The 40,474-nt window shown below is 53.3% G+C and carries 46 protein-coding genes, 3 tRNA genes and 1 other RNA gene; all 50 read right to left on the reverse strand.

What is annotated here, in order from left to right:
* Positions 1 to 52 precede the first annotated feature (52 nt).
* The 50 genes from QME66_04845 to QME66_05090 all read right to left on the reverse strand — a co-directional run bounded on the left by QME66_04845 (position 53) and on the right by QME66_05090 (position 39,846).
* A complete protein-coding gene (locus QME66_04845; GenBank protein ID MDI6808295.1) occupies positions 53 to 331 on the reverse strand; it encodes a hypothetical protein in 279 nt (92 codons plus the stop codon).
* A 27-nt stretch (positions 332 to 358) separates the two neighbouring features.
* Positions 359 to 436: transfer RNA gene (locus tag QME66_04850), tRNA-Arg, on the reverse strand.
* 53 nt (positions 437 to 489) lie between these two features.
* Entirely contained in the window at positions 490 to 1,503 is a 1,014-nt protein-coding gene (gene trpD, locus QME66_04855) for an anthranilate phosphoribosyltransferase (GenBank protein MDI6808296.1), read from the reverse strand.
* Between the two features lie 19 nt (positions 1,504 to 1,522).
* On the reverse strand, positions 1,523 to 3,226 hold the full coding sequence (gene recN / locus QME66_04860; protein ID MDI6808297.1) for a DNA repair protein RecN: 1,704 nt from the start codon (positions 3,224 to 3,226) through the stop codon (positions 1,523 to 1,525).
* Positions 3,210 to 4,106, reverse strand: coding sequence for an NAD(+)/NADH kinase (locus QME66_04865; GenBank protein ID MDI6808298.1), 897 nt, complete (start codon positions 4,104 to 4,106; stop codon positions 3,210 to 3,212). The genes recN and QME66_04865 overlap by 17 nt, the downstream gene beginning before the upstream one ends.
* Positions 4,066 to 5,982, reverse strand: a complete 1,917-nt coding sequence (gene dxs / locus QME66_04870) for a 1-deoxy-D-xylulose-5-phosphate synthase (GenBank protein MDI6808299.1) — start codon at positions 5,980 to 5,982, stop codon at positions 4,066 to 4,068. Before dxs ends, QME66_04865 begins: the two co-directional genes overlap by 41 nt.
* Positions 5,983 to 6,005: 23 nt before the next feature.
* Entirely contained in the window at positions 6,006 to 6,446 is a 441-nt protein-coding gene (locus tag QME66_04875) for a divergent PAP2 family protein (GenBank protein ID MDI6808300.1), read from the reverse strand.
* Positions 6,447 to 7,355, reverse strand: a complete 909-nt coding sequence (locus QME66_04880; GenBank protein ID MDI6808301.1) for a polyprenyl synthetase family protein — start codon at positions 7,353 to 7,355, stop codon at positions 6,447 to 6,449.
* Positions 7,342 to 7,611, reverse strand: coding sequence for an exodeoxyribonuclease VII small subunit (xseB, locus tag QME66_04885; protein ID MDI6808302.1), 270 nt, complete (start codon positions 7,609 to 7,611; stop codon positions 7,342 to 7,344). The genes QME66_04880 and xseB overlap by 14 nt, the downstream gene beginning before the upstream one ends.
* Positions 7,608 to 8,840 (reverse strand): exodeoxyribonuclease VII large subunit, encoded by a 1,233-nt coding sequence (gene xseA, locus QME66_04890; protein ID MDI6808303.1) that lies wholly within the window; start codon positions 8,838 to 8,840, stop codon positions 7,608 to 7,610. Before xseA ends, xseB begins: the two co-directional genes overlap by 4 nt.
* 8 nt (positions 8,841 to 8,848) lie before the next feature.
* Positions 8,849 to 9,739, reverse strand: coding sequence for a bifunctional 5,10-methylenetetrahydrofolate dehydrogenase/5,10-methenyltetrahydrofolate cyclohydrolase (locus tag QME66_04895; GenBank protein MDI6808304.1), 891 nt, complete (start codon positions 9,737 to 9,739; stop codon positions 8,849 to 8,851).
* A gap of 92 nt (positions 9,740 to 9,831) precedes the next feature.
* The gene (locus QME66_04900) at positions 9,832 to 10,626 is read right to left on the reverse strand and encodes a TIGR00282 family metallophosphoesterase (protein MDI6808305.1); all 795 of its coding nucleotides are present in this window, start codon (positions 10,624 to 10,626) and stop codon (positions 9,832 to 9,834) included.
* On the reverse strand, positions 10,623 to 12,197 hold the full coding sequence (gene rny / locus QME66_04905) for a ribonuclease Y (GenBank protein ID MDI6808306.1): 1,575 nt from the start codon (positions 12,195 to 12,197) through the stop codon (positions 10,623 to 10,625). Before rny ends, QME66_04900 begins: the two co-directional genes overlap by 4 nt.
* Before the next feature lie 51 nt (positions 12,198 to 12,248).
* Positions 12,249 to 12,431, reverse strand: a non-coding RNA gene (gene ssrS, locus QME66_04910) — 6S RNA.
* A gap of 1 nt (position 12,432) precedes the next feature.
* The gene (locus QME66_04915; protein MDI6808307.1) at positions 12,433 to 12,753 is read right to left on the reverse strand and encodes a cell division protein ZapA; all 321 of its coding nucleotides are present in this window, start codon (positions 12,751 to 12,753) and stop codon (positions 12,433 to 12,435) included.
* Between the two features lie 60 nt (positions 12,754 to 12,813).
* Entirely contained in the window at positions 12,814 to 13,086 is a 273-nt protein-coding gene (locus QME66_04920; protein ID MDI6808308.1) for a hypothetical protein, read from the reverse strand.
* Between the two features lie 23 nt (positions 13,087 to 13,109).
* The gene (pheT, locus tag QME66_04925) at positions 13,110 to 15,485 is read right to left on the reverse strand and encodes a phenylalanine--tRNA ligase subunit beta (GenBank protein ID MDI6808309.1); all 2,376 of its coding nucleotides are present in this window, start codon (positions 15,483 to 15,485) and stop codon (positions 13,110 to 13,112) included.
* Positions 15,486 to 15,546: 61 nt separating this feature from the next.
* Positions 15,547 to 16,542 (reverse strand): phenylalanine--tRNA ligase subunit alpha, encoded by a 996-nt coding sequence (pheS, locus tag QME66_04930; protein ID MDI6808310.1) that lies wholly within the window; start codon positions 16,540 to 16,542, stop codon positions 15,547 to 15,549.
* A 119-nt stretch (positions 16,543 to 16,661) separates the two neighbouring features.
* Positions 16,662 to 17,015 (reverse strand): 50S ribosomal protein L20, encoded by a 354-nt coding sequence (gene rplT, locus QME66_04935; protein MDI6808311.1) that lies wholly within the window; start codon positions 17,013 to 17,015, stop codon positions 16,662 to 16,664.
* A 27-nt stretch (positions 17,016 to 17,042) separates the two neighbouring features.
* Positions 17,043 to 17,240 carry a 50S ribosomal protein L35 gene (gene rpmI, locus QME66_04940; GenBank protein MDI6808312.1) on the reverse strand — a complete coding sequence of 66 codons (198 nt, stop codon included), beginning with the start codon at positions 17,238 to 17,240 and terminating at the stop codon, positions 17,043 to 17,045.
* Positions 17,218 to 17,814: a translation initiation factor IF-3 gene (gene infC, locus QME66_04945; GenBank protein MDI6808313.1), complete on the reverse strand. Its 597-nt coding sequence runs from the start codon at positions 17,812 to 17,814 to the stop codon at positions 17,218 to 17,220. Before infC ends, rpmI begins: the two co-directional genes overlap by 23 nt.
* Positions 17,815 to 17,991: 177 nt before the next feature.
* A complete protein-coding gene (gene thrS / locus QME66_04950) occupies positions 17,992 to 19,914 on the reverse strand; it encodes a threonine--tRNA ligase (GenBank protein ID MDI6808314.1) in 1,923 nt (640 codons plus the stop codon).
* A gap of 66 nt (positions 19,915 to 19,980) precedes the next feature.
* Positions 19,981 to 20,057, reverse strand: a tRNA-Val gene (locus tag QME66_04955).
* Between the two features lie 222 nt (positions 20,058 to 20,279).
* Positions 20,280 to 20,936, reverse strand: coding sequence for a (Fe-S)-binding protein (locus tag QME66_04960; GenBank protein MDI6808315.1), 657 nt, complete (start codon positions 20,934 to 20,936; stop codon positions 20,280 to 20,282).
* 149 nt (positions 20,937 to 21,085) lie between these two features.
* Positions 21,086 to 21,313, reverse strand: a complete 228-nt coding sequence (locus QME66_04965) for a CopG family transcriptional regulator (GenBank protein ID MDI6808316.1) — start codon at positions 21,311 to 21,313, stop codon at positions 21,086 to 21,088.
* Positions 21,310 to 21,534, reverse strand: coding sequence for a type II toxin-antitoxin system VapB family antitoxin (locus tag QME66_04970; GenBank protein MDI6808317.1), 225 nt, complete (start codon positions 21,532 to 21,534; stop codon positions 21,310 to 21,312). The genes QME66_04965 and QME66_04970 overlap by 4 nt, the downstream gene beginning before the upstream one ends.
* Positions 21,510 to 21,962 carry a DUF4440 domain-containing protein gene (locus tag QME66_04975; protein MDI6808318.1) on the reverse strand — a complete coding sequence of 151 codons (453 nt, stop codon included), beginning with the start codon at positions 21,960 to 21,962 and terminating at the stop codon, positions 21,510 to 21,512. The genes QME66_04970 and QME66_04975 overlap by 25 nt, the downstream gene beginning before the upstream one ends.
* A 91-nt stretch (positions 21,963 to 22,053) precedes the next feature.
* The gene (locus tag QME66_04980; protein ID MDI6808319.1) at positions 22,054 to 23,691 is read right to left on the reverse strand and encodes a hypothetical protein; all 1,638 of its coding nucleotides are present in this window, start codon (positions 23,689 to 23,691) and stop codon (positions 22,054 to 22,056) included.
* Positions 23,692 to 23,846: 155 nt separating this feature from the next.
* The gene (locus tag QME66_04985) at positions 23,847 to 24,464 is read right to left on the reverse strand and encodes a DNA polymerase ligase N-terminal domain-containing protein (GenBank protein MDI6808320.1); all 618 of its coding nucleotides are present in this window, start codon (positions 24,462 to 24,464) and stop codon (positions 23,847 to 23,849) included.
* Positions 24,465 to 24,806: 342 nt separating this feature from the next.
* Positions 24,807 to 25,112, reverse strand: coding sequence for a HigA family addiction module antitoxin (locus tag QME66_04990; GenBank protein ID MDI6808321.1), 306 nt, complete (start codon positions 25,110 to 25,112; stop codon positions 24,807 to 24,809).
* 6 nt (positions 25,113 to 25,118) lie between these two features.
* On the reverse strand, positions 25,119 to 25,406 hold the full coding sequence (locus tag QME66_04995; protein ID MDI6808322.1) for a type II toxin-antitoxin system RelE/ParE family toxin: 288 nt from the start codon (positions 25,404 to 25,406) through the stop codon (positions 25,119 to 25,121).
* 9 nt (positions 25,407 to 25,415) lie between these two features.
* Positions 25,416 to 26,069: a RhuM family protein gene (rhuM, locus tag QME66_05000; GenBank protein ID MDI6808323.1), complete on the reverse strand. Its 654-nt coding sequence runs from the start codon at positions 26,067 to 26,069 to the stop codon at positions 25,416 to 25,418.
* A 126-nt stretch (positions 26,070 to 26,195) separates the two neighbouring features.
* The gene (locus tag QME66_05005; GenBank protein MDI6808324.1) at positions 26,196 to 26,429 is read right to left on the reverse strand and encodes a type II toxin-antitoxin system RelE/ParE family toxin; all 234 of its coding nucleotides are present in this window, start codon (positions 26,427 to 26,429) and stop codon (positions 26,196 to 26,198) included.
* Entirely contained in the window at positions 26,419 to 26,637 is a 219-nt protein-coding gene (locus tag QME66_05010; protein ID MDI6808325.1) for a ribbon-helix-helix domain-containing protein, read from the reverse strand. The genes QME66_05005 and QME66_05010 overlap by 11 nt, the downstream gene beginning before the upstream one ends.
* Positions 26,638 to 26,738: 101 nt before the next feature.
* Positions 26,739 to 27,221 carry a DUF3996 domain-containing protein gene (locus QME66_05015; protein ID MDI6808326.1) on the reverse strand — a complete coding sequence of 161 codons (483 nt, stop codon included), beginning with the start codon at positions 27,219 to 27,221 and terminating at the stop codon, positions 26,739 to 26,741.
* A 153-nt stretch (positions 27,222 to 27,374) separates the two neighbouring features.
* Positions 27,375 to 28,826 carry a radical SAM protein gene (locus QME66_05020; protein MDI6808327.1) on the reverse strand — a complete coding sequence of 484 codons (1,452 nt, stop codon included), beginning with the start codon at positions 28,824 to 28,826 and terminating at the stop codon, positions 27,375 to 27,377.
* 279 nt (positions 28,827 to 29,105) lie between these two features.
* Positions 29,106 to 30,902 carry a DUF262 domain-containing protein gene (locus tag QME66_05025; protein ID MDI6808328.1) on the reverse strand — a complete coding sequence of 599 codons (1,797 nt, stop codon included), beginning with the start codon at positions 30,900 to 30,902 and terminating at the stop codon, positions 29,106 to 29,108.
* Between the two features lie 74 nt (positions 30,903 to 30,976).
* The gene (locus QME66_05030; protein ID MDI6808329.1) at positions 30,977 to 31,720 is read right to left on the reverse strand and encodes an ion transporter; all 744 of its coding nucleotides are present in this window, start codon (positions 31,718 to 31,720) and stop codon (positions 30,977 to 30,979) included.
* A 94-nt stretch (positions 31,721 to 31,814) separates the two neighbouring features.
* Positions 31,815 to 32,576, reverse strand: coding sequence for a hypothetical protein (locus QME66_05035; protein MDI6808330.1), 762 nt, complete (start codon positions 32,574 to 32,576; stop codon positions 31,815 to 31,817).
* Positions 32,577 to 32,867: 291 nt separating this feature from the next.
* Complete coding sequence (locus QME66_05040) at positions 32,868 to 33,005, reverse strand: hypothetical protein (protein ID MDI6808331.1); 138 nt, start codon at positions 33,003 to 33,005, stop codon at positions 32,868 to 32,870.
* A 55-nt stretch (positions 33,006 to 33,060) separates the two neighbouring features.
* A tRNA-Arg gene (locus QME66_05045) sits at positions 33,061 to 33,137 on the reverse strand.
* Between the two features lie 108 nt (positions 33,138 to 33,245).
* Entirely contained in the window at positions 33,246 to 33,773 is a 528-nt protein-coding gene (locus tag QME66_05050; protein MDI6808332.1) for an adenine phosphoribosyltransferase, read from the reverse strand.
* A 12-nt stretch (positions 33,774 to 33,785) separates the two neighbouring features.
* Positions 33,786 to 34,850: a sigma-70 family RNA polymerase sigma factor gene (locus QME66_05055; protein MDI6808333.1), complete on the reverse strand. Its 1,065-nt coding sequence runs from the start codon at positions 34,848 to 34,850 to the stop codon at positions 33,786 to 33,788.
* 25 nt (positions 34,851 to 34,875) lie between these two features.
* Positions 34,876 to 35,154 (reverse strand): acylphosphatase, encoded by a 279-nt coding sequence (locus QME66_05060; GenBank protein MDI6808334.1) that lies wholly within the window; start codon positions 35,152 to 35,154, stop codon positions 34,876 to 34,878.
* Between the two features lie 20 nt (positions 35,155 to 35,174).
* On the reverse strand, positions 35,175 to 35,738 hold the full coding sequence (locus tag QME66_05065) for a LemA family protein (GenBank protein MDI6808335.1): 564 nt from the start codon (positions 35,736 to 35,738) through the stop codon (positions 35,175 to 35,177).
* Between the two features lie 95 nt (positions 35,739 to 35,833).
* Complete coding sequence (locus tag QME66_05070) at positions 35,834 to 36,673, reverse strand: TPM domain-containing protein (GenBank protein ID MDI6808336.1); 840 nt, start codon at positions 36,671 to 36,673, stop codon at positions 35,834 to 35,836.
* Between the two features lie 80 nt (positions 36,674 to 36,753).
* On the reverse strand, positions 36,754 to 37,515 hold the full coding sequence (locus QME66_05075; protein MDI6808337.1) for a hypothetical protein: 762 nt from the start codon (positions 37,513 to 37,515) through the stop codon (positions 36,754 to 36,756).
* A 243-nt stretch (positions 37,516 to 37,758) separates the two neighbouring features.
* Positions 37,759 to 39,000, reverse strand: coding sequence for an FAD/NAD(P)-binding oxidoreductase (locus QME66_05080; protein MDI6808338.1), 1,242 nt, complete (start codon positions 38,998 to 39,000; stop codon positions 37,759 to 37,761).
* A gap of 79 nt (positions 39,001 to 39,079) precedes the next feature.
* Positions 39,080 to 39,433 carry a DsrE family protein gene (locus QME66_05085; GenBank protein MDI6808339.1) on the reverse strand — a complete coding sequence of 118 codons (354 nt, stop codon included), beginning with the start codon at positions 39,431 to 39,433 and terminating at the stop codon, positions 39,080 to 39,082.
* A 92-nt stretch (positions 39,434 to 39,525) separates the two neighbouring features.
* Positions 39,526 to 39,846, reverse strand: coding sequence for a metalloregulator ArsR/SmtB family transcription factor (locus QME66_05090; GenBank protein ID MDI6808340.1), 321 nt, complete (start codon positions 39,844 to 39,846; stop codon positions 39,526 to 39,528).
* Between the last annotated feature and the right edge of the window lie 628 nt (positions 39,847 to 40,474).

Below are 40,474 nucleotides of genomic sequence, written 5' to 3' on the forward strand. Positions count from 1 at the left end.
AGTGTCGTGTCCAGGGGCAAAGACATAGACAAGGAACTTCCGGGACACGACACTAACGCGGTCTATTCTTGATTTCGCGGAACAACGTGAGGGCTCTTCTCAGAAGGAAGAGGGCGACGAAGGCCATCCCCAAAGGAATATAGAAAACTTTCGACATTCCGCCCTCGAATCTTTCGCTCATCTTATAGAAAGGAAAGAACGAGTAGATGAGGAATCCGAGAACCGAAAGAACTGCAATAAGAAGAAGAACCTTCCCTACCAGCTCTTCTTTTCCGACCCGTCTGGGTTTTTCCGGCTCTTCTTGCTGGCAGTGTGGCCTTTCGCTGTCCATTTTCCCCGGGATTCAAACTTCAATAACTGGCGCGCCCGAAAGGATTCGAACCTTCGACCTACGGCTCCGGAGGCCGCCGCTCTATCCGGACTGAGCTACGGGCGCCATCTAGATTTGAAGGTGCTGCCGCGGCGCAGTCTCCCCTCTTCCCAGGAGACTCAGGCCGAGCTTGTCACCCTTCTCAGCTCATCCAACTTGCTCAAAGCCGCACCGCTGTCAATCAGACGGGCTGCTTCCCTCACTCCTGCCTTCAAATTGTCAACCCTGCCGGCAACCAGAAGTCCGGCTGCAGAATTCAGAACTACGATTTCGCGCTTTGCTCCTTTTGCGCCTCTAAGAACATTGACAATCATCTCGGCGTTTTCCACCGGTGTGGCGCCGGCCATCTCGCCTAATCTGACGCCTGGAATACCAAAGTCCCCGGGTTTGATCTCATACGTATGGATATTGCCGTCTCTCAGCTCGGTTACCTTTGTCGGGGCGGAGATTGAAATCTCATCCAGACCGTCCAGGCCGTGGACGACGAGTGCCCTTGTGCATCCGAGCTCCTTGAGGGCAAGTGCGAACTTCTCGGTAAGGTCAGCCTGATAAACTCCCAGAATCTGTCTCTTTGCTCCTGCAGGATTCGCAAGCGGGCCTACGAGATTGAATATGTTTCTTATGCCTGTTTCCTTGCACGCCGCGCTGGCAGTCTTCATCGACTTGTGAAGAGAAGGTGCGAACAGAAAGCAAATCCCTATCTTCTCAAGACACTCCTCGAGCTTCGCCGCAGGGGCGTCCAGCTTTATCCCGAGGGCGCCGGCCGCGTCTGCGCTTCCGCACTGACTCGAAACAGCTCCGTTCCCATGCTTTGCAACGCAGACTCCGGATGCAGCAACCACAAATGCCGCAGCGGTCGAAATGTTAAAAGTCTGTGCTCCATCCCCTCCTGTCCCGCAGGTATCAAGGACGGGCGTCCGTTTTGTGCTGATCTTCGTGGCTTTTTCTTTCATTGCCAATGCGCATCCAATGAGTTCGTCAACCGTCTCGCCCTTCATGGCCAGAGCAGTCAGGAAGGATGCAACCTGTGAAGTCGATGCCGTTCCGTCCATCATTTGCGCCATACAAAGACGGGCTTCCTCACGGCTCAAGTTCTCTCTGTGACACACCCTGTTGATGGCTTCTCTTATCATTTTGAGCGACCCCCGGGCCTCAACCCTTTTGTGCTGCAAGCAGTTCTTTTGCCTGTTTCAGAGTGGTTCCGGTAGCCCTGTCACCGGCAAGCATTCTCGCCAACTCTCCGACTCTCTTCTCTCCCGAAAGCTTCTCGACATGGATCCCGGTTCTTTTCCCGTCGCTCTTCTTCTCGACGAGATAGTGGGCGGTTGCCTGGGACGCAATGATCGGAAGATGGGTAATGCAGATCACCTGCATTTTCTCGCCGAGTTTTCTCAGTTTCTCCCCGACGGTTCTTGCCGCCTTCCCTCCTATTCCGGAGTCGATCTCGTCAAAGATAACGGTTTCGACCTCGTTATCCCTTCGAAGAATCGATCTCAGCGCAAGCATGATTCTGGATATCTCCCCGCCCGATGCTATTTTTGAAAGCGGCTTGAGCTCCTCTCCTGCATTCGGGCTCACAAGGAACTCCACCCTGTCCACTCCGCTGTCCCAGAGTCTGAGTTTCTTTCCATCAATCTCAATTCCGGATTCCTCATCTTCGATGTTCTCTATGAGAATCGAGAACCTGGTCGTCCGCATATCAAGAGTTGAAAGCTCATCCCTCATTCTTTCCTCAAGCTGGGATGCCGCCTTCACTCTTTTCTTCTTTAGATAACCCGAGAGTTTCGAAAGCTCATCCCGTATCGCTGCGATCTGCTTCTTGATTGCATCCCCTTCAGGGTCATCCCCTGAAATCATGGAGAGCTCGCTCTTCAGTTCCTCTGTTTTTTTCAGAAGTTCAGCCGTTGAGCATTTGTGCTTTGCCTTGAGGCGTGACAGGAGATGGAGTCTCCCCTCAAGTTCCTCAAGTCTTTCCGGATTGCTTTCTATGTTTTGGCGAAGCTTCGAGATCTCGCCGGCCGCATTCTGAACCAGGACCTCTGCCTCCTTGAGGGCGTTCTCTTGGTCCTTTATCCTCGGCATATAGGCGCCGAGCGAGTCCAGTTCCCTGAGGACTCTTGAAATCCTTCCAAGCACCGCATGCTCATCATCGTAAAGAAGGTCGTAGCCGAGTCCCAGCGATGAGGAGAGCTTTCCCGCATTCATGAGAAGCTTCCTCTCTTCCTCCAGAGACTCCTCTTCACCGGGTTTGACTCCGGCGGACTCCAGCTCGCCGAGTTGAAACGCAATGTAATCCCTCTTGTCCGCAAGCTCAGAAAGCCTCCGGATGTGCTCGCTTTCTTTGCCGATCAGCTCGCTCAGTGTTCTTCTCAGAGCGGGTATTGCAGACTGCTTTTCGCTTAGTTTGCCGAATTCATCAAGGTAGTAGATGTGATTCTCTTTTGAGATGAGAAACTGATGCTCGTGCTGGCCGTGAATATCAAGCAGAAGTCCGCCAATTCCCTTCAAACCTGAGACTGTTATCAGAGATCCGTTTGCAAAGGACCTTGACCTGCCGTCTGAGTATACCTGCCTTCTCAAGATCAGCTCATCCTGGGAGGGCTCAGACCCCATTGATTCCAGAAGTTCGTTTGCTCCGCTCAGATTGCTTGAAAAAACACCTTCAACGTTCAAATGCTGGCATCCGGACCTGACCATTTCGGGGGAAGCTCTCTCGCCGGCCAGAAGCGCAACTGCGCCGACAATCATAGATTTTCCCGCGCCGGTCTCGCCCGTGATTACGTTGAAACCGCGATCAAATCTGACGCTCAGTGAATCGGCTATCGCAAGATTCTCAACCCTAATTTCCTCGAGCATCTCTGGCAGGGACTCCTCCCCACTTGAATTTCTCGCGCAGCACGTCGTAGAAAGACACACCTCTTGCCGACACGAGATTGGCGCATACCCGTGCCTTGTGGAATCTAACAATGTGGTGGGGATGAAGGTCAAACGACTCATGACCATCAGCGATGAGTTTTGCCGTGGTGTCTCGGGGTGCAAGCTCAACTGTAAGCGTCTCTTCCCCCGGCACGACGAGAGGTCTTGCGGCAAGCGAATGAGCGCATATCGGCGTTGCCAGAAGCGCGCTCATGGTTGGCTTCATGATCGGACCGCCGGCGGACAGTGAGTATGCAGTTGAGCCCGTCGGAGTGGAAACAATCAATCCATCGGCCGTGAACTTGCCAAGAAGCCTCCCGGAAACGAGCAGTCTCATTCTCAAAGCTCGTGATGAGGCGGTTTTGCAAATCACAATGTCGTTCAGAGCTTCGTATGAGTGGATGCTTTTTCTGAAGTCCTCGACTCGGGCTTCGACCATCATTCTTCTTTCCACCTCATAATCGCCCTTCATTATTCTCTCGAGTGCCGGATAGAGGTCGCAGAGTTTTATGTCGGAGAGAAACCCAAGGCTGCCGAGATTTACGCCGAGAACAACTGCCCTGGTCCCCCTCACAGCTTTTGCCGCCCTGAGGATTGTTCCGTCTCCGCCGATTGCCAGGACTACCTGAGCCTCCTTCCTCAGCACTGATTCATCGCTGGAAAGGTCGGGTCTTTTCAAGAATGTCCCAAGGCTCTTCTCAAGAAAGACGTGTACCCCTCTCGTCTCAAGCCACTTGATTGCGTCAAGCGCAACCTTCCTGGAATTTGTTCTTCTCGTATTAACTACGAGCGCGACTCTGGATGGTTTTTTCGGTTTCAAACTTTGCCCCCGTCCATTTCAATGCGGTCTGCGCGATACCTTCTGCGGTAAGGCCGAGCTTCTGAAGGAGGAGCGCCCTCGGGCCGTGTTCGATGAAGGTGTCGGGTATTCCGAGTCTCTTCACGGCCACATGAGAAAGTCCCCTCTTCTCAAGACACTCCAGGACTGCAGAACCGAACCCGCCGTTCAGAGCGCCCTCTTCAACGGTCAGAATCACCTTCGTCCTCTGGGCCAGCCCGGATATCATTTCCTCATCAAGAGGTTTCAGGAATCTTGCGTTTAGAACTCCAGCCGATATTCCTTTTTTCTCAAGAATCTCTGCGGCGAGAATCGAAGGATGAACCATCGATCCGATTGCCAGAATGTAGAGATCATCGCCGTTCTTCTCAATTACGGCCTTTCCAAGCTCCAGCTCCTTCATCTCCCTGCGGGTCCCGGCCCCGGAGATGCTGGACCTCGGAAACCTGATCGCCACCGGGCCGTCTTGAATCTTCACGGCTGTAAAGAGCATATCCCTGAGCTCATTCTCATCCTTCGGAGCAAGAATCCTCATCCCCGGAATAACCCGGAGATAGACCATGTCGAAAGGGCCATGATGCGTAGGACCGTCCTGGCCAACTATCCCAGCCCTGTCAATTGCAAAGACAATCTTGAGCTTCTGAAGTGAAACGTCATGAATAATCTGGTCATACGCCCTCTGCAGAAACGTGGAATATATTGCGACGATTGGTCTCATCCCATTGGCCGCGAGCCCCGCTGAGAAAGTGACTGCATGTTCCTCGGCTATCCCCACATCGAAGAACCTGTCAGGATAGAGCTCCGCGAATTCTCTGAAGCCCGCGTTGTCGGTCATGGCTGCAGTGACAGCCACAAGTCTCTTGTCAATCCCGCCGAGCTCGCACGCGGTCCGGCCAAATACATCCGTGTAAGTTTCCTTTGAGGTTTCCTCTGATTCGCCCGTTGTCTTGTCAAACGGGGTTACACCGTGGTAGAGCGTCGCATCATCTTCGGCGAATTTGTACCCCTTCCCTTTCTTCGTGATCATGTGGAGAACAATCGGCCCTTTCACCTCTCTCAGCTGCCTCAGGATTGGTATCAGCTCGTGCAGATTGTGCCCTTCAAGCGGGCCGTAGTACTTGAATCCCAGCTCCTCGAATATTATGTTCGGTACGACAATACTCCTCACTCCTTCTTTGAACCTGCGGCCAAAGTACCTTGCCTTGCTTCCGATGGCCGGGATTCTTCCCAGGGCTTCCCAGATTCGCGCCTCTATTCTCCTGTAGGCCCTCGTCGAGATCACCCTTGTGAAGTATCTGGCCATTGCTCCGACATTCGGGGAGATCGACATCCCGTTGTCGTTTATGATTACTATCAGGTTTGTCTTGAGGTCTCCCGCCTGGTTCAGGCCTTCGTAGGCCAGCCCGCCAGTGAGCCCGCCGTCCCCGACAACAGCAACGACATAGTAAGACTCGCCGGCCAAATCTCTTGCGCATGCCAATCCCAGCGCGGCGGAAACGGACGTGCTCGCGTGCCCGGTTCCGAACGCATCGTGGACGCTTTCTTCTCTCTTTGGAAATCCGGATATCCCTCCAAACTGTCTTAAGCTCGGGAATACATCTTTCCTGCCGGTGAGAATCTTGTGACAATAGCTCTGATGCCCCACATCCCAGACTATTTTGTCTCTTGGTGAGTCAAAGACATAGTGGACTGCAATACCGATTTCAACCGCGCCCAGGCTTGCTGCGAGATGACCTCCGGTTTTTGAGACAACACCGATGATGCTCTCTCTTATCTCATTCGCAAGCAGAGGAAGCTCATTGATGGAGAGTTTCTTCAGATCCTCCGGGGAATTGATTTTGTCCAGCAGTTTAGCCATTTTTTGTTGAACGACCAGGTAGTTCAGTACCAGATAAAGGCGAAGAGAACACCGGTAACGGCGCCGACAAGCACCTCAAACGGAGTGTGACCGAGAAGCTCGAGGAGCCTCTCTTCGCCGACCTTGTGCTTCGAGTAGTGATCATCCAGAATCCTGTTGAGAACTTCAGCCTGCCTCCCTGCCGCGCGCCTCAGACCTGCCGCGTCATACATGATTATCAGGCTGAAAAAGAGAGTAACACCAAAAAGTGCACTGGAGAAACCTTCCTTTAGCCCCACCGCCATGGAAAGCGAGGAAACTGAAGCAGCATGCGAGCTTGGCATTCCGCCCGTACGTACAAATCTCCTGAAGTCGAGCTTCCCATGCCTGGCAAACGCTGCAAATCCCTTGAGCAATTGAATCAACAGGCTGCATGAAATGGCAATGAGAAACGGCTTCTCGCTCATGAAAACGTTGAACGGCATCTAGTTCCCCCTGCTTGCTACGAACTCAGCCATTTCCTCGAAATGACCGCGAAACTTTCCAAAGTGCTTTGCGTCTTTCTTTGCCTCGTCAGTGAGCCGTCTCACCGCTTCGCACGATCTCCCAATGCCGATGACCGAAGGATACGTGGGTTTCTTTCTCTCCAAGTCATTTTGAACTGCCTTCCCGAGCTTCTCGGGAGTTGACTGAAGGTTGAGAATGTCGTCGGTAATCTGGAATGCCAGGCCGATCCTCTCTCCGTATCCGGAGAGCCGGGCAAGCATTCTCTCTGACGCTCCAGCCAGGATTCCTCCCATTCTCAGAGATGCCCTGATGAGAGCGCCGGTCTTCTGTTCGTGAATGCGTCGCACCCGCGGAAGGCTTACCTTCTTCCCTTCATGCAGCAGGTCAGCGGCCTGACCTCCCATCATTTCGTGCGCCCCCGTTGCCCCGGCAAGTTCGGCAATGAGTCTTACCGCCGTTTCAGAACTGATGGCTCTGCTATTACTGATTGATGCAAGATTTTCAAAGGCAAGCGCAAGCAGTGCATCTCCTGCCAGGACGGCAATACCCTCTCCGAACGCCTTGTGACATGTCGGCTTGCCCCGCCTCATGTCATCGTCATCCATGGACGGAAGGTCATCGTGTATGAGTGAGAAGGTGTGCACGAGCTCAATCGAGCATGCCACCCTGAATACCGTGTTTCCCTTCCCGCCGCATGCCCTGTGCGCAAGGACAAGAAGAAGCGGCCTAAGCCTCTTTCCTCCCGACATCACACTATATCTCATTGCGCGCCCAATTGCCAAAGGACTCTGGGGTGAAGACGGGAGGACATTCAGAAGCTCTCTTTCTATGGGGCTCTTGGTTTTTTCGATGAAATCATGGAGAATCGGAAATCTATTCTTCTCCACTTTCTTCCTTCTTTTCCAGAGGTTCCAGCTCAAAGCCGCCGTCTTCTCTTGCCATGAGTTTTTGGAGCTTCTTCTCGACGGTGTCCAGTTTCCTAAGACAGAACTTGACGAGCTCCATCCCCTCTCCGAACCCGGAGATGGAATCCTCAAGACTCATCTCGCCCCTCTCGAGCTCCTTCACTATCTCCTCAAGTCTCTTGAGGGCAGATTCAAATGACTGCTTCTCAACGTCCGGAGTCTTTTCTTTTTCCTTCACCTTTCCTCCTGGGATTGTGATGTCTGAAGCACACTGCAGTTTGCCAGGCCGTCAAGAAACTCGAGCTCGAGTTTCTGTCCGGACGTAATGGCCTTCACTCTTTTAACTATCTCGCGGGCCGGGTATCCCCGCACAACGCAGTATCCTCTTCTCAGCACCTCCCTGGGGCTAAGAGCCGTGAGTCTGTGAACCAGGCTTTCAGTCCTCTTCTTTTTCTCATCGAGAAAATGCCCGGCCATGAGCCGAAGTGAGTGGGAAAGCTCATCTACCCTCCTCGCCCTCTGTTCGAGAATATCAACCGGCCGCATGAGACCGTAGCTCTTTCTCAATCTTTCAAGTCTTATCTTGAGGTTCGAAATCAGCGACAGAAGGTCCTTCTTCAACCTGGACTCGAGATCAGATATATGCTCCAACACTTCAAGCTTGTCTTTCACAGCCATCTTTGCCGCCGCAGATGGTGTCGGCGCCCTCATGTCTGCAACAAAATCGGCAATTGTGAAATCTATTTCGTGTCCCACGGCAGAGATCACCGGGATGTGTGAAGAGAAAATACTCCTTGCAACAACCTCTTCATTGAAAGCCCAGAGATCTTCCGGCGGGCCGCCTCCTCTTCCTACGATCAGGACATCAACTTCTCCGAACCTGTTGAAGTTATCGATGGCTCTTGCGATTTCATCCGCGGCCCCTTCGCCCTGAACTCTCACCGGCGCCAGAATCATCTCTATCCCAGGCCATCTTTCGCCAAGTATTCTTTCTATGTCTCGTATTGCGGCGCCGCTTGACGAAGTGACTATGCCAATCCTTTCCGGAAATGGCGGAAGGGGTCTCTTTCGCGCCTCGTCAAAAAGGCCTTCTTTTGCGAGCTTCTTCTTCAATTCCTCAAGTCTAAGCTGAAGTATCCCGACCCCGAGTGGACTCAGCTCATCGCAAACAAGCTGGTACTGTCCCCCCTCTTCATAGACCGTGATCCTGCCTCTTGCTTCAACCTTTGCGCCTACCTTTGGCTCGAAGAGAAGCTTCCTGTTCGCCTGTCTGAACATTGCGCACTTGAGGAGCGCATGTTCGTCTCTGATAGAGAAATACATGTGCCCCGAGCCCGATCTTTGATCGCTCATCTGTGATATTTCACCCATTACCCACACTTCATGAAAGCTTGTCTCAAGAAGCAGCTTGATCGACCTCGTAATCTCCGTGACCGTGTAAACCTTTTTCTCGGGAAAAGTCGCCATCAGAATCCTCAGCTTCTCATGACCGAAAGCTCGAATTGTCTCTTTGCGGCTGTCACCGTATTCCTGAGCAGCATGGCCACCGTCAATGGTCCCACGCCTCCCGGGACAGGAGTGATTGCACGTACGATGCGGCTCACGCGCTCAAAGTCAACATCTCCAATGATACTCTGCTTGCCGTCTCTTTCAATCCTCGTGATTCCAACATCTATCACTACGGTCTTTGCGCTCACCATATCTTCCGTCACCGTGCCCGGCTTCCCGGCACACGAAACCAGGATATCGGCTTCTCTTGTGTGCTGCTTCAGGTTCTTTGTGCCCGTGTGGCACAGGGTCACAGTTGCATTCAATCCGGGTTTCTTCTGGGAAAGAAGAATGGAAAGAGGTCTTCCGACCAGATTGCTTCTTCCCAGAATCACGACATTTGCGCCGTCAAGACTGATGTTGTTTCTCTTTATGAGCTCCAGGATGCCAAGCGGCGTGCAAGGAACAAATCCGTCTTCTCCGCGGGCGAGAAGGCCTATGTTCAGAGGATGAAGCCCATCTACATCCTTTGAAGGATCAAGATGCCTGATGACCTGTCCCTCATCAATGCCAGTCGGTAGGGGAAGCTGCACTATTACCGCATGAATGTTCCGGTCGCGGGAGATGACGCTGAGCTCTTCTGAGAGAACTGAAAGATCGGTTCCCTCGGGGAATTGGCGGTGAGTGAACTCTATTCCGGCGTCGCGGCATGCTTTTTTCTTCTGCCCGACATAGACCTCGGAGCCGGGGTCTTTCCCGACTGAAACCACGACCAGCCTGGGAACCTGTGCCTTCGCACTTAAGAGCGCGGCCTCTTTTCTTACTTCGTTCCTGATCTCTTCTGCTAGCTTTCTTCCCTCCAGCAGAATTGCGCTCACTGGCCGGCCCTTCCCTGTGTCCCCGGTCTCATCTTTCGGATAGCGACAAATGCCGATTGCGGGCGATGCTCAAAACGACTCTCAATGCAGGTCTAGTATTCATCATCGAGCTTTATCTCGATTCTTTCAATTGCGGTTGATTTTCCCGAAACTCCGTCAACGGAAATGAAGACAGCATTCAATCTCAGATCATCCGTGGCGGGTTCAAATCTTTCCGGAAGCTGTGTCAGGAAGCGGCGGATTGCCATTTCTTTCTTGACCCCGATGACCGAATCAAATGGCCCCGTCATGCCGGCATCGGTGATGTACGCAGTTCCGTTGGGCAGTATTCTTTCGTCCGCCGTCTGCACATGGGTATGAGTGCCGATGACTGCGCTGACCTTTCCGTCCAGGAACCAGCCCAACGCGGTTTTCTCCGAAGTCGCCTCGCCGTGGAAATCAATGACTATTGTTTGCGTCTTGTCTCTGAAGAATTCAAGAGTGGAAAGAGCGACCCTGAAGGGACAGTCAACCTCTCTTATGAACGTTCTGCCGAGAAGATTCATGACGCCAACTGGCTTCTTGTTTCGCGCAGTGAAAACACCTGCCCCCGGGCCGGGCACGCCGGGCGGATAGTTTGCAGGCCTGATCACTCTCTGATCATTTCCCAAAAGCTGGAAGACTTCTTTCTTGTCCCAAAGGTGGTTCCCACCAGTTATGACATCCACTCCGGATTGAAAGAAGAGCGATGCAATCTCAGGCGTGAGGCCTTTTCCGGCAGCGGCATTTTCGCCGTTGGCTATGCAGAAATCGACACCGTTCTTCGCTATGAACGTAGGAAGAATTGCGGAGAGGACGTTTCTACCCGGTTTTCCAAACACATCAGCAACGAAAAGGATTTTCGTCACCGAGCGTACTCCACTGCTCTCATCTCCCTTATCACAACGACTTTTATCTGACCCGGGTACTCAAGCTCCCTTTCAACCTTGCGGGCAATGTCTGCAGCAAGAAGCGTCGCCTTCGAATCGTCAACCTCCTTGTGCTCGACCATTATCCTTATCTCCCGCCCTGCCTGTATAGCATAGGCCTTCTCCACGCCCGGGAAAGAGTCAGCTATTCTTTCGAGCTTCTCGAGCCGTTTGACGTAAGTCTCAAGTGTCTCTCTTCTCGCCCCTGGTCTTGCCCCTGAAACAGCATCTGCCGCCGAGACAAGGACACTGAGAAGACTGTTAGTCGTGGCAGACCGGTCGTTGTGATGCTCTCCGACGGCGGCAAGTACCTCCTTGTCTTCACCGTACTTTGCCAGGTAGTCCATCCCAATCTGTGCGTGCGGTCCTTCGAATTCGTGAGTCATGCCTTTTCCAATGTCGTGCAGAAGCCCTGCTCTCTTGGCGAGGTCGATGTCCATCGAAAGCTCGGCAGCCATCATGCCGGCGAGATAGGCAACTTCCTTTGAATGCTCCAGCACGTTTTGACCATAGCTCGTTCTGTACCTGAGCTTTCCGAGAAGCTTTATTACTTCGGGATGAAGACCATGAATTCCGACATCGAGACTGGTTTGCTCGCCTATCTCTCTTATCTGATCCTCGATCTCCTTCCATGCCTTGTCCACGATTTCCTCTATTCTGCTGGGATGAATCCGCCCGTCGGCAATCAACCTCTCAAGCGATATTTTTGCGACCTCGCGTCTGACCGGGTCAAACCCCGAAAGAATAACCGCCTCAGGCGTATCATCAATTATCACGTCAACCCCGGTAGCAGTCTCAAATGCGCGGATGTTCCGTCCCTCCCTGCCGATGATCCTTCCCTTCATCTCTTCATTCGGAAGCGAGACAACCGAGACAGTCGTCTCGGCTACGTGTTCGGACGCGCACCGCTGGATGGCAAGGGTGATTACCTTCTTTGCTTCTTTCTCGGCTGTCCGGAGGGCGCTCTCCTTTATCTCGGCTATGAGCTTTGCGGCCTCATGCCGGGCCTCGCTCTCGAGGTTCTGCATAAGGAGCTCCTTCGCTTCCTGGGAGCTCATCCCCGCAATCTTCTCAAGCCTCGTGTTCTGTTCCTGGATAAGCACATTCAGGTCGTGCGCTCTCTCTTCGAGTACCTTGTCCTTGTTGGTAAGGTCCCTTTCAAGCCTCCTCAAATCCCTTTCCTTCTTGTCAAGCAGGTCAACCTTTCTGTTTAGATTGACCTCCCTTTCCTGGTTCTTCCTATCCCTTCCCTGGAGCTCGAGTCTGACACCCTGAGTCTCTTTTTCAAATTCTGCTCTTGCCTTGTACCATTCATCCTTGGCCTCGAGAATTGCGCTTTTCTTCTGAGTCTCGGCCTCCTTCTGCGCTTCTCTGAGAATCTTCTCGGCCAGTTGTTCGGCATTAACAACCTTGCTTTCGCCCAGTTTCCTGCTTGTGTACCAGCCGACAAAAAACATTGCGATCGCAATTCCAACGCCGGCGAGTGTGTAAAGTACTATCGCTAGATCCATCTTCTCCTCCTCACCTCTAGACCGGAATCTAACCGGTCTAATCTATTAAAAAAATTCCCTACCTTAATGCCGTGTGGCCGAGACTTTTGAACCTGAAAGTTTCAGGTGGGCGTCTTCCTGAGCGGTTCGTGCCTCCCGCTTGCGCGGGATTCCACTACGCGCTCAATGGTTGACTCCCGTAGAAAAGATGTTGACTCAAAAATGTCTAGACCATCACCAACACGGTAGGGAATCTTTACCTAGTATCGGCGGATTCCTCAGATTGTTTGCCGGAATTTCCTCCTTGTAATGGGCCAGCTCTGTTTGAAACCTTCTCCAGAGTTGAGACTAGCTTCTCGGTCATCTCCCCGACTTGAAACAGTTCTCCCGCTATATTCATCGAGGCCAGGACTGCCACCTTGTGCAGAGGGAATGTGCGGTATTTTTCCGCGCTTTCCTTCATCTTCTTATCCACATATTCTGCAATCCTTGCAACGTAGTCAGGGTCACCTTCGCCCTTCAATGGGTATTCTTCACCGAAAATGCTGACCTTGAAGCTCGCTTTCTCAGTGGCCATTACCTTCGACTCAATCTTTGGATTTTCAAGTTTCCCTACCGCTGATTATCTTTCCCGTGCTCAAACAACAGTGTTCAGCTTCTTAAGAATCTCTTCCAATCTTCTCAACAAGGCCTTACGCTCGGCAAGAAGCGTATTCGTCACCTTGCTCATCTTTTGAAAATCACTGCTCGTAATACCGGAGCCCTCCTTGCTTGTCTTTTTCCTGCTCCTTAAGTCTACTTGAAGCTGCTTTACGCTTTCCGTGAGTCTTCTGTTATCCTGAACAAGTTTCTCTGCTAAATCAATCGCTCTTACTACCCTCTCATCGAGCTTTTCAACTTCTATCGACATCGCGCTTCTGCTTTCGCCTTCAATCAGGAATGAGCAGCCCTAAGCACTGCTCCCTTCCTATCCCTCAGCTCTTTTACGATCCTCTCAACTTCAGAGTTCGCATCCTCATCTGAAAGAGTTCTTTCATTTGACCTGAAAAAAAGTGAATATGCAAGACTTTTCTTTCCCTTCGGTATCTCCTTTCCTTCGTATACGTCAAAAAGCTTGAGTTCTTTCAGGTAATTTCCCCCGCTTAGGCGTATCGTCTCTCTCAGTTCCGCCTCCGCAATGCCGGTTTCCACAATGATCGAAATGTCTCTCTTGATCCCGGGGAACCTGGGCGGTTCAAAGTACTCCCTGATCCCCCTTGAAAGGCCCATCAATTGGTCAACATCGAGCTCCCCGACGTAAACACCCGGAACCGAATCGACAACCTGCGGCTCAACCTCTCCCAGGAATCCCAATTCAGCCCCAGCCGCCGAGAATCCGCATGAAGAACCTTTTCTAAATCCTTTCTTATCATAACAGAACGTATGCGGAGTGTCAACTCTCAACTCCGACAGAAGCACGCCAACTATCCCCTTTGCGTCGAAGATGTCAACTTTTCCGCCGGTAGGATCCCACCTGTCCGGCACTCTCTCGCCGGTGATGCCGAATGTGAGCACAAACTTCTCCTCGGGCGGTGCTCCGCGCTTCTTCGTGAACAATTTCCCAAGCTCGAAAACCCTGATGGATTGGCCGCCCCTTCTCAGATTCCTCACGATGGTCTGAGTTACTCCACACATGAGAGTAGGTCTCAGGTACGCGGAGCTTGAGCTCAGCGGATTGAGGACCTTGACCAGATCATCTTTCTCGAATCCGAACAGAGTGGGGCTCTCCTCATCGATGAGGCAGTTTGTCAATATCTCTGCGAAGCCAAGCCCGACCATGAACTCCCTCAGTCTGTTGTTGAACTCGTCGGTGCTGTTCTTTCTGCCGGGGAGACCGCTCAAGTTCCCCAGAGTTGAGGGAAGTTTGCCGTATCCATAAGAGCGGGCCACTTCCTCGATGAGGTCGGCTTCTTCGTTTATGTCGTACCTGAAGCTTGGAACAGATGTTTTGATTCTCTTCCCGTCAATCGCAGGCGAAAATCCAAGCGAATCGAGAATCGACAGGGTCTCACGGACTTCCGGAGACGTTCCCAACATTGAGTCAAGCCTGCCCATATCAAGAAAAACCGTCTTACTTTCGTGGGGCTTATCACCGACGATTGAAATCGCATCGAGCGGAGTGCCTGCTCCAAGCTCTCCGAGCAGACCTCTCACAAGAAGGAGCGCAGGCACTACACCTTCCTGGTCAACGCCTCTTGAGAATCTCATGGATGCTTCAGATGAGAGCGCGAGGAGCTTCGAGCCCTTTCCCACTCTCCTTCTCTCGAAGAAAGCGCTTTCCAAGAGAATCTTCTTTGTGGAAGCTGTGACTTCGGATTCTTCACCGCCCATTATCCCGGCTATCGCGACCGGCTTCTCCGAATCAGCAATCACAAGGACGTCTTCGAACAGATTTCTTTCAACGCCATCAAGTGTCTTTATCTTTTCACCCTTTTTTGCTCTTCTCACAATGATCCCGCCGCTGAGCTTCTCCAGATCGAAAGCGTGGATCGGCTGTCCTCTCTCAAGAAGACAGTAGTTCGTCACATCGACAACACTGTTGATTGGCCTCATTCCGGAGAGCTCAAGTCTTCTCTGCATCCAGAAAGGAGACGGTGTCACCTTGATATTTTCCACAATTGCCGCGGCATATCTGGGGCAGCCTTCGGTGTCCTCGACACGAATCGGGAAGTCGAGCTTCGGAAGGGATGCTTTCCGCTCATCTTTCTTCTTCCACTTCGCAAATCCGGAGGCAACAACTTCCCTGGCAATGCCAAGGACGCAGAGACAGTCGGCCCTGTCGTGCGGGATATCAACTTCAAGAACAGTATCGTCGAGCCCCAGCGCTTCTCCCAGAGGAGTCCCTTTCTCGAGCTCAGACGGCAGCTCGAGAATGCCCTCGCCATCGCTTGAGATTTCGAGCTCAAGAGGCGAGCAGAGCATTCCCTCCGAGCGAATTCCCCTGAGCGTGATGGACTCGATCTTTCTTCCGCCTGGCAGGAACGAGCCGGGCACTGCAACCGGAACCGTCATGCCAGGTTTCACGTTCGTCGCTCCGCAGACTATCCTGAGCCCGGAGCTCCCAACATCGACACTGCAGACTATGAGGTTCCCTGCCGAGGGATGCTTCTCAACTGAGAGCACTTTTCCGACAACAATACTCTTACCGCTCCATGTGATTTTCTCCGATGAGTCAACGAGAAGACCTCTCTCACTTAGGATGCGGGGCAGTTCCTGAGGAGCGGAATTGAATTCGACTAGAGATCCAAGCCAGCTTACTACGAGCTTCACAACTGCATGCCTTTCTGGTTTGTTTTGATAGTCTTCTTAGCAGCGCGCACGGTTTCTGTTCCTAAAGAGTTTCTTCCTGTCTTAAGAAACGAATGTCGTTCTCGTAGAAGAGCCGCATATCATTCACTTTGTACTTCAACATCGCCACGCGCTCAACGCCCATTCCAAAAGCATATCCGGAAACACTCAGCGGGTCGTATCCAACATTCCTGAGAACGTTAGGATGCACCATGCCGCAGCCGAGTATCTCAAGCCATCCGCTTCCCTTGCAGACCGGGCAGCCCTTGCCGTCGCAGTGGATGCAGATCACATCCATTTCTCCGCTGGGTTCGGTGAAAGGAAAGTGAGATGGTCTGAATCGTGTTTGGATATCCCTCCTGAACATCTCCCTTGCGAACTCTTCCAGAGTTCCCTTCAGGTCTCCGAGGGAGACTTGCGAGTCAACATAAAGTCCCTCGACCTGGTAGAACTCCGGCGTATGTGTGGCGTCGGACGCCTCGTTTCTATAAACCCTTCCCGGAAATATCATGCGGACCGGCGGCTTCATGCTCTTCATCGCCCGAATTTGCACAGGAGATGTGTGAGTCCTCATGAGAAGCCCGCCCTCGACAAAAAATGTATCGTGAGATTCTCTTGCCGGATGGTGCGAGGGAATATTCAGCGCTTCGAAATTGTGGTAGTCATCCTCCACATCGGGTCCGAGGAAAATCGAAAAACCCATTCCGTAGAAAATTTCCTCGATTCTTTCGAGAACGCTCAAGACAACGTGTTTCTTCCCCTTCCACAGACTCCTTCCCGGAAGGGTCAAATCAATCTCGGGCTGCTTCTCTTCTTTGGCGCCCTGCTCAGCCAGTTTTCCTTCAAGCAGTCCCTCGAGCAGAGCTTTTATCCTGTTTCCGTCTTTTCCGATTATCTTCCTATCTGCATCACTCAGGGACGAAAGACTCCGCAAGATTTGCGTGAGTCTGGCCTTCCTCCCCAGATACCTGACCCTTCTTTCTTCGAGCTCTTTCTCTGAGGATGCTTCTCTAAGCTCGGCAGCTCCCTTTGCTTCAATTCCAGCTAGCTCCTTGAGAAGCTGGGAAGCTGTTTCAGTCAATTCAGCGCTCAAAACTTTCCTTTCCAGGTCGAATCTTCAAAAGGGGAAACCGCGAATCGCCGGCGAGACAGAAAGCCCTAGAGATTCTCTTTCGCAAGGCTCGCAAGCTTCGAAAAGCCGGATTCGTCACTTACTGCAAGCTCTGACAGCATCTTCCTGTTAATTGTGACGTTTGCCTTCTTCAGCCCATTGAGGAAATTGCTGTAGGAGAGTCCGTTCAAGCGGGCACCCGCGTTGATCCTGGTGATCCAGAGCCTCCTCATGGTTCTCTTTCTCGTTCTTCTGTCCCGGTACGCGTACTGGAAACCTCTCATCAGGGTTTCCTTGGCGCTCTTGTGGAGCCTACTCCTGCCGCCGCGGAAACCTTTTGCTGCCTTTGTCACCTTCCTGCGCCGCGCCCGGCCGGGGACAACAGTCTTAGTTCTTGGCATTCAACTCACCACCTTTCCTGTTTTCTTTTATGCAAGACCCAGAAGCCGCTTTGCTCTATGCTCCTCAGTCGCGTGTACGAGAGTCGCTCGTCTCAATCTTCTCTTCCGCTTTCTTGTTTTGCTTGATAGCAGGTGAGCCCCGTAGGCCTTTCCGCGTTTCACCCTTCCCTTGGCGGTCACCTTGAACCTCTTTCTCGAGGCTCTATTTGTCTTGATCTTGGGCATCACTCCCCCTTTCGACCAGCTTCTCTTCGGCCGTTGTCTTCTGTGGTTTGGGCACCGTGATCTGCGGTTTGGGGACCATAATTTGAACAAGATTCCTGCCCTCAAACCTTGCGGTTCCATCCAGAAGACCCACTTCGGTCAAGTCACCGGTGATTCTCTGAAGAAGTTTGAATCCCGTCTCGGAATGCGCCATCTCCCTGCCTCTGAAGGTTATTGTGAATCTCACCTTGTCACGGGCAAGGAGAAACTTCCTGGCATGAACCACCTTGAACTCGTAGTCATGCTCATCGATCTTGGGCCTGAACTTGACTTCCTTCAGCTTCATGATGTGCTGCTTCTTCTTGGCTTTTCTTGCACGCTTGTTCTGTTCATACATGAACTTGCCGAAGTCCATTATCCTGCACACGGGAGGTTTTGCTGTTGGTGATACTTCGACAAGGTCGAGACTCTTGCCTTGAGCAAGGGAAAGGGCTTCCTTGACAGGCAGAACCCCAACCTGTTCTCCATCGACACCTATGACTCTTACGGTCGGAACTCTTATTCTCTCGTTAATCCTGATCTGCTTATTTGCCACCTAGGGTTCCATCTCCTTTCTGAAAGTGAAACAGGCGCCAAGGGAGTTCCCTCCCCGGGTCGCCTGTCCCAAACACCTGCGAACGACCTCCAAGTAATGACCTTGCCAGCTCGCCAAGATGGGCCGCAAGGTGAGAAGGGACTTCCTTCCACTTTGATTCTAACAACTTGAGCGATGTTATCGTTTTTCCTTGTTCTCCGCAAGTAATTTCGTTGAGAATTCCTGAAGATCGAAACTTCCCAGGTCGCCTCCTTTCTTAGACCTTACAGAGATACATCCCGATTCTGCCTCTCTCTTTCCGATCACGAGCATGTACGGGATCTTCATGAGCTCGGCATCTCTTACCTTCGCACCTATTTTCTCATCCCTGAAGTCGGTTTCACACCTGACGCCGCTCCCTCTCAATACATCGGCAAGTTTCTGTCCATAATTCTTGTTTTCCTCAGACACGGTGAGAATAATGACCTGAACGGGCGAAAGCCATAGAGGGAACTCGCCCGCGTAGTGCTCGGTCAGAGTCCCTACGAATCTCTCCATGGACCCGAGGACAGTCCTGTGTATCATGAAAACCTGGTGTTCCTTTCCGTCTTTCCCGACATAGCAAACGTTGAACCTTTTCGGGAAGTTGAAGTCAAGCTGAATCGTCGGGCCCTGCCAGCCTCTTCCAAGCGCATCCCTGAGTTTTATGTCTATCTTCGGGCCGTAGAAAACCGCTTCACCGACTGCCCTCTTGTAGCTGTCGCCTGACCTCTTGAGCGCTTCCTCGAGAGCAGACTCTGCGGTTTCCCATTCATCATCGCCGCCCGCGTAGCCGGCAGGATTCGCAGGGTCCCGCACGCTCAAGTCAATGTCAAACTCCTTGAAGCCGAAACTCGTGAGCATGAACTTGGCCAGATCAAGCACGCCTACGAGCTCTCCCGGAAGCTGCTCCGGAGTGCAGAAAATGTGGGCATCGTCCTGAGTGAATCCCCTGACCCTCTCAGTTCCATGAAGCACTCCGGACCGTTCCTGCCTGTACACAGTCCCGAGCTCGGCATATCTCACCGGAAGCTCCCTGTAGCTTCTCTTCTTCGACTGATAGACAAGAATGTGAAACGGGCAGTTCATTGGCTTAAGAACGTACTGTTCCTTTTCAACCTCGAGGAGGTACATGTTCTCCTTGTAGAATTCGAGATGGCCTGACGTGGCCCAGAGCTCGCCTCTGGCTATGTGAGGGCTCATGACGAGCTCGTATCCTCTCTTCAGATGCTCGTCCTTCCAGAAATCCTCAATGACCCTTCGCAATGCGGCGCCCTTGGGATGCCAGAGAACAAGGCCCGGCCCGAGCTCTTCTCTCAAGCTGAAAAGCTCAAGCGCCTTTCCAAGCTTCCTGTGGTCTCTCCTTTTGGCCTCTTCAAGCTTCTGCAAATATTCTTCGAGGTCTTTCCTGGAGTGGTACGCGGTGCCGTAAATCCTCTGGAGCATTACGTTTTTCTCACTGCCTCGCCAGTAGGCTCCGGCACACGAGAGCAGCTTGATTGCCTTGACAACACCCGTTGAAGGGAGATGCGGACCCCGGCAGAGATCGGCGAAATCACCATGCGTGAAAACCGAGACAGTGTCCTCTTCGATTCCTTTGAGGAGCTCCACCTTAAGATTTTCGCCCTTCTTCTCGAAGAGTTTTATTGCTTCTTCCCTTTTCATGACCGATTTCTTGAAAGGCATGTTCGCGCTTATGATTTCATGCATCACCATCTCTATTGCGGAAAGGTCTTCAGGCAAGAAAGCCGAATCCTTCTCAAAATCGTAGTAGAAGCCGTCTTCAATCGCAGGGCCGATACCGAGCTTGACGTCCGGAAAGAGTCTCTTCACCGCCGATGCCATTATGTGAGATGCGCTGTGGCGGTAGATTTCTCTTCCTTCCTCGGTGGAAAAGCGAAGCAGACGAGGAGAGCAATCGTCTTCGATGCGTGTATCAAGAGGAAGGATTTCCCCTCCAATCTCCACGGCAAAACAGTCGCTTTCGTCCGCCCCGAGTTTCTTCAGGACATCAGAGACCGGAGAACCCTTCTCAATCTCCAATGACTGTCCTTCGAGATTCACTTTAACCTTCTGCTGCATATTCTCTCCTTACAAGTGATTATATAGATACGCGGCACTGGTCTATCATGGCCGCGTGGACAGGGATGGTGGGCGATACTGGAATTGAACCAGTGACCTCCTGCATGTCAAGCAGGCACTCTAGCCATCTGAGCTAATCGCCCCCATCTTTTCCATCTCTCTTTCCAAACTCTAGCCCTCGCGCCCCGTCCTGTCAAGTAATTCGGGGACACATCACTCAATTCTTTTGCCCATTGCAGGCTCATTACGGGCCTTCTGCTGAGGCGTCTGCCCGAGCAGCCTCGGCGGTCATCCTCTCCCCTCCTCCTCCCAATTCCCTCTCCCCCTTGGGGAGAGGGTAGGGTGAGGGGTCTCAAATCATTCTCTCAAGTATGGCTGTTGACATATTCATCAAGCTCTCTGTGCCATGCATCCGGCTCGTATGTCTTCGGAACGGTATCTTCCTTGAATAGCAAATCAACCAGATATCTCGGGCGCTTCCCTCCCACGAACATCGCCTTGGCGCATGAAACGCAGTACACGATTATATCTTCAACCGGCATCTGAGACGCCTTCTTCTTCATCTGTTTTACAACATCTTTCGTCGGGATGTTCCCCCAGGAAATGTCGCCGCAACAGGTGCTCTTGGTCCTTGTCCTTCTGGGCTCAACAAGAGTGATGTTCATCTTGCTTGCCAGCTTCCGCACTGCGCTGTGCACTCTTGTCTGGTCTCTGGTTGGGCAGGCATCAATAATAGTCATTTTCCGCTTCCGGTAGTCCGGAAAAGGAAAGAAGGAATCTTCTGCGAGCACTTCCCAAAGGGAGACGGTTGACGAGCGTTTGTAGTTCTCTCGATATCTTCTGTCGCAGCCAGGACATACGTTGATTACTTGTGTCCCCGAAGCCAAAGGCGGAACATGCCTGCAGCAAGTAAGCAGCATTTCCATCGGCCCGACGTTCTTGACGAGAGTGCCGTGCACCTTCTCAGCAAGATGCGGCTTGTAGATCATCAACGCACATCCGGGTGCAAATAGCCTTTTCACTGAATTCTCCGGCTGACGGGATGTGTCAAGAGTCGTGGATAGGTACAATGCGGGCTGTTACTTTCCAAGCGAAGCGTCCCATGGAGTTTCATCTGCCCTTGTACACATCGCGTCGGTGATCCACCCTTACCACATTCTTGAACAGAAGCTTATAGTTTGCCATGCGACTTCAGATCCGCAAGCAACTGCTCATATGTCATCGTTGGCTCGTCCGAGCGTTTGTCAAAAGCGGCAAGATATTCCTGGTCCTCCCGCAGAACCATCCGAACTGCATCATTCACAAGCGCTGACACGCTGCGCTGCGTGTTGGCCGCCTTTGTGCGCAGGGCTCTGTGGACTTCCGGGCTAAAGTAGATAGTGGAGCGCCTGGCATTCACTCTGGTCCCCTCCTCCACCCATCAAGGTCGCCTTCCCAGCGTACCACCCCTTTGAGCTCCAACACTTTCTTCTGACGTCCGTGCCTCAGCAATTCCCGCAGCGCGTGCTCAATCAATGCCTGGGTCGTTCGAATTCCGGTCTCCTTCCGGCATCTGGCAAGAAGCTGATCATCAAGCACAACGCTTGTTCTCACCTTCACGGTTTCGGCGGGCAGTCGCATGGGGGGCATCCCTTGTCGAACACGACCTTCCGGCGGCCGTCGGCTTCGCGGCGCCAGATTGAGTTAAACGTGCCAATCTGCTTCCCTTGCGGATCGCGAACAGGACCGGAGCTGAGCGCCAGTGTGCCCGAGTCGAGCACCTCCACTTGTTCGGGCTCCCAGGAAAACGGCGCCTTTGGGCCTTCGAAGAATTGCTTCCAGCCCGCGGCTACTGCTGCTCTTCCGCGCAGGACGCTCTGTCTGCTAAAGAAGAGCGCATCGTCCGCGATAAACGATGCAAACGTGCTGCAGTCGCGCGCAGCCATCGTCTTTGCGAAGGCCGTTTCTGTCGCGCGCACCTGGAGGGTGAGTTGTGCATTGCTTTCACTGTTGGCTGCCATGGCCGGCTGAGCGACTAACAGGGTCAGGATCAACAGAACTATTCTCATCATAGCGTTTTCTCCATTCCGCCGAGTGCTGTGCCCGCGAAATCATGATGATCCCGGCCATAGCCTGCCCGGGAAAGAGCCAATCTCCATTCTAAGGTTTCCCTCGCTTGGTCGGCTTCGCAGCGGGTTTCTTCGCGGCCTCTTCAGACGTCAGCATGCCACTGTACGCGTTATACATTTCCTGTGCGTCCTTGTCGTCCGGATGGTCCCTGACCCACTTCTTGAGAATGCCCACCGCTTCTGCCTTTCTTCCATCCTCCCAGTACAAAACGCCAAGAGCCTTCACCGCATCTCCAGATTGCACGGATTTACACACCTTTTCGAGTTCAACGATCGCACTCTTCCGCTGCCCCGTCCTCTCAAGCATCACAGCATACTTGAAACGAATCTGCGGCCCAAGTTGCGGGTCGTTGCCGAATTTCTTCAACATACTCCTGTAGTGATCGCGCGCCTTGTCGAAACTTCCGACTGCTTCGTAGAAAATCCCAAGCCAGCCAACGACTCCTTGAAAGTAAGGATCGATCTTACTTGCGGCCTCCATCTCCACAACTGCTTCATCCATCTTCTCTGCTTCCCGAAGCTGCCAGGCAAGCCTCACGTGTGCAGCAGCGTAATTGTTCCGCGCGAGCCCGAAATGAGGATCTTCACCAAAAACTGATTCATCATATCTTCTATTCTTGGTGTACAGGCTGTCATACTTGAAGACCTCGTAAAGATTCTTTTTCATCTTCTCAGCGTCAACCTTGCCATTGGGACCTACTTCATCGGATAGGACCCTCAGAACCAGACCCTCGAGACTGAGCCGGGGCGTGAGTCCAATCTGATCGGGCACTGTGGCAGCCAGATAGATCGGAAGTTTCGCGGAGCCCCGGGCCTCATTGGTTTCGAGAATATGCTTCACCATTATGTCCTTGATAAACACGAACTCGCTGTTCTCGTTCTCGTACGGGGCAAGCGAATCAATCGCGCCGTCGGACATACTGATCGGTACCTCTGGCTTCTGGTATTTCACTTGTTTTATGTACCAGGGCACGTTAAGAAGGCTGAGGTTTACAACGCGAACGTCCCTCCTCAGATTTCTTACTTCCTGAAGATACCAGAGTGGATAGGTATCGTTATCGCCGTTTGTGAAGAGAATCGCGTTCTTCTCGAGCGGCGCCATCATGTTGTAGGCGTACTCGGCTAGCACCGGAGAGATGTATCCCAGGGAAGCCATTTTCTCGAGCGCCGCCCTGGCTGTCTTCATGTCATTCAATCTCGCAGAAGCCATCATAAGAATAGGATATGTCTCGGCGTACCCTGGATCGGACAGGGATGCCTGAAGCAGACGCTTTTGAATCCACTGAACTTGCCTCTCGTCAGAAAAGTCCTGATCGCCCAGCGAGACGCTTACAACCAGACAGGCAGCATCGGTTGAATCGATCTCGATCGCCCGGCGAAACTTCTGCTCACTTTGTTCTCTGTCGCCGCAAATCTCCAGTGCTCTTCCCCACTCCACCCAGGCCCGCACTTCATCGGGGTGCTGACCGGCGTATGCTCCCCAGTCTGCGGCGAGTTTCCGGCACTTGTCGAGTGTGTAGCTCGCGCGAGTGATGCTCAGAACGTGAGGAGGCCGCTTGGGAGGACGTGGCGATTGAGCCGCAGTCTTTTTGGCAGGTGCACCTTCACAAAGTGCATACACCCAGACGAGGAGAATGGACAAAATCAGCAGAACTTTGCCGCTTCGCATAAGTCGTGCACCTCCTTCTAGAAAGGTGGTCGCATTTTGCGACAACCTCAGCTGTCTCCTCCCCGTTCCCCTCTCCCATTACCCACAACTGTAGCAGCAACCTGACTCAAGGCCAATCCTCGGCACGCTCCGTTGATTCGAGGATTGTCCTCCCGCTACCCGTTCGCAATCTCCTCCATCGTGCGGCCCGTCGTCACCGAAGTCTGATGCTCGGCCACGACATCGGATTTTGGATCGGCAAACTCGTCGCGATGTTTGATTAGAAGCCACTGAGGTTTCTTCGGGTCGCCCCGGCGGATTCGTACGAGGATCCAGGACCCACGGAGCCGTTTACCCTCAAGCACAAATTTGAAGTCTCCCCTGGCGTAACCGTGGCGCAGGCCTTCAAGGGCGTCGGGCTCGTCACCATCGTACCGATAGGTGCCCTGATCCCAGAGCATCACCGTTCCTCCTCCATACTCCCCTTCTGGGATGGCGCCTTCAAAACTGCTGTACTCGATAGGGTGATCCTCGACCTGCATGGCCAGGCGCTTGTTCGCCGGATCCAGGCTCGGTCCTTTTGGTACGGCCCAGCTCTTCATCACACCGTCGAGCTCGAGCCGCAGATCGAAGTGCAGATGGCTCGCGGCATGCTTCTGGATGACATATGCGAGCTTGCGATGTTTCACTGCCCCTCTCCTACCAGCCGGCTCAGCAGTCTTCGAAAAATCCCGCTTCCGCCGGTACTCAGTGAGCGAGCGCCTTGGAGAGCGGGAAGGTGTCTTTCGCGGCATACAGTTCAGCGGCGGCGTGGGGTTACCGGGCGTGACGGCTTGCTATGCCAGGCACGGCTCACCAACGGATACTTATTGGGGCTTTCCAGTGATTCGACCTCCAAGTGGAGTTCATCGCTCTACGAAGACCGTCGGACTCATAGCGCAATTTTAGCATGATTCACTTAGATGCGCTAGACCGGATCGCGGGCTAACGCAAACTCGATAGACGGCAGGGGGAGGGGTTGAGGTGCCCGGCCAGTGCTCGCACCACGTGAAGTCCCCGTGGGCTGACTAGTGCGGCCGCCAATCCGGTGTGCGCCGAGGCACCAGGCCGGTCGGTCCATCGCCGACTCGAGCTTGTCAACCCGATTTGCGATACCGGCCAACTTCTTGGTCCAGGCGGTCTCCCAGCCGGTCCGTTTCGACGTCAAGCTCGTAGTCCATTTGCAGCCCAAGCCAGAATTTTGGGGACATCTTGAAGTAGCGGGCCAAACGGAGAGCTGTGTCGGCAGTGAGCGCACGCTTGCCTAGCACGATTTCATTAATGCGCCGCGGAGACACCCCGATGCCGCGTGCTAGCTGGTTCTGGCTGAGACCCGAGGGTTTGAGGAACTCCTCAAGAAGGATCTCCCCGGGATGAACTGGGTCTAGCTTCTTGCTGGCCACAGCGAATCACCCCCTGTGATAGTCTACAATGTCCACGTTGTAGGCGTCACCTTGCTCCCAGCGGAAACATATGCGCCAACGATCATTGATCCTTATACTGTGTTGCCCTTGTCGATCTCCTTTCAGTGCCTCGAGGCGGTTCGCAGGGGGCACACGCAAGTCCTGCAACGTCTCGGCCCTATTGAGCATTCTCAGCTTCCTCAGGGCAATCCGCTGGATATCCGGAGCGAGTCGACGCACCGGATGGCGATCGAAAAGAGCTTCAGCCTCTCGAGATCTGAAAGACCGAATCATAGGCTCAGGTTATGACGGATAACGTCGTAAGTCAAGATATAGCTCTTCTTTCGCTGCGCCTCTTGGCTCGGTCAACAAACGTTTGTCGTAGCGCTGCAGCCAAAGGAATGTATGCGTGTAGCGGGCGATGACCTCCACCAGCCCACGCCCCATGTCCGTGGTCAGCTGCGGGCTCGCAATAGTTCGGCGCAACAAATCCAGCGCCGCCTCGATTTCTTTGGCGTTGGTTTCGAGCCGCTGACGGTTGATGGTGATGCCTCTGGTCAGATGTTCGTGCAGCACCCGCGTGGCCCAGATGCGGAACTGCGTCCCGCGCTTGGAATTGACTCGATAGCCAACGGAAAGGATGGCATCGAGGTTGAAATGTTCAACCCGACGTTCGACGGTGCGCCCGCCTTCATCTTGAACTGTTGCAAAAAATGCAACAGTTGATCTGCGGTCGAGTTCACCTTCCCGGAACACATTGCCCAGGTGTCTGGAGATAACGGACTTGTCTCGCTCGAACACTGCGGCGATCTGGTTGAGGCTCAGCCAAAGGGACTCCTGCTCCAGACGTACCTCAAGATGGCCCCCTCCCTCCCTGGGTTGGTAGATGACGATCTCGCCCCTGCCGCCGTCGATGGTCCGGGTTTCTCCCCGGTGTTCCTTTCCTCTTTTTGCCATGTCATAATTCTCCGCTAAACGCCCGGCGCAACAGGGCCGCCGACAGGGCGTTGATGGTATTCAATTCTACTTCCACAGCCACACGGATTTTCTCCGCTCAGTGCAACTCTATTCATAAATACCTCGTTAGTGTCCGATCCGAAGAACCAGGACATCCTGTCCCAGAATGGTGTAGATAACGCGGTAGTCTCCGACTCGACACTTTCTGAGGCCCCCGAACTTGCCCTTCAAGAGTGGGTAAGATTCGGCGTTTTCTGCTAGATTCTTCTCGATGCGCCTGAGAGCCCTACGGGCCTCCTCCTTGCCCAGTCTGGCGAGATCCCGGGAAACCGACTTCTTGTAGACGATATTATAGGCCAAGGGATTTCTTAAGCTCTTTACCGGATACTACGGGGTCGGTCCTGTCATGTAGACGATCAAGTGCTATCTGCAGGTCTGCATAATCCTCAAAATAAGACTCGAGTGCCTTTTGAACAATATAGGACCTCGGTCTCTCTGTCTCCCTGGCAACGCCATCCAGCTTCCTGGCCAAGTCGATGGGGAGTCTCACTGAAACGGGCTTAGTCATAATGTACCTCCTGTATTCTTTGTATTACATTGTACACTATAACATCTCAGCATGCAAGCCCTTTTCACCGGAAGCCCCGAAGGCGTTGTCGGCAACCTTGACTATCGGAAGTAGTATCTTGCTCCGATTGCTGCGTTGATATCGAAGTCCGTGTCTGGTGCCACGTCAAGAATGGGAACAACTTCCAGGAAGATATCGATTGGGTGGCGGGCGAACATGTAAGCGATCCCGAATGGTATGCGGACACCGACTGAGGCATTTCCATCATTCGCTCCATCTCCATTATTGAGTCTGATCCTGGCCCCCACACCATAGTAAACCGGAAGCCGGCCCTCGGATTCCTTGAGCTTCAGAAGGGTGAAGTTGTGAATCAAATAGTCCGCATGGAACTGAAATGCTTCGTTCTCCGAAAGGGACCAGGCGGCAGCACCATCCACGGCACGCGTCCCACTAATCCATGTCTTGATGCTGATGCCGGTTGGTTCCCCAACGATCACGCCGACGCCCAGCCCCTCTTCACCTCTTGCCTCTACCATTCCAAACGCCAGGGCAAACAACACGAAAACTAGTGATACCGTTTTCATCTGTCCCTCCCTCTGTCTTTTGTCTACATCGCGGTTTACCGGCCGCGTGTTGGGCGAGGCCTGGCAGAGGCGGTTGTTGAATTGTGGCGTGTCACTGCCTCTCTGCCACCAGTTGGTTTGGCGGTCACCGAGAAGTTCCGCTTCCGTCGGTACTCAATCAGCGGCTGTCGCAGAGAACGTCTGGCTGTCGTCGGGAGTCTCTTCCCCGCTGACCTCACCTGCACCATTGAACCTATTCCCCACCTCACGCTTGAAGACCGCGTATCCCTTGCGGTCCAGACAGATGTTGCTCCTGTATGAAAGATTGGCCACCAGACTGATAAGCGGCTTCCGGCGCTGCCATAAACAGGTCCACGCCCTGTGCAGAATACGAGGCAGAAAATAGAAATTCCCGTTGCAGGAGAGCATTTCCTGCATGACGCCATCCAGAGAAAAATGCTTATACCGGGCCACGGGATGGGTCAGCGTGTAATATTTCCAGTCTTCCGGAAACGTATTGAGGACGATGCGGCCCTCCGATTTCATCTGGTCCCACAAGCGCGTGCCGGGCAAGGGTGTCAGAAAAAGCGCGTTGAGATTGTCCACGCCGTACTCACTGGCCGCCCCGGCGATACGTTTGCCGATGCCCTGTTCGTCTATATTCAAACCGATGATAAAGGAACCCATCACCGGGATGTTGTGCCGCTGTATGCGCCGCACGGAGGCGCGGAAATCCCGGCCCTTCATAAGATTGAACTTCTTGCCGAGTTCCAGAAGCCCTTCCGTCGTGGGGGTTTCGAAACCGATGAAGACACCGCTGCAGCCGGCTTTCGCGGCCAACGTCAGAAGCTCTTCGTCATCGGCGAAGTTAATGGTGGCCTGGGCAATCCATTCTTTTTGCAAGTTTGCCTTTGCTAAAGCGCGGAACAGATCCTTGGCGCGGGCGATGTGTTCGGGACGCGTACCGACGAGGTTGTCGTCCACCACCAGAACATGCTTCTCACGAATCGACTGGAATTCCCGCACGACATCAGGAATTGGCCGCTGACGGTAGCGGGCCCCATTGAACGTCGTCACACTGCAGAAGCTGCAGTTCAAGGGACAGCCTCGCGTGGTCTGAATGGATCCGAAGGCATATCCCGTAGTCAGCAAATCATGACGTGCGAGCGGGACATCGCTCATCGAGGCGAACCCTCCGTCATACCGGCGCTTCAGGGTGCCATGCCGGGCGTCCTCCAGGACCTGCGGCCAGATGGCCTCAGCTTCCCTCGTGACGATCGAGTCCACACGCTCCATGGCCTCATCCGGGCACATGGTTGCGTGAATGCCGCCCATGACGACGGGCACGCCTAGATTCCGGAAGTGAGTGCTCACTTCATAGGCGCGGTTCGCCTGTGAAGTGAACGCAGTAATTCCCACTAGGTCCGGCCGGGGCATGGCCTGATAGTCCGGCACGTCGAGGTTCTCGTCCACGATCGTGATTTCCCACTCCGGCGGGGTCAGGCCCGCGAGAACCATCAAGCTGAGCGGTTTCCACACGCGGTAACGGTTCCAGCGGCTCTCCTTGACCTTGATGATGCTGACAAGCGGGTTGGATGGGTTGATCAGATACAGTCGCATTTTCATTCTTTTCCTCTTTCAAACCACAAAACTCTTCAATCCGATCAAAGTCCCGGTCATTCTACAACGGAGCAGTTTTGTGTTCAAGAGGTGATGCAGCGATTTGTGCAGTTTACAGCCTTGCTGACAGTGATGTCCCGGTATTGCGGGTTGCGATATATGTGAGGCGCGTTAGCAGACGTTGGTTACACTACGCTGGGAGTGGACTGTTTGCTTAGAACCATCTGCGGCTGGTTACCTGCGGCACAGTAGTGCGTGAGCATCAAGGGTTCAAGATCTTGATAATCAAAGTGCATCAAACCAATGCTTGATCTTCAGTGCCATGAGCTTACGGCGCTGTTCCAGAAAGTCGTCATATACCGGAATTCTTCCGTCGAGCATGGACTCGGGTACGCAATGCGTTCGCAGATTAGCACGTATCTCGGCCGCATCAGTGATCCCGCCGTACTTCTTCTTGCCACCGTTGCACTGCTCGGCCAGTTCCTTGAAGTACCGATCGGGCGGCTTGTCGCCGATGGCGATGTTGATCTCACTCTGGGCCAGCACGAAATTGGCGATCTGGTTGTAGCGCCCGCGTGAGAGGCCCTGCATTTTCAAATACTTCTTCGGGTAGACGTGATGCACATCGTTCCGGTTGAGCAGCAAGTCGAGCACGGTGATGTCGCGCGAGAGGAACCCCTTCTCGCCTAGTTTCACCTGCGCCGCCTGATAACAAAGAAAGTACGGACTCTGAGCAGAGGAGGTATCCATCAGCTGCGGCAGCATGCCGGTCCAGAAGGTCTCGGGCAGCTCGTTTTCAGTCACCGACTCGGCGTAGTTCGCGAGTCCGTGCGTCTCGACCTGGCGGATGTCTAAGTCGAATGCGGTCTCTGGGCTGCCAGTATACCGCCCACGTAGTACGGACATGACATACCAGCGCCGTACCAACCGCTCCAGGTCAGCTGGCGGCACGTCATCCGAACGCCCGCGCAGGTAGAGAATGTAGGCAAAGTTCACTGCGTTGCGGCCGCCGATGAGGTCGCTGGTCACGAACCCTGCCGAGCGCAGGATCATGGTGATCCGGTCGAAGTGAGTCTTGTTGATGAAGGTGAGGACACCTTTCTTGAGTCTGGCAAAGGATTCCTCGGCAATAGCCTCCTCGAACTGCTTGGTCTCGAAGTTGCGGCCCGATACCAGTGCGACCAGATCCTGCAGCCTCCCACGTCGGAACTCGGACGTGAATGCTACGCGCAACATGTCCGTGTAGGTTGGGTCGTAGATATCGTCGTTCGTGTCCTTCAGCCAGCGCATCTGGGGTAGGAACTCGGAGGTGGCGAACGCCTTGTCATTCTTCTCAATTATGGGCAGAAACTCCGGTGCAACTGCAAGGTGGCAGAAGTAGTCGATCGCCTTGCGCAGGAGGTTCCCGCCGTAGGTCTCGTTGACAGCGATTTTCGACATGGCGAAGTCGGCCTGCGAGAGTTCGGTACCGGCCGAGTTTACGCGGATGAAGATCTCGGTGACCGTTTCGATGTCGAGGTCCTCGGCGAGTTCAATTACGCCGACATGGTTGTTGATGATCTTGCGGAGCTTCTCAAACACCCGCGACACGCGCTTACGGTCGGCGGCGGGGTTCTTCTCGGTATAGTTGTCGGTCAGTTCGGTGAGGCTGGCGTCGGGCGCGAAGACCTCGGCTACGTCTTTTATCCAGGCTACGTCCTTGGCGATGGCTGGGTTAGCGACCTCGAAACGCTCCTCCTGTGGGTGAAAGGCGATGCGGATGCGAACGGTTTCGTAGTCTTTGGTCAGCACCTCCCAGCCGAGCAGCGCCGCCATCAGCGCGGTGACCCGCTGCTGGCCGTCAATGAGGATGCGCTTTCCGGTAGATGGTGTGCCGTCCTTGAGCCTTACGGTCGGATTGCGCCACGCGATCAGATAGCCGACCGGGTAACCCTGGTAGAGTGAGTCCAGGAGGTTACGGACCTTAGTCGCATCCCACACGAAAGGACGCTGGATCTCCGGGATAGCGATCTCCTCCGATTTGACCCAGGTAAGGAGGGTCTCGACAGGATGTGGGGTGACGGAGTATCGTTGCGTAGCCATGCTCAGTACCTCGGTCTCAAGAACTTATCCATTTCACTCATAGTCATCTCTGGAGTCCTAACACTTGTTGGAGCTCATCTGATCTTCCCTTGCGTTCCAACAATCTCTGCTAGATCGTCAATCTTGGCCTCAAGCTGCTCGATCTTGCCGGACTCGCGACGGGATGATGGCTGCAGGAACCAAGAAGCGACGAAGCCGGCGAACGTGCCGAAAAGGCCGACGCCGGCCACCATGAGCATTGCGGCGACAACCCTTCCTTCGGCGGTGACGGGATACTTGTCACCGTACCCCACAGTGGTAATAGTAACAATGGCCCACCACACAGCGTCCTGGGCTGATTTGATATTAGCTTCAGGCGTCGACTCGCAATGAAGAATTGCAACCGCGGAGAACGCGACCATTAGAATGGTCACGAGGGTCGCCGCCAGGACGGCGGACTCGGCGCGTCTGTTGAGGACGAAACTCGCCAGGATTCGAGTGGCGCGAAAGCCACGAAGTAGGCGTACGACTCGGACTATCCGGGCTACTCGCCCGATCCGCAGGATGGGAATGGCTGGAATGCTTGACAGAAGGTCAATCCAGCCCCACCGATAGAAGTACTGCCATCGTCGCGGCGCACGGGCGAAACTTAGAAGGAAGTCAACAAGGAACACCATGCAGACACCCGTATCTGTGTATCCGAGGACCTGCCGAGTAGACGGTGAAAGAGGAACTACCGCTTCGATTGCCAGCACGACGATGGCGTACAAACACAAGGCCAGAATGAATAGCTGATACGGCCTTACGCTCTCGGGCCTGCGGGCACCACTCTCGTTCATAGTCTATCCGTTTACCATGAGCATAAACAATGAGGCTGAGCGGCCCGCGAAGCCGGACTACTCCGGCTTGACGTTGGACGGCATATTCCCTGGCTCATACGAAAAACAGGGACGGTTCCCCGAACGTGAAGGTCTCACCCTTGAGCAACGCCGATCTCACGTCGTGTCCCATCTTGCGTTCTCCGGCGTCCCACCGTGCCAGCAGACCTGCATAGATCCTAGAAGGCACAGTCGGCGTGGCAATAGCGCCGAGTTTCAGCGACGATGTCGGCACGAGGGCTCGAAGTCCGCGTAGAGCATCGAGGTAGCAGTCGCGATGTGTCACATCGAAAATCTGATATAGGACAGCCCGGTGTGCCGCTCGCGGAAAGCACGCGGACGCGGCGCGGTGTATGAGCTGATAGGGCAGGTGGAGTACACGGTCAACAGTCAGTTTGTCTTCTGTAGCCGTGTGAAGCATGTCGAGCCACCCACCAAGAACGTCGCATCGGTTTGTATCGCGCGGCTCATGTAGCCATGCGCTAACCGTTTCGTACTCCGGCTCGGTGTACTTGGCCTCGATCGCGATGGCAACCGATGACGAGATGATCATGAGATCTGTGCAGGATGGCTTTCCCCGGCCGCGCCTGACACCGACCGAATGCTCAAAGGAGAACGTAATCGGCGCGACTACCGGAAAGCGGAGCTGATTCTGGAGTGGAGTAAGTCTCGCAAGGGCATCCTGCCAATATGCGACGAGCGGGATCGTCGACCGTCGCGGCGAGTTGAGATCGGCATCATGCAGGGCGCCTACGATGCCCCGCCAATCAGGTTGCGGTGTACCCCTCATGGATAGAAGCAACTCAGCCTCATTCATCGTCGCAAGCCGCTCAACTGAATGTATACTGCAAGGATAACAGGATAAACATTGCAAGTCTCACAGCACAACTTGAATCTAACACAACCGCGGTCTGAGTGCAACTTCTGTTCTGTCATCGAGTCTGAGCAGCTTGTCACTTGAGCAATTTCCAGATTATGCCATGGGAACCGCTATTTAACTGGGTAATAACTGCGGATATCAGCTGAGGAGCGCGGCGGCAGGCTGAGGTCAATCTCGGAGTTGTCGTGTCCGGGAGTTCAGGCTGAAGAGCAACTGCCGGGCCACGTCTTACTTGCTGATAACCGACCTTCTCCCCTTTCGCCTCATGATCCCGCTTTTCTTCGGGACCCCGAGCTTGGGAACAAGAGTCTTCTTTCTTATCTGGGACGGTTTGAGAATTCGTCTTGGTCCTTGAATGCTTTTCATCTTTTCTGGTCTCGCATGAACACCTCTAGAGACCTGCGCGACCTGTGTCAAGAACTGGTACCCCCGGGGTGAGTCGAACACCCGGCACACGGTTTAGGAAACCGTTGCTCTATCCATCTGAGCTACGGGGGCAAAGACAAGAATCAAGAATCGAAACCGAGAACCGGCCCGGAGAATCAAAGTCGAGATGCCGACGTCCGCAACCAGGCCTCAAGAAACGCAAAACCGGAGCAACGACCCTCACTCGCTCTCATATTTCACGAGTGAGAATACGTCATAGCCGTCGAGCTTTTCTCTGCCGTTCAGGAAAACGAGTTCGATGAGGAAGCCGATCCCGCACACGTTGCCGCCGAGTTTTTCCACCAGCTTCACTGCGGCGAGCGCAGTCCCCCCTGTTGCGAGGAGGTCGTCAATCACGAGAACGTTCTGTCCCCTGGAAATCGAATCCTCATGAATTTCGATTGCATCTGTTCCATATTCGAGGTGATATTCTTCCCTGACTTTCTTCCAGGGCAGCTTCCCTGGTTTTCTTGCAGGGATGAATGGAAGCCCTCGCTTGAATGCGAGCGCGCCGCCGAGAATGAAACCCCTTGATTCTATTCCGAGCACGGCATCAACCTTCGTCCCTTTGAAATGTTCGTCGAGCAAAGAAACTGCGCGCGAAAACTGTTTCCCATCGTTGAGAAGAGTAGTTATGTCCTTGAATACGATTCCCGCCTTAGGAAATCCGGGAACATCTCTTATGTACTTCGATAGCTCCTGGCTCACGCGTTCCTCCTCTTACACAAACGTCCCGGACTGGAAAGACCTCTCGGTCATTTCTACCAGCCGTTTCATCTTGAGCAAAGCTCTCTTCTCCAGTTGGCGGACTCTCTCCCTGCTCACGCCAAAGAAAGACCCAGTTTCAGCGAGTGTCCTTGTCGTGCCGTCATAGAACCCGTACCTTATTCTTAATATTGTTTCCTCCCTCTTGGGAAGTCTTTCAAGAAGTCTTGATATCCACTCGTTCCTCAGGTGAAGCTCGACAAGGTCTTCCGGTGACGGTGCGACAAGCGCCGGCTGGGTTTCGGCAAGTCCGTCGAGCGCTTCCAAGCTTGAAACGTAATCAAGTGACTTTATGCTCTCGATCAGTGTGCCGACTTTCTCGACTTTCTTGAGAGGTTCCTTGATTTCAGCTGCAGTCTCCTCGATGGTCGGTCTCCTGGCCAGCTTCTGCGTGAGCTTTTGTTCAGCTTTGATGTAGCGGTTGGCCAGATGAATGACATGCAGAGGAATTCTCACAGTCCTGGATTGGTTCGCTATACCTCTGGAGATTGACTGTCTTATCCACCACGAAGCATAGGTGCTGAATCTGAAACCCTTCGTGTGGTCGAACCTGTCCACAGCGAGTATCAATCCGAGGTTACCTTCTTCCACGAGGTCAGCAAATGGAACACCGGAGCTCACATAGTTCTTGGCCATCTTTATTACGAATCTGAGGTTGGAGACGATCATTTTCTTTCGCGCCTCTTGACTTCCATTGCGCGCTGCCATGGCGCAAGCGACTTCTTCGGTCGGACTGAGCAAGGGATACTTTCTGACTTCTCTTACATAGATCTGGAATGAGTCTAATATCTCAGGCGGCAGTTCCTTGTCAGGTCGCTCTTCTTCTTCTTCCTTGATTATGACGCCAAGGTCTCTTGCAAGGTCCAGGAACAACGCGAACTCGGTTTCGTCAAAATCCGCACATTTGGCAAGCTCGTCGATGCTGTGTGAAGAGAGGAACCCTTTTTCCTTTCCTTTTTCGAGAAGCGCAGTGACCTTCTTCTTGAAGTCCTGTTTCGACTGCTTCTGCTTTGAAACCAAGGTGCTCCACCCTTTCGCCCGGGTGCTAGAATTTCACATCAAAGCTCTTCAAGTCTCCTTGGAATTCCTTCCATTCGACGAAAACGTTTTCAACGCTTGCCGCTCTTGGTCCGACCCTGAGCTCTGTCACCAACTCCTCTATGAGGCCTCTCTCCCCCTCTGCCTCGACTTCCACATCCCCGTTTCTCAAGTTTCGCGTGTATCCGGAGAGCCCGAGCTCATTGCCTATTCTTATGGCAAAGAACCTGTATCCAACGCCCTGAACGACTCCTTGAACAATAATGTGAGCTCTTACTTGAGCCATGCTTTCCGTCGAGCCCGTGACTAGAATTTTACCTCAGGAACTTCCTTAGCGCCAGCTTCAGCCTCGAAGTATACGCCCGGCTTATCCAGTCCACGCCGCTTGGCAAAGAATTTCCCGAACACTTCACGAATATAAGTGTTAAATGCGCGGACTGATTCGTTATATCTCTGCCTCTCAACCGCTATTCGATTCTCGGTTCCCTCGAGCTGTGCCTGCAGAGTTTGGAAGTTCTCCGAGGCGCGAAGCTGCGGGTAATTCTCCGCAACCAGAAGGAGCCTCGAAATTGCACCAGTCATGGCCTTCGCGTTCTCTATCTTTCCTTCCGTGGTTGTCGCGCCTGTCCACCCACTTCTGAGTTTCGTGACCTCTTCGAATAGGCTCGATTCATGCTTTGCATAACCTTTGACAGTCTCGACCAGGTTTGGAACCAAATCGTTTCTTCTTTGAAGCTGCGCTTCAACCTGTGCCCAGCTGCCGTTGACTTGCTCGTTGAGCCGGACGACTCTATTGAGACCGTTCACGTACCACGACAGGATTATTATTACTACGATCAATATTCCAATGAGCCATGCAGCATTTTTCATGTCATCTACCTCCTCGGTTTCTTGTTACCAACCACCTCTGACTTCTCTGGCTAGCAGATATTCCAACGCGCCGCTAAGCGCTCGAAGCAGAAACTCTACCAGCCACCGCCTGCTCCTCCACCGCCGCAGCTACCACCGCCGAAACCACCGAATCCGCCGCCAAATCCACCTCCCTTCAGGCCGCCGCCGAATCCGCCAATCATCCAGAAAGGAAATCCGGTGGACCTGCGGGAACCAGGACGCCGTCCTCCACTCGACACAATCATCAGGATTACAAAGATAATGACAAAAATAATAGTCATCACGGAACGGACATTCTTCCGAGCCGAAATGTCCCGCGGCAGGGCAGCGAGCCTGTCAACTGATGCCAATGTGACGCCTTCCTGTTTGGCAATCCGCGCCGCAATCACGTTGACTGCAGAAAGAAGCCCTCCGCCATAATCTCCTTCTCTGAAAGACGGGCGCAGTATGTTCCGGTAGATCTGAGATGCTATTGCATCGGGTATCACATCCTCGAGTCCGTAGCCGGTCTTGATCCAGAGCTTCTTGTCTTCAATGGCCGCGACGAGCAAGAGCCCGTTGTCTTTTCCCTTCTTGCCGATTCCCCATTTCATGAAAAGGTCAACTGAATAGTCATGTATCTCGATCCCGCCTGTCGTTTTGACAGTGACCACAACGAGCTCTGCCCCTGTCTTTTCCTCGAGTTCGCAGGATATCGCTTCCATTCTTGCCTTGGTCTCTTCCGGTATCACTCCGGCAAAATCATCAACAAATCCGACTGGCCTGGGAACCTCCTCTGCAAAAGCGAATCCGGGACAAGGATTACTTTGAAGGCCCAAGTTGTTCGCCACGAATGTCAGCCCGGGCAGTTTGTTTGTAAACTGGAGGACACCAGGCGTGAAAGTGAGAAGGGCTAAAGCGGCCAGTCCAGCCAATGCACGGAAGTTACAACCGCGGCAATTAGCGGCTGAGAAGTGGTCTGCAGGGAATCGGGGTGGAAGCAGCTTTTTGGACTTCAAGGTTTTTCTCTGGTGCGAAGTGTGTCGGCAAAAGAAGCAAGTTCCTCAATGCAAACAAGATACTCTGAAAGAAGCTTCTCCTCTTCGCCTTGCGGGACTCTTTTTCTCCCAAGTTTCATATCGAGGATAGTTGTCAGAATCCCAGACCTGATGCCGAAGGCCTCGGATACGGAACTGACAATCTCAGCTTTCCTGCGCGGAGGCTTCATATCCTTGAGCACAAGCATCGCTCTGAAGATTGGAATCAGGGAGTTGAGCGACTGTTCAAGGACCTTCTCAAGCCCTCTTTTTGCCAGACCAATCTCAAGGTAGGCCTGCCTTACTCGAAGAAGAGCTCCTTTGAGCTGCTGCTCACATTCAAGCCGGAGACTCTGGTTGCTGAGCTCAACGCCTGCAAATGGGTCTTCTCCGTAGACCAGGAGACTCGTTTCCCGCATATCAAGAAACTCGATCGGGAAAACGTCAAGCGATGTTGCGACATAGCTGGGCGTAAGAAAGACCGGGGCCACTATGCGCTTTTTGAAGCCTGACTCCACAAGCTTGAGGCATTTTCTCAAGAAAGCGGGACTGATTTCCTTGACCAGAAGAGCGATGTTGACGTTCGAATGGCCGGGAACAAAGTCAGGCCCGGTTGCGCTCCCGAAGATGAATGCGGATTCAATTGCATCTCTCTCGATGGCAAGGAAGTCTCGAAGATATGGCTCGACGACTTTCGCAACATCAGGTCTCAGTTTTTCAAGGTTCTTCAATGGTTCCAAAGTTTCACCTCCGGAACATGCCGGAAACAATCAACTTTTGCCCAAACAGTATAAGCATTCAGAGCACAGTGTCAAAGGATTGTGTTAGCGGAGTTTCCCCTCACCTCAATCCTCTCCCCAGGAGGGAGAGGAAGAATAAACCCCTCACCCTACCCTCTCCCCGGAGGGAAGAGGATCAACGCGAGGGGAACTATGTCGAACTACTGACCTTATTCAGTGCAGATGTGTCGAAAGCGGCCGCAATCATACATTCACGGGTATCCTTAGAACTCTGGCCCCGAGCGAGAGCATTGACCGGAACAATGTCTTCCGGACCCCAAACGGAGAAAGCCACCACTTCTCAAACAGGACCTTCCCCAGGTGCCACGCTTTTCCGATGTCCCGCAGTTTGAGCTCCGGAGCCGGTTCACCGAAGAAATCTCCGAATGCAAAGCCGGCAAGACCCTCCCCCGCTTCGAGCATGCAATACCCGGTTCCGCAAAATTCAGCCGTGGATGTACGGCCGGCGATGTCATCGGCAACCCTCCGCGCAACCACTTCGGCCTGCGCATGTGCAAAGACTCCGGCTTTCGGCAGCATCATCGGCACATCGGGCTTCCACCGCCCGGGGATGCTGAGTGATGTGATGTCGCCGATTGCGTAGATGTTTTCGATTTTTGTCTTAAGCGTGAAACGGTCAACTGGAATCCACCCGGCCTCATTTACGAGTTTGGCTTCCCGGACAAGAGAAGGAGCGCGATGCGGCGGAATAGCTATGAGCAAGTCGTACCGGACCGGTTTGATTCCGTCAAAGACGAGTTGGCGCTCCAGTGCGTTCAGCGACGCCAGCTTATGCAGTGGATGAAACGAAATGCCTTTGGATGTCAGCATTTGCTTGACTGCCTCGCCAAGTTGCGGGCCTGCAACGGGCATCGGTTGTGGCTCAGGCGTATAGAGATGTATATCTACTTTGTCCTGAATCCCACGCCTGCGGAAATAGTCGGCCATCAGCATTGCGGCTTCATGAGGCGCGCCGGGACATTTGTATGGAACCGAGCAAACAACCAGTGTAACGTTTCCCCCATTGAATTGAGCGAGAGTTTGCTGGAGTTTTCGAGTTTCTTGAAACGTGTAAAACGAATGAGCAGTTTGTGAAAGGCCGGGTATAGCCTCCGGGGCGAGTTCTGCTCCCAAAGCGATGACCAGGTAGTCGTAGCCGAACGTACGCTCCGAAGTTGCGACAGAGCGATTGGGAATGTCGATACTCTTCGCCTCCGCTTGAACGACTTCGATGCCCCGGTGGACGAGAGATCCCAGGGGCCTGGTAATACTTTCCGGCCGCCGGCCGCCCACCATCAGCCAGAGAAACGACGGAGCAAAGGCGTGCTCAGCGGTCTTCTCAACAAGAACGATTCTGTGATGCCGTGCCAGCCTGCGACGGAGTTCGTTGGAAACGACAAGTCCGCCGACCCCTCCGCCTAATACTACGATTGTTTTTGCGTTCATTCCAACTCCTCCAGGTTAGATGCGCCGCCTGCGCCCGGCCCGAAATCCAGTCTCCGAAGAGAGGCGCACGTACTCGCCACTAAAACGTAAACGCTTTGTCGGCTTCGACGGACCACCGCGCCAATTCCATCATATTGCTTCTCTCAACACCCTCGATCAGTTGGGCGTTGCTAATCCCCCGGGGATCAAGACAGCTGCCGCAGGTTTTCACTTTTCCGCCGCGGGCGACAACTGACTTCAGCATCCGCTCGATGTTGTAGTATCCCTGAGGCGTTGTTTGGTTTGGGATTGCACAAGCGACAGCGTCAGCAATCAGAAACACCAATACCTGCGCGGAAGGATGATCCTTCTCGATGCTCATTGCCAGCCGCAGGGCGTTATACGCTTTCTCCGTGCCATACGGAGCGTCATTGATGAGTATGAGCATTTTCATTCAGAGTTCCTCCGTGGCCGCTTGACTTCGAAGAATGACAGAACCAACTGTCGGAAGAGAACTTTCGCAACATGCAGTGTCCTGGGTTCCCCTCACGTGAGACTCTTGAGAATCTTGTCCCTTTGAGAATGATGTTCGACCAGCACTTCACGCATTAGGTCGCACGCCTTGATGACCTTCGGATTGGAGATGCGGTAGTAAATGTTCACACCGTGACGCCGCGAGACTAGGATTCCTGCTTTCTTCATTAGAGAAAGATGCTGTGAAACGTTGGCTTTTGAGATTGACATCTTCTTGGCGATATCGCCTACGCTCATTTGCTTCCCCCGTAGTATGTTCAGCATTTCAAGGCGCTTCGGGTTCGATAGGGTCTTGCAGATTTCGGCGTGTAGATTATAGAGTTGTCTGTTCATACGGCTCCAATTGTTATCAGATATTATAGTTTAGAAACTCTGCAACCATTCTACGGACGCGCCGGTTAGCTGTCAAGTCTTTTTGTTAGCCTGCCCAGTTAGGGGGACTTATTGACTTTGGTTGGAGAAGGATTGAATTCGGGCACATATCACCTAATTCGGTTGGGGCTCGGCCCGGGTCGGAGCACAGCCAGCGAAACGCTCACTCCGGGTCGGTGATTACGAAATATGGCGCAGGTTGGCGAACGTTTGAGTGCCTAGAATTGAGTGATGTGAGACGATAACCGTGTTTGCATGGGGTCCTTGCTGATAAGATCAGGGAAAGCTTTGCGTAAGTAGTTACCCGGTTCTTACCAGGCAAGGAGGGTCCCATGCATTATGTTGGTGTAGATTTACACAAGCGGTCTGTTGTAGTTACGGTTCTTGGTGATGATGGGCAGCTGGTTGAGACCAGGAGTTTTTTGTGTATGGAGGAGGAGGCTATCCGGGAGTATTTCAGGAGTATTCGTCCTTTCAAGGCGGTCATTGAGGCCTCGTCCAGTTATCGTTGGTTATATGATGTTATGAGTCCGTTAGCCTGCTTTATGCATAAACTTACATGAACATGGTATCGAGTGCCACAAGTTAC

This window comes from Candidatus Eisenbacteria bacterium, assembly GCA_030017955.1.
In the GTDB taxonomy this organism is placed as follows: Bacteria; Eisenbacteria; RBG-16-71-46; order JASEGR01; family JASEGR01; genus JASEGR01.

Coding starts and splice junctions, on each gene's coding strand:
- QME66_04845 (MDI6808295.1), bottom strand. CDS start 331: ATGGACAGCGAAAGGCCACACTGCCAGCAAGAAGAGCCGGAAAAACCC.
- trpD (MDI6808296.1), bottom strand. CDS start 1,503: ATGATAAGAGAAGCCATCAACAGGGTGTGTCACAGAGAGAACTTGAGC.
- recN (MDI6808297.1), bottom strand. CDS start 3,226: ATGCTCGAGGAAATTAGGGTTGAGAATCTTGCGATAGCCGATTCACTG.
- dxs (MDI6808299.1), bottom strand. CDS start 5,982: ATGGCTAAACTGCTGGACAAAATCAATTCCCCGGAGGATCTGAAGAAA.
- QME66_04875 (MDI6808300.1), bottom strand. CDS start 6,446: ATGCCGTTCAACGTTTTCATGAGCGAGAAGCCGTTTCTCATTGCCATT.
- xseA (MDI6808303.1), bottom strand. CDS start 8,840: ATGGCGACTTTTCCCGAGAAAAAGGTTTACACGGTCACGGAGATTACG.
- rny (MDI6808306.1), bottom strand. CDS start 12,197: ATGGATCTAGCGATAGTACTTTACACACTCGCCGGCGTTGGAATTGCG.
- QME66_04915 (MDI6808307.1), bottom strand. CDS start 12,753: ATGGCCACTGAGAAAGCGAGCTTCAAGGTCAGCATTTTCGGTGAAGAA.
- QME66_04920 (MDI6808308.1), bottom strand. CDS start 13,086: ATGTCGATAGAAGTTGAAAAGCTCGATGAGAGGGTAGTAAGAGCGATT.
- rplT (MDI6808311.1), bottom strand. CDS start 17,015: ATGCCAAGAACTAAGACTGTTGTCCCCGGCCGGGCGCGGCGCAGGAAG.
- rpmI (MDI6808312.1), bottom strand. CDS start 17,240: ATGCCCAAGATCAAGACAAATAGAGCCTCGAGAAAGAGGTTCAAGGTG.
- thrS (MDI6808314.1), bottom strand. CDS start 19,914: ATGCAGCAGAAGGTTAAAGTGAATCTCGAAGGACAGTCATTGGAGATT.
- QME66_04970 (MDI6808317.1), bottom strand. CDS start 21,534: ATGCGACTGCCCGCCGAAACCGTGAAGGTGAGAACAAGCGTTGTGCTT.
- QME66_04975 (MDI6808318.1), bottom strand. CDS start 21,962: ATGAGAATAGTTCTGTTGATCCTGACCCTGTTAGTCGCTCAGCCGGCC.
- QME66_04980 (MDI6808319.1), bottom strand. CDS start 23,691: ATGCGAAGCGGCAAAGTTCTGCTGATTTTGTCCATTCTCCTCGTCTGG.
- QME66_04985 (MDI6808320.1), bottom strand. CDS start 24,464: ATGCCGCGAAAGACACCTTCCCGCTCTCCAAGGCGCTCGCTCACTGAG.
- QME66_04995 (MDI6808322.1), bottom strand. CDS start 25,406: ATGATTCGGTCTTTCAGATCTCGAGAGGCTGAAGCTCTTTTCGATCGC.
- rhuM (MDI6808323.1), bottom strand. CDS start 26,069: ATGGCAAAAAGAGGAAAGGAACACCGGGGAGAAACCCGGACCATCGAC.
- QME66_05010 (MDI6808325.1), bottom strand. CDS start 26,637: ATGACTAAGCCCGTTTCAGTGAGACTCCCCATCGACTTGGCCAGGAAG.
- QME66_05015 (MDI6808326.1), bottom strand. CDS start 27,221: ATGAAAACGGTATCACTAGTTTTCGTGTTGTTTGCCCTGGCGTTTGGA.
- QME66_05020 (MDI6808327.1), bottom strand. CDS start 28,826: ATGAAAATGCGACTGTATCTGATCAACCCATCCAACCCGCTTGTCAGC.
- QME66_05025 (MDI6808328.1), bottom strand. CDS start 30,902: ATGGCTACGCAACGATACTCCGTCACCCCACATCCTGTCGAGACCCTC.
- QME66_05030 (MDI6808329.1), bottom strand. CDS start 31,720: ATGAACGAGAGTGGTGCCCGCAGGCCCGAGAGCGTAAGGCCGTATCAG.
- QME66_05035 (MDI6808330.1), bottom strand. CDS start 32,576: ATGAATGAGGCTGAGTTGCTTCTATCCATGAGGGGTACACCGCAACCT.
- QME66_05040 (MDI6808331.1), bottom strand. CDS start 33,005: ATGAAAAGCATTCAAGGACCAAGACGAATTCTCAAACCGTCCCAGATA.
- QME66_05060 (MDI6808334.1), bottom strand. CDS start 35,154: ATGGCTCAAGTAAGAGCTCACATTATTGTTCAAGGAGTCGTTCAGGGC.
- QME66_05065 (MDI6808335.1), bottom strand. CDS start 35,738: ATGAAAAATGCTGCATGGCTCATTGGAATATTGATCGTAGTAATAATA.
- QME66_05080 (MDI6808338.1), bottom strand. CDS start 39,000: ATGAACGCAAAAACAATCGTAGTATTAGGCGGAGGGGTCGGCGGACTT.
- QME66_05085 (MDI6808339.1), bottom strand. CDS start 39,433: ATGAAAATGCTCATACTCATCAATGACGCTCCGTATGGCACGGAGAAA.
- QME66_05090 (MDI6808340.1), bottom strand. CDS start 39,846: ATGAACAGACAACTCTATAATCTACACGCCGAAATCTGCAAGACCCTA.